The organism is Corallococcus aberystwythensis (genome assembly GCF_003612165.1).
GTDB lineage: Bacteria > Myxococcota > Myxococcia > Myxococcales > Myxococcaceae > Corallococcus > Corallococcus aberystwythensis.
Map to the genome: position 1 here is coordinate 1 of NZ_RAWK01000026.1, position 50109 is coordinate 50109.

Below are 50109 nucleotides of genomic sequence, written 5' to 3' on the forward strand. Positions count from 1 at the left end.
CCGGTGGGCGGGCCCGAGGGGTTCACCGCCTGAGCCCCGTTGGGCGGAATCGCCGGGCCCGGCGTGCCTTGCGCGCCGTTGGACGGAGCCGTGCCGGCCGGAAGCGGTGAGCCCGCGGGGGCGCCGCCCGGAGCGTTCGCGGCCTGCGTGCCGGGGCCCTGGACGCTCGGCGCCACCGGTGTCTCCTGCGGCGTCTCGGGGGTGTTCGCGTTCGTCCGGGACAGCTGCCAGCCGCCCAGTCCCAGCGCGAGCGCCACGCCCGCGCCGATGCCCACGCGGAGGCCGCGCCTGCGCCACGTGCGCCGCCGCTGCTGGCGCTGGATGCCCTTGAGCAACCCGAGCGCCCGCTCGTTCGTCGCGTCCAGCGCCAGCACATGGTTGAGACATGCCAGAGCGCGCGGCGTCCGCTTCTCCGCGAGCTGCCGCTCCCCGCGCTCCAGCAGCGCCGCGACGATGCGCTGGCGCGCGAGCCGCTGGTACGACGGCGGGTCCGCGAAGAAGGAGATCAGCTCCTCGCCCACGCGGGAGAACCCCAGCCCCGCGAGCGCATCCGCCAGCGCGTCGCGCAGCTTCCCCGCGTTGGGGTAGCGCCGCGCGGGGTCGCGCTGGAGGCACGTCGCGCAGATCTCCGCCAGCTCGTCCGACAGCGTGGGCACACGGCGGCGCGGGTCTTCATAGGCGCCATCCAGGATGCGCTTGAGCGTCGCCGTGGTGTTCGACGCGGTGAAGGGCAGCCGGCCCGTCATCAGCGCGTAGAACATGATCCCCAGGCTGAAGACGTCCGCCTCAGGCCCGGCCTCCAGCCCCTCGATGATCTCCGGCGACATGTGCGCGGGCGAACCCACCAGCGCGCCCGTCACCGTCATCCGGTCCTCGATGTCCAAGAGCCGCGCGATGCCGAAGTCCATGAGCTTGAGGACCCCGTCCTCGCGCACCATGACGTTCTCCGGCTTCAGGTCGCGGTGGATGACGCCCGCCTCGTGCGCGTGCGCCAGCGCCGCCGCCAGCTCGTGGATGATCATCGCCGCCAGCTCCGGCGGCTCCAGCGGGCCTTCATCCAGGTACGTCTTGAGCGTCCGGCCGCGGATGTACTCCGTGACGATGAAGGCGTCGTGCGCCTCCGCCGAGGAGAAGTCGAACACCTCCAGGATGTTGGGGTGGTGCAGCTTCGCCACCGCGCGGGCCTCGCGCGCGAGCCGGCGGCGCGACTCGTCCTTGCCGGCCAGGTGCGGGTGCAGCACCTTCACCGCGACCTCGCGATCCAGGGCCGTGTCCAGGCCCTTGTACACGACGCTCATGCCCCCGGAGCCCAGCTCCTCCAGGATGCGATAGCGACCGATATGGCGGCCGACGAGCGTCATGGCGTGAGCGCGCGCACTCCCCTCAGTCCCCGAACCCGATGCCCATGCTCCGCGCGAACCGCACCAGGTCCCCCTGGACGTCCACGCGTCGCTCCTTGCGAGACTCGCTCAACGGCACGGCGACGACGTCGTTGTTCCGCAGCGCCACCATGTGCCCCCACTGGCCATCCCGCACCAGGTCCAGCACCTTGCACCCGTAGCGCGTGGCCAGCACCCGGTCCGCCGCGCTGGGGCTGCCGCCGCGCTGCAGGTGGCCCAGCACCGTCACGCGGATCTCCGCTTCGATGTGGCTCGCCAGCAGGTCCGCGCACACCTTGCCGGAGCCGCCCAGCCGCACCACGCCGCGGCCCGGGATGTCCGCGGCCTCCGCCAGCACGGACAGCGCGCCGCCCTCCGGATACGCGCCTTCGGAGATGGCGATGATGGAGAAGCTGCGCCGCCGCGTGGCCCGGCGCTTCAGCGTCTCCAGCATGGACTCCACGCGGTACGGAATCTCCGGGATGAGGATGAGGTCCGCGCCGCCCGCGATGGCGCTCTCCAGCGTGAGGAACCCCGCGTGGCGGCCCATGATCTCCACCACCATCACGCGGTCATGCGCCTCCGCCGTGGAGTGCAGCCGGTCCAGCGCCTCCGTGACGATGAGCCGCGCGGTGTCGAACCCGAACGTCTGGTCCGTGCCGGACAAGTCATTGTCGATGGTCTTCGGGCACCCGACGACCTTCAGCCCCTTGTCCGCCAGCTGGTGCGCGATGGACAGCGTGCCGTCCCCACCAACGGCCACCAGCCCGTCCAGCCGCAGCTCCTCGCAGCGGCGCAGGACCTGATCCGACACGTCCTTCTCCACCCAGCCTTCGCCCTCACGCACCGGGTAGCGGAACGGGTTCGCCTTGTTGGACGTGCCCAGGATGGTGCCGCCCTTGGGCAGGATGCCGCGCGTGTCCTCCACACCGAGCGGGCGGACGAGCTCCGGCTCCAACAGCCCCATGTAGCCGTTCTCGATGCCCACGAACGAATGGCCGAACTCGTGCACACCCCGGCGAACGAGGCCACGGATGAGCGCGTTGAGTCCCGGGCAATCACCACCACCGGTGAGGACGCCGAGTCGAAGAGGTCTGGCCATAGGAGCGAAGGAAGTCGGACGCGGGTGTCAGTGGGAGCAGGCGACACTATGACAGCAACGTCGGTGCGGATTGTAGGTGCCACCCCAGGGGGGCGCAACGCACGAATCAGCTGTCACGTCGGATCCGCGCTCGCAAGGACGCGGGGGCCGCCCCTCAGTCGCGCTTGAGGCGACGCCGGGAGGCCAGCCGGTCCAGGAGGGCCTGGAGCCGGTCCTCCTTCTGCGCGGGAAGGGCCCGGTCCTGGGGGGACTGCACGGGCATCTCGCGGGCCATCCGGTACAGCTCCGCCAGCCGCTCCAGCACCAGCTCGTTGCCGGGGCGCTCCTGCAAGGCCCGGCGGTAGGCGGCGGCGGCACCCACATAGTCACCCAGCGTGAAGAGGCGCTCGCCCTCCTGCATGGGGGACGCGGGGCCCAACGGAAGGCGCTGGGGCTCCCGCACGCGGTTCTTCAGGAGCTTAAGTTCCTCCGGCTGGAGGCTGTCGCGCAGGTGGGCCAGCTTGACGGCCAGGGCCTCCTCGCGTGGAAAGGCAGCGAGCAGGTGCTCGAAGAGCTCGAAGGCTTCCGCCAGTTCGCCCCGGCGCAGGGCGCGGTCGGCACGTGCTTCCATGTCGGCCCGGACGGCAGGAGTCATCTCGCGCGTGAGAGTAACTGGAGCCCGCCCGGGATGTCACATGCGGAAAAGCCGGCGCTCGGCGGGCCGCAAGGCCTCAGGCAGGCGTGGCGGCCGACTCCGGCATCACGGCCCGCTCCGCGCCGCGGGGGCTGCGCCGCCAGTGGCGGAAGAGCCACGCGGCCACCAGCCCGTTGAGCACGAGCCCGAAGACGCCCTCGCCATTGAAGACCCAGACCTGACCGCCGAAGAGCCCCGGCCGGCCGCTGTAGACGCTGCCGAAGAAGAGCGGGTTGATGAGGTTCCAGCTGATGTGGAAGAGGGCGGGCGGCCAGATGGAGCGCGACGCCATGTAGAGCTGCGCGAACACCACCGCGGCCACGGCGATGGACAGCAGGAACGTCACGTTCTGCGCCACGTGCCCGCGCTGCGTGGAGGAGAAGATGAGCGGCAGGTGGAAGGCGGCCCACACCGGCATGGTGATGGCCGCGGCCAGGGCTGGCCGGTGCATCCACCAGCGCACCAGCGTCCCGCGCCAGCCCACCTCTTCACCCAGCTCGCTGGGGACGCCGAAGCCGACGACGGGCCACCACACCAGCGCCGCCAGGCCGTAGCGCAGCCAGCGCCAGCGCTCGGGCAGCTTCGCGCCCAGCTTCTCCACCCAGCGCCAGCGCACGGACGCCGCGGCCAGCCACCACGTCACCGTCAGCGTCCAGAACAGGAGGATCATCACCGGCACCGTCGCCACGCCCGTCACCCCGAACGGACCCTTGAGCAGCTCCGGCTGGTACTGGATGAAGGCCGCGTCCCCGGTCGCGAACCGCACCGCGTAGGCCAGCGGCGCGATGACGGCGGCGTACGCCAGCGGCAGCGCCAGCCCCAGGAACCACCACTTCCAGCCGGGGAAGGCGAAGCCCACCGCGGACGGGGGCTCGCGGCGGAAGAACCACGAGCACGCGAGGCCCACGATGCCCGGGACGCACATCATCCACCGCATCAGCGACGGAGACTTCTCTCCGCCCGCGATGAACAGCACCGCCATCGTCCAGCTCACCGCGAGCGTCACCGCGATGAACGTGAGGGTTTCTTTCCGGGGATTCCTCATGTTCCGGAGCATACCGGTTGGACTCGCCCCGTCGAGCCCAACCTGTTCAGCCCTTGAGGTGCACCTGCTGCGCGCCCTGGAGCCGTTCAGCCTGCATGCCGCGCTCACGGGCGGTGGCGAGCAGCAAGTCTGACTCCTTCATGCGGGGCGTCTCCGGCGTGGCGGCGGGCCCGATGATGTGCTCCATCCAGGGCTCCAGGCCCATGGCGTAGTTGAAGAGCCGCTTCGCGCCCACGAGCTCCAGCAGGCGCAGGCCTTCGGTGGAGTTGCTGCCGCGGCAGCGGCGGTTCTTCTCCAGCTTGCGGTCGCGCTTCTTGGGGAAGAAGCCCTCCAGCATCCACGTGTGCGGCGCGCCCACGATCTCCGTGTTCATGAAGACCGTGTGCAGATCGCCCACCGTGCTGCGCAGGTCGCGGTACGTCGTCTCGTCCACGCACATGGAGTCGGCGGCGAAGAACAGGCGCTCCTCGCCGGTGCGGATGATCCACGCCGTCTTGGCGTGGGCCACGTCGCCGTGCTCGCCCATGAACGGCGCGGCGATGATCTCCCCGTCCGGGATGGGCAGGGACTCGTAGAAGTAGGGCTCCAGCACGTTCTTGAAGCCGAGCGCCTTGCCCAACAGCCGGGGCGAGTAGTCACCCGCCAGGGCGCCGCTGGCGCGCGGCACCATCAGCGTGCCCACGCGGTGGCGCAGGCGCAGCAGCGTTTCGATGTCCAGGTGGTCCGGGTGGCTGTGGGTGATGACCACGTAGTCGATGTGGCGGGGCAGGTCCGCGAAGGACATGCGCGCCAGCGGCCCCATCTTCTCCGGCCGCACGGGCACCACCGCGTCGATGAGGATGGACGTGCCCTTCCACTCCACCAGCACGCACGCGTGGCCCACGTAGCGGATGCGCACCCCCGGTCCGTTCCAGGTTTCAGGAAGGGTCTGCGGCGTCTCCGTGAGCAGGGGCATCAGGTCCGCGTCGGACTTCACCGCGTCGCCCAGCACGTCGCGGATCCACTCCAGCGGCTTGGGCTCCACGTCCAGGCTGAACAGCTTGTCCAGGCGCTCGTCGTGGAACGGCACCTTCCAGTCCAGCTGCCCCGCCTCCATCAGGCGCGGCGTGGTGAGCAGCGAGTCGCGCTCCGCGTCCGCCTTCAGCCGGCGAAGCCGCAGCGACTGGAGCTCCGTCTTGTGGTGACGGCCCCGGTACAGCAGGCCTTCGTGCACGCGCATGGACGGGCGGTTCACGTAGTCGTACACCAGCTCCACCACGCCCTTGAGCGGCTCCGGCAGCCGCGCGTACAGCGGCTCCAGGGACTGACCCTTGGCCTCCGCCAGCAGCAGCGTCTGGAACTCGTCGAACGCCTCCGCCAGCTTGATGTTGTCCTCCTGCGCGGTGGTCATCCGCTGCATGAGCGCCCGCACCTCGTCCGCGCGCTCCGGCGCGATGCCCACGAACGAGCTGCCACTCAGCTCCGGATCCTTCGCCGCCTTCGCGTGGAAGTCCGGCGTCTGGAGGTACGCCTTCAGCAGCGGCAGCAGGTACGCCTGCAGGTGCAGGCTCGCGGGCATCGGCGCCACCGTCATCCACCAGGCCTGGAAGTCCTGGACGAGCGGCTCAACGAGGGTGGCGTCCGCGAGGCGATAGAGGGGAGCGGTCATGGGAGTACGTGCAATCGGGGAAGCACCCACACCCGGACAGAACCCCAAGCGGTTCCGAGGATGGAACTCGCGGAGTCAAGGCAGGACGGGGCGCGTGCTGAAGACCAGGAAGCAGAGCTGACAGGCGAATCTGAGCGATTCGAGCAATTTGTTCAAGTTCAGTAGAACCCAGCCCTAGTGGTATTCTCGTATCCAGCTCTGTTCCCCCGGAAACACCGCAAGGGCTCCTGTGCCACGCACGTTGTGAGTGCGCGTCGCACAGGAAGTCGGCCCACTGAAGCCCTTGTCGTGCGCACCGGCCTTCCCGAATGGGTTCTTCCTTGTCCCGTACCCCTGAACTGACGCCCTCTCATTCCACTCTCGTCGAAATCTTGCGGAGCCGGGCCGAGTCGCGGTCCGAACAGCCGCTGTACACCTTCCTGGATGACGCGGGTCAGGAAGACGGGACGCTGAGCTACGCGGGGCTGGACGCACGCGCGCGGCGGATCGCGGTGGCGCTGCGGGCGGTGGCGAAGCCGGGCGAGCGCGTGATGCTGCTGTATCCACCCGGCCTGGAGTACGTGGCGGGGTTCTTCGGGTGCCTCTACGCGGGGCTCATCGCGGTGCCGGCGTACCCGCCGGATCCGATGCGGCTGGAGCGGACGCTGCCGCGCCTGCGGGCGATCATCCAGGACGCGAACGCGACGGTGGTGCTCACCACGTCCGGCATCCTGTCCATGACGGAGTTCGTCTTCGAGCAGGCGCCGGACCTGCGCTCCCTGCACTGGATGGCGACGGACGAGCTTCCCGCGGGTGGGGAGGCGGACTGGACGCCGCCGGCCGTGGACGCCTCGACGCTGGCGTTCCTCCAGTACACGTCCGGGTCCACGGGTTCGCCCAAGGGCGTGATGCTGAGCCACGGCAATCTGGCGCACAACCTGGCGCTGATCACCGACGCGTTCGAGCTGGGCGCCAACAGCTCGGCCGTCATCTGGCTGCCGCCGTACCACGACATGGGGCTCATCGGCGGCATCCTCACGCCGCTGTACGCGACGTTCCACGCGGCGCTGATGTCGCCGCTGACGATGCTCAAGAACCCGCGCGTGTGGCTGGAGGCCATCACCCGCTACAAGGCCACGATCAGCGGCGGGCCGAACTTCGCGTTCGACCTGTGCGTGCGGCGCATCCCGGCGGAGGAGCGGCAGGCGTTGGACCTGAGCTCCTGGCGCGTGGCGTTCACCGGCGCGGAGCCCGTCCGTCCGGCGACGCTGGATCGCTTCGAGCAGGCCTTCGGGCCGCACGGCTTCAAGCGTGAGTTCTTCTTCCCGTGCTACGGCCTGGCGGAGGCGACGCTGCTGGTGTCGGGCGGGCGCGTGGAGGCGCCGCCGGTGCGCTGCGTGCTGGATGCTCCGGCCCTGGAGCAGCGCCGGGCGGTGCTGGTGGACGCGGCGAAGCCGGAGGCGCGCGTCCTGGTGGGCTGCGGCGATGAGCGCCCCGGACACCCCGTGGTCATCGTGGATCCCCAGACGCGCGAGGCGTGCGCGCCCGGTGGCGTGGGGGAGATCTGGGTGCGCGGCCCCAGCGTGGCGCTGGGCTACTGGAACAAGCCGGAGGCGACGGCGGAGGCGTTCCAGGCGCGCGTGAAGGGCACGGACGAAGGCCCGTTCCTGCGCACCGGGGACCTGGGCTTCATGCGGGACGGCGAGCTGTACGTCACCGGCCGGGCCAAGGACCTGATCATCATCCGGGGCCGCAACCACTACCCGCAGGACATCGAGCAGACGGTGGAGGAGAGCCACCCCGCGCTGCGCGCTGGCAGCGTGGCGGCGGTGTCGCTGGAGGTGGCGGGCGAGGAGCGCTTGGTGGTGGTGCAGGAGATCGACCTGCGCAAGGCGGGCAACCTGCGCAAGCAGGTGGACATGGCGGAGGCGGCGGTGAAGGAGATCCGCCAGCGCGTCGCCGAGCGTCACGAGGTGCAGGTGCACGCCGTGGCGCTGATCGAGCCCGGCAGCATCCCGAAGACCTCCAGCGGGAAGATCCAGCGGCACGCGTGCAAGGCGGGGTTCCTCGCGGACGAGCTGCGCACGGTGCTGGTGTGGCGCGAGCCGGGGTTCGAGGAGCCCGAGGAGACGGAAGAGTCGCCGGAGCCCGCCGCGGCGCCGGTCCGTGAGGACGTGCCGGAGGCCGCGCGGGCCACGCTGACGTGGCTGGTGGAGCGCGTGGCGGAGCAGCTGAAGGTTCCGGCGAAGACGGTGGACGTGCGTGAGCCCATCACGCGGTACGGCCTGGATTCGCTGAGCGCGGTGGAGCTGGCGCACACGGTGGAGAAGGGGCTGGGGACCGCGCTGCCCATGGAGCTGCTGCTCCAGGGGCCGAGCCTGGTGGAGCTGGCCCAGCGCATCACGGCGTCGAAGCAGGAGCCGAAGGCGGCGGTGCTCGCGCCGCGTCCGCGAGGGGCCACGCAGCCGCTGTCGTTCGCGCAGCAGCGCCTGTGGTTCCTGGACCGGCTGGAGCAGGGCAGCGCGCTCTACAGCATCCCGGGCGCGGTGCGGCTGGACGGCGCGCTGGACGCGGAGGCGATGCGGCGGAGCCTGGAGGAGATCGTCCGCCGGCACGAGTCGCTGCGCACGACGTTCCGCGAGGAGAACGGCGAGGCGGTGCAGCTCATCCACCCGGCGAAGGCCTTCGAGCTGCCGGTGGTGGACCTGACGGGCTTCGAGGATTCATCGCGCGAGGCGGAAGCGCGGCGGTGCGCCGACGAAGAGGCCGTGCGCCCGTTCGACCTGGGCACGGGCCCGCTGGTGCGCGCGCGGCTGCTGAAGCTGGGTGAAGCGAAGCACGTGCTGCTGGTGACGATGCACCACATCGTCTCCGACGGCTGGTCCATGGGCGTGCTCGTGCGGGAGGTCGCCGCGCTCTACGACGCGTTCCGTGCGGGCCGGGGTTCTCCGCTGCCCGAGCTGCGGGTGCAGTACGCGGACTTCGCGCAGTGGCAGCGGGAGTGGTTGCTGGGCGGGGTGCTGGAGAAGCAGGTCGGCTACTGGAAGCAGCGGCTGGCCGGAGCGCCCGCCGTGCTGGAGCTGCCGACGGACTTCGCGCGTCCCGCGGCGCAGACGTACCGGGGCGCGACGGTGCCGGTGAAGGTGGGCGCGGACCTGAGCAAGGCGCTGGGCGCGCTGGCGAAGCAGGAAGGCGTCACGCCGTACATGCTGCTGCTCGCGGCGTTCCAGGTTTTGCTGGGGCGCTACTCGGGGCAGGAGGACATCTCGGTCGGTTCGCCCATCACGGGCCGGACGCGCGCGGAGACGGAGCGCCTCATCGGCTTCTTCGTCAACACGCTGGTGCTGCGCACGAAGCTGGAGGGCAACCCGTCCTTCCGTGCGCTGCTGGCCCAGGTGAAGGAGACGACGCTGGGCGCGTACGCGCACCAGGACGTGCCGTTCGAGAAGCTGGTGGAACAGCTTCAGCCGCAGCGCAGCCTGAGCCACGCGCCGTTGTTCCAGGTGATGTTCGTGTTGCAGCAGGACGTGCTGCCGCACTTCCGTCTGCCGGGCGTGGAGCTGTCGCCGTACGAGGTCGAGTCGAAGACGGCGAAGTTCGACCTGACGCTCTACCTGACGGAGACGGCGGGCGGGCTGGAAGGGACGCTGGAGTACAACACGGACCTGTTCGCGGAGGCGACGGCGCGGCGGATGACGGAGCACCTGCGGGTGCTGCTGGCGTCGCTGGTCGGGAATCCGGGCGCGCGGCTGTCCGAGCTCTCATTGATGGGAGCGCAGGAGCAGCAGTCGCTGCTGAGGGACGTGTCGGGGACGGACTTCGCGGGCCCGGTTCGCGGGACGATGCAGGCCCTCTTCGAGGCGCAGGTGGCACGCACGCCGGATGCGGCGGCCGTCTACTTCGACGGTCAGGTGCTGACGTACGCGCAGCTGGATGCGCAGGCGAACCAGCTGGCGCACCACTTGCGCGGAATGGGCGTGGGCCCGGACACGCTGGTGGGCGTGAGCCTGGAGCGCACCGCACGGATGGTGGTGGCGCTGCTGGGCGTGCTGAAGGCAGGCGGCGCGTACGTGCCGCTGGATCCGGCGTACCCGCGTGAGCGCCTGGGCTGGATGCTGGAGGACGCGAAGGCCCCGGTGTTGCTGACCCAGCAGAAGCTGCTGGGCGTGCTGCCCGAGCACTCGGCGCAGGCTGTTTGCGTGGACACGGATTGGGCGCTGATCGCGCGGCAGCCGTCCACGTCTGTCGCGACGCGCACGGGCGCGGGGAATCTGGCGTACGTGCTGTACACGTCGGGTTCGACGGGCCGTCCGAAGGGCGTGGCGATTGAACAGCGCAGCGCGGTGGCGTTCCTGCACTGGGCGACGGGGGCCTTCACGCAGCAGCAGTTGGCGGGCGTGCTGGCGGCGACGTCGCTGAACTTCGACCTGTCCGTCTTCGAAGTCTTCGCGCCGCTGAGCAGCGGAGGCGCCGTCATCGTCGCGGAGAACGCGCTGGCGCTGCCGGCGTTGAAGGACGCGAGCCGGGTGACGCTGGTGAACACGGTGCCCTCCGCGATGGCGGAGTTGGTGCGCAGCCAGGGCGTGCCGTCGTCGGTGCGCACGGTGAACCTCGCGGGCGAGCCGCTGCTCAACCGGCTGGCGCAGGCGCTGTACGGCCTGAAGAGCGTGGAGGGCGTCTACAACCTCTACGGCCCGACGGAAGACACGACGTACTCAACGTACTCGCGAGTGGAGAAGGACGCTGCGCGCGAACCGACGATTGGCCGTCCGCTGACGGGCTCGCGGGCGTACGTGCTGGATGCATGGCTGCGTCCGGTGCCGCAAGGCGTGCCGGGCGAGCTGTTCATCGGCGGCGCGGGCCTTGCGCGGGGTTACCTGGCCAAACCTTCGCTGACGGCGGAGCGCTTCGTTCCGAATCCGTTCTCGGCACAGCCGGGCGCGCGGATGTACCGCACCGGTGACCGCGTGCGGTGGCTGGCGACGGGCGAGCTGGAGTACCTGGGCCGCATCGACTTCCAGGTGAAGGTGCGTGGCTTCCGCATCGAGCTGGGTGAGGTGGAGTCGGCGCTGGCCTCGCAGGCGGGCGTGCGCGAGTCGGTGGTGGTGGTGCGTGAAGATGTGCCGGGCGACAAGCGCCTGGTGGCGTATGTGGCGGGCGCGGCGCTCGACACGGCGGAGCTGCGCAAGGGGCTCAAGCAGCGGCTGCCGGAGTACATGGTGCCGTCGGCCTTCGTGGTGCTGGACGCGCTGCCGCTGACTCCGAACGGGAAGGTGGACCGCAAGGCGCTGCCGGTTCCGGAAGGCCAGCCGCAGGGCCAGTACGTGGCGCCTCGCACGGCGACCGAGGCGCAGGTGGCGGAGCTCTTCGCGCAGCTGCTGCGCGTGGAGCGCGTGGGCGCGGAGGATTCGTTCTTCGAACTGGGTGGCCACTCGCTGCTGGCAATGCAGCTGGCTTCCCGGCTGCGCGCTGCCTTCGGCATCGAAGTCCCGCTGCGTTCGCTCTTCGAGCTGAGCACGGTGGCGTCGCTCGCGGCGTTCGTTGAGGGGAAGACGCAGTCGGAAGCCGCGAACCTGCCGCCGCTGAAGCGGGTATCGCGTGAGGGCGTGTTGCCGCTGTCGTTCGCGCAGCAGCGCCTGTGGTTCCTGGACCGGCTGGAGCAGGGCAGCGCGCTCTACAACGTGCCGGGCGCGGTACGGCTGGACGGCGCGCTGGACGTGGAGGCCCTGCGGCGGACGCTCCAGGAGATCGTCGCGCGGCACGAGTCGCTGCGCACGACGTTCCGCGAGGACAACGGTCAGGTGGCGCAGATCATCCACGCCGCGGGCGGGATGGATCTGCCCGTGGTGGACCTGTCGGCCGTGGCCGAAGCGGATCGCGAGGCGGAGACCCAGCGCTGCGTCAACGAGGAGGCCGTGCGTCCGTTCGACCTGGGCGCGGGCCCGCTCTTCCGCGCGCGGTTGCTGAAGCTGGCGGATGCGAAGCACGTCCTGCTGGTGACGATGCACCACATCGTCTCCGACGGCTGGTCCATGGGTGTGCTCGTGCGCGAGATGGGCGCGCTCTACGAGGCGCACTCGCAGGGCCGCGCCATGCCGCTGCCGGAGCTGGCGGTGCAGTACGCGGACTTCGCGCAGTGGCAGCGGGAGTGGCTGCTGGGTGGGGTGCTGGAGAAGCAGGTCGGCTACTGGAAGCAGCAGCTGGCCGGGGCTCCGGCAATGCTGGAGCTGCAGACGGACTTCGCGCGTCCGGCGGTGCAGACGTATTCCGGCGCGACGGTGCCGGTGAAGCTGGGCGCTGACCTGAGCCGCACGCTGAACGCGCTGGCGAAGCAGGAAGGCGTCACGCCGTACATGCTGCTGCTCGCGGCGTTCCAGGTGCTGCTGGCGCGCTACACCGGGCAGGACGACATCTCGGTGGGTTCGCCCATCGCGGGCCGCACGCAGGCGGAGACGGAAGGGCTCATCGGCTTCTTCGTCAACACGCTGGTGCTGCGCACGAAGCTTTCGGGCAACCCGAGCTTCCAGCAGGTGCTCCAGCAGGTGCGTGAGACGACGCTGGGCGCGTACGCGCACCAGGACGTGCCGTTCGAGAAGCTGGTGGAGGAACTCCAGCCGCAGCGCAGCCTGAGCCACTCGCCGCTGTTCCAGGTGATGTTCGCGTTGCAGCAGGACGTGCTGCCGCACCTGAAGCTGTCGGGCATGGAGCTGTCGCCGTACGAGGTGGAGTCGAAGACGGCGAAGTTCGACCTGACGCTCTTCCTCACGGAGACGGCGGGCGGACTGGAAGGGACGCTGGAGTACAACACCGACCTGTTCACGGCGGCGACGGCGCGGCGGATGACGGAGCACCTGCGCGTGCTGCTGGAGTCCGTGGCGGTGCGGCCCATGGCGAAGGTGTTCGACCTGCCGCTGATGGGGGCGCAGGAGAAGCAGACGCTGCTGATGGACGTGTCGGGGACGGACCTGCCGGCCCCGGTGACCGGGACGATGCAGGCGCTCTTCGAGGCGCAGGTTGCGCGCACGCCGGATGCGGCCGCCGTCTACTTCGACGGACAGATGCTGACGTACGCGCAGCTGGAGGCGCAGTCGAACCAGCTGGCTCACCACCTGCGTGGCATGGGCGTGGGCCCGGACATGCTGGTGGGCGTGAGCATGGAGCGCTCCGCACGGATGGTGGTGGCGCTGCTGGGCGTGTTGAAGGCCGGTGGCGCCTACGTGCCGCTGGATCCGGCGTACCCGCAGGATCGTCTGGGCTGGATGCTGGAGGACGCGCAGGCGTCGGTGGTGCTGACGCAGCAGAAGTTGCTGGGCGTGCTGCCCAAGCACTCGGCGCGCAACGTGTTCCTGGATACCGATTGGGAGAGCATCTCCAAGAACCCTGTTTCGCGTGTCGATGCGCGCACGGGCCTGAGGAATCTGGCGTACGTGCTGTACACGTCGGGTTCGACGGGCCGTCCGAAGGGCGTGGCGATTGAACAGCGCAGCGTGGTGGCCTTCCTGCACTGGGCGACGACGTTCTTCACGCCGCAGCAGCTGTCGGGCATGTTGGCTTCGACGTCGCTGAACTTCGACATCTCGGTGTTTGAAGTCTTCGCGCCGCTGAGCATCGGTGGTTCCGTCATCGTCGCGGAGAACGCACTGGCGCTCCCGACGATGAAGGACGCGAGCCGGGTGACGCTGGTGAACACGGTGCCCTCCGCGATGGCGGAGCTGCTGCGCAGCCAGGGCGTTCCGGACACGGTGCGCACGGTGAACCTCGCCGGTGAGCCGCTGCTGAACCGGCTGGCGCAGGCCGTCTACGGGCTGAAGAACGTGGACGCCGTCTACAACTTCTACGGCCCGACGGAAGACACGACGTATTCGACGTACTTGCGAGTGGAGAAGGGCGCGACGCGGGAGCCGACGGTGGGCCGTCTCCTGACGGGCTCGCGGGGGTACGTGCTGGATGCATGGCTGCGTCCGGTGCCGCAGGGCGTGCCGGGCGAGTTGTACATCGCGGGTGCGGGCCTCTCGCGAGGCTACCTGGCGAAGCCTGCTCTGACGGCGGAGAGGTACGTCCCCAACCCGTTCAGCGACGAGCCCGGCGCGCGGATGTACCGCACGGGCGACCGCATCCGCTGGTTGCCGAACGGCGAGCTGGAGTACCTGGGCCGCTTCGACTTCCAGGTGAAGGTGCGTGGTTTCCGCATCGAGCTGGGTGAAGTGCAGTCGGTGCTGTCCACGCAGCCTGGCGTGCGCGAGTCCGTGGTGGTGGTGCGCGAGGACGTGCCGGGCGACAAGCGCTTGGTGGCATACGTCGCGGGCGCGACGCTGGACGTGGCGGAGCTGCGCAAGGGCCTGAAGGCGCGGCTGCCGGAGTACATGGTGCCGTCGGCGTTCGTGGTGCTGAACGCGCTGCCGCTGAATCCGAACGGGAAGGTGGACCGCAAGGCACTGCCGGTGCCGGAGGCCCAGACGGCGCAGGGCCAGTACGTGGCGCCGCGCACGGCGACGGAAGAGCAGGTCGCGACGCTCTTCGCGCAGCTGCTGCGCGTGGAGCGCGTGGGCGCGGAGGACTCGTTCTTCGAGCTGGGTGGTCACTCGCTGCTGGCGATGCAGCTGGTCTCCCGGCTGCGCACGGCCTTCGGCGTCGAGGTCCCGCTGCGTTCGCTCTTCGATCTGAGCACGGTGGCTTCGCTCTCGGCGTTCGTGGATACGGCCGTGTCTGGCCGTGATGCGTCCAAGGCCCCGGCGATCACGCCGAGGCCCCGGGCTGCCACGGAGTCGCTGTCGTTCGCGCAGCAGCGTCTGTGGTTCCTGGACCAGCTGGAGCAGGGCAGCGCCTTCTACAACGTGGCGGGCGCTGTGAAGCTGGAGGGCGCGCTGCATGTGGAAGCCATGCGGCGGAGCCTGGAGGAGATCGTCCGCCGGCATGAGTCGCTGCGCACGACCTTCCGCGATGAGAACGGTCAGGCGGTGCAGGTCATCCACCCGGCGAAGGCCTTCGAGCTGCCGGTGGTGGACCTCTCCGGTGCACAGGACACGGAAGCGCGACGGCTGGCGGGTGAAGAGGCCGCGCGCCCGTTCGATCTGGGCACGGGTCCGCTCTTCCGCGCGAAGCTGCTCAAGCAGGGTGAGGCGAAGCACGTGCTGCTGGTGACGATGCACCACATCGTCTCCGACGGCTGGTCCATGGGCGTGCTCGTGCGTGAGGTCGCCGCGCTCTACGAGGCCCAGGTCCTCAACCAGAAGTCCCCGCTGCCGGAGCTGGCGGTGCAATACGCGGACTTCGCGCAGTGGCAGCGGGAGTGGCTGCTGGGCGGAGTGCTGGAGAAGCAGGTCGGCTACTGGAAGCAGCAGCTGGCCGGGGCTCCGGCGGTGCTGGAGCTGCCGACGGACTTCGCGCGTCCCGCGGTGCAGACGTACCGCGGCGCAACGATGCCGGTGAAGCTGGGCGCGGACTTGAGCCGCACGCTGAACGCGCTGGCGAAGCAGGAAGGCGTCACGCCGTACCAGCTGCTGCTGGCCGCGTTCCAGGTGCTGCTGTCCCGCTACAGCGGGCAGGACGACATCTCGGTGGGCTCGCCCATCGCGGGCCGGACGCAGGCGGAGACGGAGGGCCTCATCGGCTTCTTCGTCAACACGCTGGTGCTGCGCACGAAGCTTTCGGGCAACCCGAGCTTCCAGCAGGTCCTCCAGCAGGTGCGTGAGACGACGCTGGGCGCGTACGCGCACCAGGACGTGCCGTTCGAGAAGCTGGTGGAAGAACTCCAGCCGCAGCGCAGCCTGAGCCATGCGCCGCTGTTCCAGGTGATGTTCGCGCTGCAACAGGACGTGCTGCCGCACCTGAAGCTGTCGGGCGTGGAGCTGTCGCCGTACGAGGTGGAAGCGAAGTCGTCGAAGTTCGACCTGACGCTGTCGTTGACGGAGACGGCGGGCGGGCTGGAAGGGACGCTCGAGTACAATACGGACCTGTTCGCGGAGGCGACGGCGCGGCGGATGACGGAGCACCTGCGCGTGCTGCTGGAGTCCGTGGCGGTGCGGCCCATGGCCAAGCTGTCCCAGCTCGCACTGATGGGCGAGCAGGAGCGTCACCAGGTGCTGGTGGCGTGGAACGACACGCACGGCGAGGTCGCTGGCGACGTGACGTTCCCGGCGCTCTTCGAGGCCCAGGTGCGTCGCGCGCCGGGCTCGGAAGCGTTGGTGTTCGAGGATGCCTCGCTGACGTACGCGCAGCTGGACGCGCGGGCGAACCAGCTGGCGCACCACCTGCGCACGCTGGGCGTCGGGCCCGAGGTCCGCGTGGCGCTCTGCGTGGAGCGTTCGCTGGACCTGGCGGTGGCGATGCTCGGCATCCAGAAGGCCGGTGGCGCCTTCGTGCCGTTGGATCCGTCCTACCCGCGTGAGCGCCTGTCCTTCATGCTGGAGGACAGCGGCGCGCCCGTGCTGGTGACGCAGGATTCGCTGAGCCAGCAGCTGCCCTCCGACGGCCTGCGCGTGGTGCGCATGGACCTGGAGGCGGCGCACCTCCAGACGCTGCCGGCCACCGCTCCGGCCTCCGTCGCGAACGCCGACACCCTGGCGTACGTCATCTACACGTCGGGCAGCACGGGGCGTCCCAAGGGCACGCTCCTGCCGCACCGGGGCCTCAACAACACCGCCCGGCAGGCCGCCGCGGCGAAGGGCCTGGGCACGGGCCGCCGCGCGTTGCAGTACGCGGCGTCCAGCTTCGACGCCAGCGTGTGGGAGGTGTTCAGCACGCTCGTGTCGGGGGCCACGCTGGTGCTCGCGCCGCGCGATCGGCTGCTGCCGGATGAGCCGCTGCGCACGCTGCTGAAGTCGCAGCGCATCACCACCGTGACGCTGACGCCGTCGGTGCTCGCGCAGCTGAGCACGGACGGGCTGGACGGCCTGTCCACCATCGTCTCCGCCGGTGAGGCGCTGAGCGTGGAGATGGCTCGCAAGTGGGGGCAGGGGAGGACGCTGATCAACGCGTACGGCCCCACCGAGACCACGGTCTGCGCGACCCTCACGCACGGCGGTGTCCGCGCGGAGCGCCTGACCATCGGCAAGCCGCTGGCGAACGTGCAGGTGTACGTGCTGGATGCCCTGCACCACCCGGTGCCCGTGGGCGTGGCCGGTGAGCTGTACGTCGCGGGCGAAGGCCTCGCACGCGGCTACCAGGGCCGGCCGGACATGACGGCGGAGAAGTTCATCCCCAACCCGTTCAGCCAGGAGCCCGGCGCGCGGCTGTACCGCACCGGTGACCGCGTGCGCTGGCTGGCGGACGGCGAGCTGGAATACCTGGGCCGCATCGACCACCAGGTGAAGGTGCGTGGCTTCCGCATCGAGTTGGGTGAAATCGAGGCCGTGCTGCTGCGCCACGCGGACGTGCGCGAGGCGGCGGTCGTCGTGCGCGAGGACGTCCCGGGCGATAAGCGCCTCGTCGGCTACGTCGTGCCACAGCCGGCCCGGACGGTGGACGCAGCCTCGCTGCGCAAGCACCTGAAGGACGGCGTGCCGGAGTACATGGTGCCGTCGGCCTTCGTGGTGCTGGATGCATTGCCGATGACGCCCGCCGGCAAGGTGGACCGCAAGGCACTGCCGGCTCCCACGGGCGCGCTCACGCGTCCCGACGCCTACGTGGCCCCGCGCACCCCGACGGAAGTGCGCGTGGCGGTCCTCTTCGCGCGCGTGCTCACCGTGGAGCGCGTGGGCGCGGAGGATTCGTTCTTCGAACTGGGCGGCCACTCGCTGATGGCCACCCAGCTGGTGTCGCGCCTGCGTGGCGAGTTCCAGGTGGAGCTGCCCCTGCGCGCGCTCTTCGAGTCCCCGACCGTGGCCGCCCTGGCCGCCCGCGTGGACGAGGCCACTGGCGCCGAGCGGAAGTTCAAGACGCCGCCGCTCAAGCCCGCGTCCCGCGAGGGCTCGCTGCCGCTGTCGTTCGACCAGGAGCGCCTCTGGCTCTTCGAGCAGCTCACGCCGGGCACGCCCATCTACAACGTGCCCAGCGCGGCCCGCCTGAGCGGCGACCTGGACGTCGAGGTGCTCCGCCGCGGCCTGGAGGAGATCGTCCGGCGCCACGAAGCGCTGCGCACCGCCTTCCACCAGGATGCTTCCGGCGCGCCCGTGCAGGTCGTCCTGCCGGCGAAGCCGTTCGTGCTGCCCCTGGTGGACCTGTCCTCGCTGCCCGCCGACCAGGCGGAGGCCGAGGCCCGGAAGCACCTGAACGCGGAGGCCGCCCGGCCGTTCGACCTCGTGCAGGGCCCGCTCCTGCGCGCGCAACTCCTGAAGCTGAACGCTCGAGAGCACGTGCTGTGCCTCGCCATGCACCACATCGTGGTGGATGGCTGGGCCGTGGGCGTGTTCATGCACGAGCTCCAGGCGCTCTACACCGCGTTCTCGCGCGGTGAGGCCTCGCCGCTGCCCGCGCTGCCCGTGCAGTACGCGGACTACACCCTCTGGCACCGCCAGTGGCTGAGCGGCGACGTGCTGGAGCAGCAGATCGCCTGGTGGAAGCAGCAGCTGGCCGGAGCGCCCCGCATCGCGCTGCGCACGGATGCGCCGCGTCCCGCCGGGGATCGCTTCCACGGTGACAGCCGCCGCTTCCACCTGTCCCCGGACCTCACGTCCCGCATCGAGGCGTTGGGACGAGGGGAGGGCGCCACGCTGTTCATGGTGCTGCTCGCCGCGTTCGACGCGCTCCTGCACCGCCGCACCGGCCAGGACGACATCGTCGTGGGCACGGACATCGCGAACCGGGCCCGCGAGGAGCTGGAGTCCCTGGTCGGCTTCTTCACCAACCAGTTGGTCCTGCGCACGCAGGTGACGGACGACCTGTCGTTCCGCGCGCTGCTGGAGCGCGTGCGCAAGGGGACCCTGGACGCCTACGAGCACCAGGACCTGCCCTTCGGCACCCTGGTGCAGGCGCTCAAGCCGCCGCGCGAGCCGGGTGGGCAGCTCTTCAACGTGAAGTTCGTGCTGGAGAACGCGCCGCTGCCGGCGCTCCAGCTCCCGGGCCTGGAGCTGAGCCTGCTGGACGCGGAGACGAACGGGACCGCCAAGTGGGACCTGCTCGTCGTCGTCTTCCCGTGGCAGGGCGGGCTCACCGTCACGGTGGAGCACAACACGGACGTGATCGACCGCGCGTCGGCGGAGCGGCTGTTCGCCCACTTCGAGTCGCTGCTGCGCGCCGTGGTGGACAACCCCGAGCGCCGCATCGGAACGCTGCCGCTGCTCACGCCGGATGAGCGCCACACGCTCGCCGCGTGGAACGACCGCGCCCGCACGTACCCGCACGGTCAGCCCGTGTCGCGCGTCTTCGAGGCGCAGGCCGCCCGCGCGCCTGACGCGGTCGCCGTGAGCTTCGAGGGTGACACGCTCACCGCCGGCCAGCTCAACGCGCGCGCCAACCAGCTCGCGCACCACCTGCGCGCCCTGGGCGTCAGGCCGGGCAAGCGCGTGGGCGTGTCCCTGGAGCGCTCGCTGGACCTCGTGGTGGCGGTGCTGGGCATCGCCAAGGCGGGCGGCGCGTACGTGCCGCTCGACCCCAGCTTCCCCACCGAGCGCATCTCGATGCTCATCGAGGACGCGGGCCTGTCCGCGCTCGTGAGCGTCTCCGCGATCGCGGACGAGCTGCCCGCGCAGTGGCTCCAGGTGGTCTGCCTGGATGACGACGCGGCCGCGCTCGCGAAGCGCTCGGATGCGAACCTCGACACCGCCCCGGACGGCGAGGATGAGCTGTACGTCCTCTACACCTCCGGCTCCACGGGCCGCCCCAAGGGCGTGTCCGTGCCCCACCGCGCCGTGGTGCGCCTGGTGTGCGGCCCGGAGTGGGTCAGCCTGATGCCGAAGGACGTATTCCTCCAGTTGGCGCCGCTCGCGTTCGACGCGTCCACCTTGGAGCTGTGGGGCGCGATGCTCAACGGCGCGAAGCTCGCCGTGTTCCCGCCGCGCGCGCCCACCCTGGACGAACTGGGGGAGGTCATCACCCGCGAGGGCGTGAGCACCCTGTGGCTCACCGCGGGTCTGTTCCACCAGATGGTGGACGGCAACCTGGACGGCCTGCGTCCCGTGCGCCAGCTGCTGGCGGGCGGTGACGTGCTGTCCCCCGCGCACGTGCTGCGCGTGATGGAGCAGCTGCCCGGCTGCCGTGTCATCAACGGCTACGGCCCCACGGAGAACACGACGTTCACCGCGTGCTACCCGGTGGAGGACGCGCGCGCGCTGGGCATCTCCGTGCCCATCGGCCGTCCCATCAACGGCACGCGCGTGCACGTCCTCAACGCGTCCCTGGAGCCCGTGCCCCTGGGTGCCCCCGGCGAGCTGTTCGCGGGCGGCGACGGCCTGGCGCACGGCTACCTGAACCAGCCGGCGCTCACGGCGGAGAAGTTCATCCCGGATCCGTTCAGCCCCGTGCCGGGCGCGCGGCTGTACCGCACCGGCGACCTGGTCCGCTTCCGCGCGGACGGCGCCCTGGAGTTCCTGGGCCGCATCGATCAGCAGGTGAAGGTGCGCGGCTTCCGCATCGAGCCGGGAGAGATCGAGACCGTGCTGCGCGGACACCCGTCCGTGCTCGACGTCACCGTGGCCGTGCAGGAGGTCGCGGGCGAGAAGGCCCTGGTGGCCTACGTCGTCACGGAAGAGGGCGCGGAGCCGCTGGGCGTGGACACGATGCGTTCGTTCCTCCACGACAAGCTGCCCGCGTACATGGTGCCCACGGCGCTGATGGCGCTGGACGCGCTGCCGCTCACGCCCAACGGCAAGGTGGACCGCCGCGCGCTGCCCGTGCCCGGCAGCGAGCGTCCGCAGATGGCCACCGAGTACGCCGCGCCCCGCACCGCGGAGGAGACCGCGCTGTGCGAGGTGTGGGCGGACGTGCTGGGCGTGGAGCGCGTCGGCATCGACGACAGCTTCTACGACCTGGGTGGTGACTCCATCCGCAGCATCCAGCTCATCGCGAAGCTGCGCGAGCGCGGCCTGGATCTGCCCATGGTGGAGCTGCTGCGCCAGCCCACCATCCGCGCGCTGGGGAACCTGGTGCACGCGGCCCCGGCGAAGGGAGCGGCCCAGGCCGTCCCGGGCTCGGAGCCCTTCAGCCTGCTGTCCGACGCGGACCGCGCGCGGCTGCCCTCGGACGTGGAGGATGCGTACCCGGTGGCCGTGCTCCAGGCCGGCATGCTCTTCCAGAGCGAGCTGGACCAAGCGTCCGGCATGTACCACGACGCCACCAGCTACCACCTGGAGATGGCGCTCGACGAAGCGAAGCTGCACCAGCTGCTGGCCGAGCTGGCCCGGCGCCACGCCATCCTGCGCACCTCGTTCGACCTCACCGGGTACGAGCAGCCGTTGCAGTTCGTGCACCGCGAGGCCCAGGTGCCGCTCGTCATCCACGACGTGCGCCACGTGCCCGCCGCGGAGCAGGACGCGCTCTTGCGCAAGCTGGTGGAGGAGGACCGCTGCCGTCCGTTCGACTGGAGCCGGGCGCCGCTGCTGCGCTTCGCGATCTACCGCCGCACGGACAAGACGCTCCAGTTCTCGCTCATCTTCCACCACGCCATCCTGGATGGTTGGAGCCTCGCGACGCTGCTGTCGGAGCTGTTCCGCGGCTACGTGAACCTGCTGCGCGGCACGCCCGCCTCGGAGGCGGCGCCGCTGGCCGTCACCTACCGCCAGTTCGTCGCGCTGGAGCACCAGTCGCTCACCGGCGGCGAGGGCGAGCGCTTCTGGAAGTCGCGCCTCGCGGAAGTGGACCGTCCGGCGCCCCGCGCGCCGCTGCCCGCTGGCCAGGAGCCGGTGCTGAGCATGCGGCAGCTGGACGTGCCCGCGTCGCTCCAGGAAGGGCTGCAGCGCGTGGCGCAGGCGGCCGGTGTGCCGCTCAAGACCGTGCTGCTGGCGGCGCACCTGCGCGTGCGCGCGCTGATGGAGGGACAGCGCTCGGTGGTGACGGGCGTGGTCTCCAACGGCCGTCCGGAGACGGCCGACAGTGAGCGGATGGTGGGCCTGTTCCTCAACAGCATCCCGTTCCCGGTGACGCTGGAGGACGGCACGTGGCTGGACCTGGTGCGCCAGGTCTCCAAGGCGGACGGCGACATCTGGCCGCACCGCCGCTACCCCATGGGCCGGTTGCAGCAGCAGCTGGGTGGCCAGCGGCTGTTCGACACCATCTTCAACTTCGTCCACTTCCACGTGGCCGGAGGCCTGTCGCAGCTCGAAGGCGTGCGCCTGTTGGAAGAGACGCCGTCCACCGCGTGGATGGAGCTTCCGCTGAGCACGCTGTTCCTCCAGCGCCCGGACACCGGCGCGCTGATGCTCGTGCTGCGCACCAACGGCACGCAGCGCGACGCGGACCAGACGGAGGCGCTGGCGGGCTACTACTTCCGCGCCCTCGAAGCGATGGCCGCCAACCCCCAGGCGCGTCACGAACACGCGCCGCTGCTGCCCGATGCGGAGCGCCAGAAGCTGCTGGTGGAGTGGAACGCCACGGGCACGGCGTCCGCAGGCGACGCTTTCGTCCATGAGCGCTTCGCTGTCCACGCGGCCCGCACGCCGGACGCCGTGGCGGTGGTCTGCGACGACGGCCAGCTCACCTACGGGGAGCTGAACCGCAGGGCCAACCAGCTCGCGCACTGGCTGCGCGCGCGCGGCGTAGGGCCGGATGCGCGCGTGGGCCTGCTCACCGAGCGCACCCCGGACGCCATCGTCGGCATGCTGGGCATCCTCAAGGCCGGCGGCGCGTACGTCCCGCTGGATCCGTCGCACCCGCCGGAGCGCCTGCGCACGGTGCTGGAGGACGCGGCGGCTTCACTCGTCGTCACCCAGGCCTCGCTCGCCGCGCACGTGGCGGACGCCTCCAAGGGACACGTGTGCCTGGACTCCGACGCGGGCCTGCTCTCGCACGAGCGTGAGGACGACCCGAAGCGCCTGGGCGACGCGGGCTCGCTGGCCTACGTCATCTTCACGTCCGGCTCCACGGGCCGCCCCAAGGGCGTGGCCATCGAGCACCGGCAGCTCAACCACTACGTGGAGGGCGTGACGCTCCGGCTGGAGCTGCCCCCGGCGGCGAGCTTCGCGTCGGTGTCCACGCTGGCCGCGGACCTGGGCCACACCGCCGTCTTCCCGACGCTGAGCGGCGGCGGCACGCTGCACCTCATCTCCCGCGACCGGGCCTCCGACCCGGCCGCGCTGGGCGACTACTTCCAGCGCCACGCGGTGGACTGCCTGAAGATCGTCCCCTCGCACCTGACGGCACTCCTGTCGTCGCCGTCGCCTGAGCGCGTCCTGCCGCGCAAGCGGCTGGTGTTGGGCGGCGAGGCCTCCGACCCGGCGCTCGTGGCGCGCGTGCACGCGCTGGTGCCCGGCCTGGAAGTGTTCAACCACTACGGCCCCACCGAGACGACGGTCGGCGTGCTGACGTGGAAGGTGGAGCGGGGCACGCAGCTGTCCGCCACGGCCTCTGTGCCGCTGGGCCGGCCGCTGCCCAACGCGCGGATGTACGTGCTGGACGCGGCCCTGCAGCCCGTCCCCGTGGGCGTGCCCGGCGAGCTGTTCATCGGCGGCGCGGGCGTGGCCCGGGGCTACCTGGGACAGCCCGGTCTCACCATGGAGCGCTTCCTGGCGGATCCGTTCCACCCGGAGCCCGGCGCGCGCGTGTACCGCACGGGCGACCGCGTGCGCTACCTGCCGGACGGCGCGCTGGAGTTCCTGGGCCGCGTCGACTTCCAGGTGAAGGTGCGCGGCTTCCGCATCGAGCTGCCTGAAATCGAAGCCGCGATGAGCGGCCTGCCCGGCGTCGCGGAGGTCGTCGTGCTGGCGCGCGAGGACGTGCCGGGCGACAAGCGCCTGGTGGCCTACGTCGTCGCGGTGCCCGGCCACACGCTGGAGGCCGGTGCGCTGCGCCAGGGCCTCAAGACGCGGCTGCCGGACTACATGGTGCCGTCCGCCTTCGTCATGCTGGCCGCGCTGCCGCTCACGTCCAACGGCAAGGTGGACCGCCGGGCGCTGCCCGCGCCGGAGCAGGAGACCGAGGCCGGCCGCGCCTACGTGGCGCCGCGCACTCCCACCGAGGAGCTGATCGCCGGACTGTGGTCGAAGCTGCTGGGCGTGGAGCGCGTGGGCGTGAAGGACGACTTCTTCGCGCTCGGCGGCCACTCGCTGCTGGCGACGCAGATGATCTCCCGCATCCGCGGCGCCTTCCGCGTGGAGCTGCCCCTGCGCGCGCTCTTCGAGGCGACCACGGTGGAGACGCTCGCGGCCCGCGTGGACGAGGCCGTCCGCCAGGGCTTCGGCCTGGAGGCACCGGCCATCGTGCCGCTGTCGCGCGAACACACGCTGCCGCTGTCGTTCGCGCAGCAGCGCCTGTGGTTCCTGGATCAGCTGGAGCCGGACAGCGCGTTCTACAACATCGCCGCGCCGGTGATGCTGGACGGCGCGTTGGAAGTCGCCCCGCTGGAGCAGGCCTTCACGGAGCTGGTGCGCCGGCACGAAGTGCTGCGCACCACCTTCCGCGCGGAGGGTGGCAACCCGATTCAGGTCGTCCACGCGGCGGCCCCCATGCCGCTGCCGCTCGTGGACCTCACGCACCTGCCGGAAGCGGAGCGCGAGGCGAAGGCGCAGCGGCTGGCGGACGAGGACGCGGGCCGGCCCTTCAACCTGGCCACGGGCCCGCTCTTGCGCGCCACGCTGGTGCGCATCTCGGACGTGCGCCACATGCTGCTGCTCACGGTGCACCACATCGTGTCCGACGGCTGGTCGCGCGGCGTGCTCGTGCGCGAAGTGGCCGCGCTCTACGAGGCCTTCCGCCAGGGCAAGCCGTCGCCGCTGCCGGAGCTGCCGGTGCAGTACGCGGACTACTCGGGCTGGCAGCGCGGCTGGCTCCAGGGCGACGTGCTGAAGAAGCAGGTCGGCTACTGGAAGCAGCAGCTGACCGGCGCGCCCTCCGCGCTGGAATTGCCCACGGACTTCCCGCGCCCGGCGGTGCAGACCTACCGCGGTGAGACGCTGCCGTTCACGCTGCCGCGCGAGCTGTCGGAGTCCCTGCGCGCGCTGGCGCTGAAGGAAGGCGTCACGCCGTACATGCTGCTGCTCACCGCGTGGCAGGTGCTGCTGGCACGCCACGCGGGCCAGGACGACGTCACGGTGGGTTCGCCCGTGGCCGGCCGTGGCCGCCTGGAGACCGAAGGCCTCATCGGCTTCTTCATCAACACGCTCGTGCTGCGCACTCGGCTGGAAGGGGACCCCTCGTTCCGCCAGGTGCTCGCGCGGGTGCGGGAGTCGGTGCTGGGCGCGCACGCGCACCAGGAAGTGCCGTTCGAGAAGCTGGTGGAGGAGCTGCAGCCGGTGCGCGACACCAGCCGCTCGCCGCTCTTCCAGGTGTGGTTCGTGCTGCACCAGGAGCTGGCGGCGAAGCTGTCCGTGCCGGGCCTCACGCTGAGCGCCTACGAAGCGGAAGCGCGCACCGCGAAGTTCGACCTGGCCCTGTCCATGCTGGACGCGGCGGACGGCTTCGTGGGCCGCCTGGAGTTCAACTCCGACCTGTTCGCCCGTGCGACGGCGGAGCGGATGATGGCGCGCCTGCACGTGCTGCTGGAAGGCATCGTCGCCCGGCCCGCGGCGCCCGTGGGAGAGCTGCCCCTGCTGTCCGCCGAGGAGCGGCAGCAGGTGCTGGTGGGCTGGAACAGCGTGCGCGCGGAGCTGCCGCGCGAGGCCACCATCCACTCGCTCATCGAAGCGCATGCGGAAGGCACGCCGGACGCGGTGGCCCTCGTGTACGAGGACCAGTCGCTCACGTACGCGGAGCTGGACGTGAAGGCGAACCAGCTGGCGCACCACCTGCGCCGCCGGTACGTCGGGCGCGAGGTGCGCGTGGCGCTCTGCCTGGAGCGCTCGCTGGATCTCGTGGTGGGCATGCTCGGCATCCTCAAGGCCGGTGGCGCGTTCATCCCGCTGGATCCGTCGTACCCCGTGGATCGGCTCGACTACATGCTGTCGGACTCGGGCGCGCCGGTGCTGGTGACGCAGGAGTCGCTGATGGACTCGCTGCCCACGGACGGCCGCCTCACCATCCAACTGGACATGGACGTGGACGCCATCGAGCGGATGCCGGAGGAGGCGCCGCGCTCGGGCGTGTCGGCCCACAACCTGGCGTACATCATCTACACGTCCGGCTCGACGGGCCGCCCCAAGGGCACGCTGCTCCAGCACGAGGGCCTGGTGAACACGGCCCTGCGCGCCGCCGCCGCGAAGCGGGTGGGACCGGGCAGCCGCGTGTTGCAGTACGCGGCGTCCAGCTTCGATGCCAGCGTCTGGGAGATCTTCAGCACCCTGGCCGCGGGCGCCACGCTGGTGCTCGCGCCGCGCGACCGGCTGCTGCCGGATGAGCCGCTGCGCACGCTGCTGACGGAGCAGGGCATCACCACCGCCACGCTGACGCCGTCCGTGCTCGCGAACCTGAGCACGGAAGGGCTGGAGGGACTGCGCAGCATCGTCTCCGCCGGTGAGGCGCTGAGCGTGGAGCTGGCGCGCAAGTGGGGCGCGGGGCGCTTGATGATCAACGCCTACGGCCCCACGGAGGCCACGGTCTGCGCGACGCTGACCGAGGGCGGCGTGAACCCCGAGCGGCTCACGATTGGCAAGCCGTGGGCGAACGCGCAGGTGTACGTGCTGGACGCGGCCTGGCGTCCGGTGCCGGTGGGCGTGGGCGGTGAGCTGTACATCGGCGGCGTGGGTCTGGCGCGCGGCTACCAGGGCCGGCCGGACCTGACGGCGGAGAAGTTCGTCCCGCATCCGTTCAGCTCCGACGCGGGCGCGCGGCTGTACCGCACGGGTGACCGCGTGCGCTGGCTGGCGACGGGCGAGCTGGAGTACCTGGGCCGCATCGACTTCCAGGTGAAGGTGCGTGGCTTCCGCATCGAGCTGGGCGAAGTGGAGTCCGTGCTGCTGCACCACACGGAGGTCCGTGAGGCGGCGGTCGTCGTGCGCGAGGACGTGCCGGGCGACAAGCGCCTGGTGGCGTACGTCGTCGCGCAGGAGGACAGCGAGCTGGACGTCACGGAGCTGCGCCGTCACCTGAAGGGCGAGGTGCCGGAGTACATGGTGCCGTCCGCCTTCGTGGTGCTGGAGGCGCTGCCGATGACGCCCGCGGGCAAGGTGGACCGCAAGGCCCTGCCCGCGCCGTCCGACGCCCGCACGGAGCGCAGCGAGGCGGAGTTCGCCGCGCCGCGCACGCCGACGGAGGAGATGCTCGCCACGGTCTGGACGGAGATCCTGGACGTGAAGCGGGTAGGGGTGCGCGACAACTTCTTCGAGCTGGGCGGGCACTCGCTGCTGGCCACGCAGGTCGCCTCGCGCATCCGCGAAGCGTTCGGCGTGGAGCTGCCGCTGCGCGCGCTGTTCGAGGCGCCCACCATCGCGGACCTCGCCCAGCGCGTGGATGGGGCCGTGCGTTCGGAGCAGGGACTCCAGGCGCCGCCCATCGTGCCGCTGCCGCGCGAGGGTTCGCTGCCGCTGGGTCTTGCCCAACAGCGGCTGTGGTTCCTGGATCAGATGGAGCCGGACAGCGCGTTCTACAACATCGTGCTGCCCGTCCGTCTGGAGGGTGAGCTGGACCTGGGCGTGCTGGAGCGGACCTTCACGGAGCTGGTGCGGCGGCATGAATCGCTGCGCACCACGTTCCACGCGGAAGGCGACCAGCCCGTGCAGCGCATCCACGCGCCCGCGCCTGCGTCGCTCAACGTCGTGGACCTGAGCAGCCTGCCGGACGCGGAGCGCGAGGCCGAGGCGAAGCGCCTGGCCGACGCGGAGACCAACCGGGGCTTCCGCCTGGACACGGGGCCGCTCATGCGCGCCCTCATCCTGCGCATGTCCGGGACGGAGCACGTGCTGCTCCTGTCGCTGCACCACATCATCACGGACGGCTGGTCCATGAGCCTCATTGTCCGCGAGATCGCCGCGCTCTACGCCGCGTTCCGTGAGGACAAGCCGTCGCCCCTGAAGGAACTGGCGGTGCAGTACGCGGACTACGCGGGCTGGCAGCGCGACTGGCTGCGCAGCGACGTGATGGGCAAGCACGTGGAGTACTGGCGGCAGCAGCTGTCCGGCGCTCCCTCCGCGCTGGAGCTGCCCACGGACTTCCCGCGCCCGGCGGTGATGACGTACTCGGGCGGCGGCGTGGCCGTGAAGGTCCCGCAGGCGCTGTCGCAGCGGCTCAAGGCGCTGTGCCGTGAACAGGGCGTGACGCCGTTCATGTTCCTGCTGGCGGCGTGGCAGGTGCTCCTGGCGCGTCACGCGGGCCAGGACGACGTGAGCGTGGGCTCGCCGGCCGCGGGCCGCGGGCACTCGGAGACGGAGGGCCTCATCGGCTTCTTCGTCAACACGCTGGTGCTGCGCGCGAAGCTGGAGGGCAACCCGTCCTTCCGCGACGTGCTCACCCAAGTGCGTGACACGGTGCTGTCCGCGCACGTCCACCAGGAGGTGCCGTTCGAGAAGCTGGTGGAGGAGCTGCACCCGGTGCGCGACACCAGCCGCTCGCCGCTCTTCCAGGCCATGTTCGTGCTCCAGGCGGAGGAGCTGTCCGGCCAGGTGTCCGTGGCCGGCCTCACGCTGAAGACGTTCGAGGCGGAAGCGCGCACGGCGAAGTTCGACATGTCCCTGTCGCTGGCGGACGCGTCCGAGGGCTTCCTGGGCCGGCTCGCGTACAACTCCGACCTGTTCTCCCGCGCCACCGCCGAGCGGTTGGTGCAGCACTTCGTGATGATGCTGGAAGGCATCGCCACGGACCTGGGCCAGCGCGTGATGGCGCTGCCCCTGATGACCGAGGACGAGGCGCGGCAGGAACTGGTCGTGTGGAACGACACCCGCGTGGACTTCCCGCGCGAGGCGTGCGTCCCGTCGCTCATCGAGGCGCATGCCCGCGCCACGCCGGACGCGGTGGCCCTCGTCTACGAGGACACGTCCCTCACGTTCGCGCAGCTGGATGCCAGGGCGAACCAGCTGGCGCACCACCTGCGCACGTTGGGCGTCAGGCCGGAAGTGCGCGTGGCGCTCTGCCTGGACCGCTCGCTGGACCTGGTGGTCGGCATGCTGGGTGTGCTCAAGGCCGGTGGCGCGTTCGTGCCGCTCGATCCGGCGTACCCCATCGACCGGCTCGACTACATGCTGGAGGACAGCGGCGCCACGGTGCTCGTGACGCGCGGCGAGCCCATGCCGGGCCTGCACGCGGAAGGCCGTGAAGGGCTGCACCTGGACGACGTCCGGGAAGTCCTCCAGGCCCTGCCCACCACGGCGCCGTCCGTGAACATGACCTCCGCCAACCTGGCGTACGTCATCTACACGTCCGGCTCCACGGGCCGTCCCAAGGGCACGCTGCTCCAGCACCAGGGCCTGGTGAACACGGCGATCCAGGCGGGCCGCGCGCACCGCTACGCGCCGGGCAGCCGCGTGTTGCAGTACGCGGCGTCCAGCTTCGACGCCAGCGTGTGCGAGGTGTTCGGCACGCTCGTCGCCGGGGCCACGCTGGTGCTCGCGCCGCGCGACCGGCTGCTGCCGGACGAGCCGCTGCGCACGCTGCTTCAGGAGCAGCGCATCACCGCCGTCACGCTGACGCCGTCGGTGCTCGCGCAGCTGGGCACCGAAGGGCTGGAGGGCCTGCGCACCGTCATCTCCGCGGGCGAGGCGCTGAGCGTGGAGCTGGCGCGCAAGTGGGGTGCGGGGCGCTTGATGATCAACGCCTACGGCCCCACGGAGGCCACCGTCTGCGCGACGCTGACGGAGGACGGCGCGAACCCGGACCGGCTGACCATCGGCCGCCCGTGGGGGAACGTGCAGGTGTACGTGCTGGATGACGCGCTCCGGCCCCAGCCGACGGGCGTCCCGGGGGAGCTGTACGTGGCGGGCGTGGGCCTGGCGCGTGGCTACCAGGGCCGGCCGGACCTGACGGCGGAGCGGTTCATCCCGAACCCGTTCAGCCAGGAGCCGGGTGCGCGGCTGTACCGCACGGGCGACCGCGTGCGGTGGACGTCCTCGGCCGAGCTCGAGTACCTGGGCCGCATCGACTACCAGGTAAAGGTGCGCGGCTTCCGCATCGAGCTGGGTGAAGTCGAGTCCGTGCTGCTGCACCACGCGGAGGTGCGTGAGGCGGCGGTGGTGGTGCGCGAGGACGCGCCGGGCGACAAGCGCCTGGTGGCGTACGTCGTGCCCCAGCAGGCCGGCACGCTGGACGTGGTGGAGCTGCGCCGCCATCTGAAGAGCGAGGTGCCGGAGTACATGGTGCCGTCCGCCTTCGTGGTGCTGGAGTCCCTGCCGCTGACGCCCGCGGGCAAGGTGGACCGCAAGGCCCTGCCCGCGCCGACGGGTGAGGTGTCGCGCACGCGCAGCTTCGTGGCCCCGCGCACGCCGACGGAGGAGCTGCTCGCGGCCCTCTTCGCGCAGCTGTTGGGCGTGGAGCGCATGGGCGTGGAGGACCACTTCTTCGAGATGGGCGGCCACTCGCTCATGGCCACGCGGCTGGCCTCGCGCATCCGCGAGGCCTTCGACGTGGAGCTGCCGCTGCGCACGCTCTTCGAGGCGCCCACGGTGTCGGACCTCGCCCGGCGCGTGGACGCGCTCGTGGCGCAGGGCAGGGGAGTGCGGGCGCCGCCGCTCGTAGCGCTGCCGCGCGCGGAGCGGATGCCGTTGTCGTTCGCCCAGCAGCGCTTGTGGTTCCTCAACCAGCTGGAGCCGGACAGCGCCTTCTACAACCTCCCGCTGCCAGTGCGGCTGGAGGGCACGCTGGACGTGTCCGCGCTGGAGCGCGCGTTCACGGAGCTGGTGCGCCGCCACGAATCGCTGCGCACCACGTTCCCCATGCGCGACGGCCAGCCCGCGCAGGTCATCCACCCCGCGCCGTCGATGCCGCTGGCGGTGGTGGACCTGTCCGGTCAGCCCGAGGACGTCCGCGAGGCGGAGGCCCAGCGGCAGGCCAACGAAGAGGCGCAGCGTCCGTTCCACCTGGCGAACGGCCCGCTCTTGCGCGTGAAGCTGCTCAAGCTGGAGGCCCAGCGGCACGTGCTGCTCGCGACGATGCACCACATCGTCTCCGACGGCTGGTCCATGGGCGTGCTGGTGCGGGAGATGGCGGCCCTCTACGAGGCCTTCGCCTCCGGCCGTGCGCCGAAGTTGCCGGAGCTGCCGGTGCAGTACGCGGACTACGCGGGCTGGCAGCGCGGCTGGCTGCAGGGTGACGTGCTGGCCCAGCAGATGGCGTACTGGAAGCAGCAGCTGTCCGGCGCGCCCGCCGCGCTGGAGCTGCCCACGGACCGCCCGCGTCCGGCGGTGCAGACGTACCGGGGCGCCAGCGTGAACCTGCGCGTCGGCAAGCCTGTGACGGACACCCTGAAGGCCCTGGCGCTGAAGGAAGGCGCCACGCCCTTCATGGTGCTGCTGGCCGCGTGGCAGGTGCTGCTCGCGCGCTACTCCGGCCAGGACGACGTGAGCGTGGGCACGCCCATCGCGGGCCGTGGCCGCACGGAGACCGAAGGCCTCATCGGCTTCTTCGTCAACACGCTGGTGCTGCGCACGAAGCTGGAGGGCAATCCGTCCTTCCGCGCGCTGCTGGCCCAGGTGAAGGAGACGACGCTGGGCGCGTACGCGCACCAGGAAGTGCCCTTCGAGAAGCTGGTGGAGGAGCTGGCGCCCACGCGAGACACCAGCCGCACGCCGCTGTTCCAGGTGCTGCTGTCGTTCCAGAACGCGCCGGTGCCGGAGCTGGAGGTGAAGGGCCTCACGCTGCGCGCCGTGCCGCTGGAGCACCGCACCGCGCAGTTCGACCTCAACATGACGCTGTCGGAGGTGGACGGCGAGCTGCGCGGGGCGATGGAGTACAACTCCGACCTGTTCGACGCCGGCACCGCCGGGCGGATGCTGGAGCACCTGCGCATCCTCCTGGAAGGCGTGGCGTCCCAGCCGGACGTGCCCGTGCAGCGCCTGCCGCTGCTCACCGGTGGCGAGCGCCAGCTGTTGCTGGAGACGTGGAACGACACGCGGGCCGACTTCCCGCGCGACGCCTGCATCCACCAGCGCTTCGAGGCGCAGGTGGCTCGCACCCCGGACGCGATCGCCGCGACCTTCGAGGGTGAGCAGCTGACGTACCGGCAGCTGGACGCGAAGGCGAACCAGCTGGCGCACCACCTGCGCCGGCTGGGCGTGGGGCCCGAGGTGAAGGTCGCCCTGTGCCTGGAGCGCTCGCTGGAGATGGTCATCGCCGTGATGGGCGTGCTCAAGGCCGGCGGCGCCTACGTGCCGCTCGACCCGAAGTACCCGCTGGATCGCCTGTCCTTCATGCTGGAGGACACGCAGGTGCCGGTGGTGCTGACGCAGGACTCGCTGGCGGACGAGCTGCCCGTCACCACCCAGCAGCTCATCAGCCTGGATGGCGACTGGAAGCGGAGCATCTCCCGCGAGCGCGAGGACGCGCCCGTGACGGCGGTGACGGCCGGCAACCTGGCGTACGTCATCTACACGTCCGGCTCCACGGGCAAGCCCAAGGGCGTGGCCATCGAACACCGCGGCGTGTCCAACTACCTGACGTGGTGCTTGTCGGCGTACGGGCTCGACTCGGGCGCGGGCGCACCGGTGCACTCGTCGCTCGCGTTCGACCTCACCGTCACCAGCATGCTGGCGCCGCTGGTTGCGGGCCGGGGCGTGGTGATGGTGTCCGAGGCCCGGGGCGTGGAAGGCCTGGCGGACGTGCTGCGCGAAGGCACGGGCTTCAGCCTGGTGAAGTTGACGCCCAGCCACCTGCGGCTGTTGTCGGACCTGCTGGGCGCGGACGCGGCGGCGGGGCGCACGGGCGCCTTCGTCATCGGCGGCGAAGCGCTCTTCTCGGAAGAGCTGGCGTTCTGGCGCAAGCACGCGCCGGCCACGCGGCTCATCAACGAGTACGGCCCCACGGAGACGGTGGTGGGCTGCTCGGTGCACGTCGTGGCCCCGGAGGACTCGGGCTCCGGCGCGGTGCGCATCGGCAAGCCGCTGCCCAACACGCGGATGTACGTGCTGGATGCGCACCTGCAACCCGTGCCGGTGGGCGTGCCGGGTGAGCTGTACATCGGCGGCGTGCAGGTGGGCCGCGGCTACCTGGGCCGCCCGGAGCTCACCGCGGAGAAGTTCGTCCCGGATGCGTTCAGCACCGACGGCGGAGCGCGGCTGTACCGCTCCGGCGACCTGGCCCGCTGGCGCGCCGACGGCACGCTGGAATACATGGGCCGCGTCGACCACCAGGTGAAGGTGCGCGGCTACCGCATCGAGCTGGGGGAGATCGAATCCGCCCTCATGGGCGCCTACGGAGTGCGCGAGTCCGTCGTCGTCGTCCGCGAGGACGTGGCCGGCGACAAGCGGCTGGTCGCCTACGTCGCGGGTGACGTGGAGTCCCTGGACCGCCAGGGCCTGCGCGAACACCTGGAGCGCACGCTGCCGGAGTACATGGTGCCGTCCGCCTTCGTCGTCATGGAGGCGCTGCCGGTGACCTCCAACGGCAAGGTGGACCGCAAGGCGCTGCCCGTCCCCAGCGACGAGCGCACGGAAACCGACGCGTTCATCGCGCCGCGCACGCCCACCGAACAGCTGCTCGCCGGAGCGTGGAGCGAGCTGCTGCGCGTGGACCGCGTGGGTTCCACGGACGACTTCTTCGAGCTGGGTGGCCACTCACTGCTGGCCACGCAGGTGCTGTCGCGCGTCCGGAGCATCTTCCGCATCGACCTGCAGCTGCGGGACGTCTTCAACGCGCCCACGGTGCAGAAGCTGTCGGTCCTCATCGACCAGGCGCTCCAGGCCGGCGCGGGCACCCAGGCGCCCGCCATCGTGCCGCTGCCTCGCGAGGGCCGCCTGCCGCTGTCGTTCGCACAGCAGCGCTTGTGGTTCCTGCACCAGCTGGACGCGTCCAGCCCGGCCTACAACGTGCCCATGGTCCTTCGCCTGAAGGGCTCGCTGGACGTAATGGCGCTGGAGCAGAGCTTCACGGAGCTGGTGCGCCGGCACGAATCGCTGCGCACGTCGTTCCACCTGGAGAACGGCCAGGCCGCGCAGGTCATCCACCCGGCGGTGTCGCTGCCGCTCCCGGTGGTGGACCTCTGCGACATCCCGGAGCCGGAGCGCCATGACGAGGCCCGCCGCCTCGCGGACGAGGAGGCTGTGCACCCGTTCCAGCTGGCCACCGGCCCGCTGCTGCGCGTGAAGCTGCTCAAGCTGGACGAGGAGGAGCACATCCTCCTGCTCGTCATGCACCACATCGTCTCCGACGGCTGGTCCATGGGCGTGCTGGTGCGCGAGATGGCCGCGTCCTACGAGGCCTTCGCCTCCGGCCGCGCGCCGGTGCTGCCGCAGCTGCCGGTGCAGTACGCGGACTACGCGGGCTGGCAGCGCGGCTGGCTCCAGGGCGAGGTGCTGGAGAAGCAGCTCGGGTACTGGAAGCAGCAGCTGTCCGGCGCGCCCTCCGCGATGGAGCTGCCCACGGACCGTCCGCGTCCTGCGGTGCAGACGTCACACGGCGCAAGCGTCCCGGTGAAGGTGGGCGCGGCGCTGACGGAATCGCTGAAGGCCCTGGCGCTCCAGGAGGGCACCACGCCCTTCATGGTCCTGCTGGCCGCGTGGCAGACGTTGCTGTCGCGCTACTCCGGACAGGACGACGTGAGCGTGGGCACGCCCATCGCGGGCCGGCAGCGCGCGGAGACGGAGGGCCTCATCGGCTTCTTCGTCAACACGCTGGTGCTGCGCACGAAGCTGGACGGCGACCCCACGTTCCGCGAGCTGTTGGGCCGCGTGCGTGAGACGACCCTGGGCGCGTACGCGCACCAGGAGGTGCCCTTCGAGAAGCTGGTGGAGGAGCTGGCGCCCACGCGCGACACCAGCCGCACGCCGCTGTTCCAGGTGTCCATGACGCTGCAGAACGCGCCGGAAGAGGCGTTCACGCTGACCGACCTCACCCTGGAAGGCGTGGAGGTGGAGCACCGCACCGCGAAGTTCGACCTGTCGCTGGGCCTCACGGAGACGGCGAACGGCATCGAGGGCGGGCTCGAGTACAACACCGACCTGTTCGACGCGGGCACCGCCGAGCGGCTCGCCCGGCACCTGGGCGTGTTGCTGGAGGGCATCGCGGCCAACCCGGATGCACGTCTGCACCAGCTGCCGCTGCTCACGCCGGAGGACCGCCAGCAGGTGGTGGCGGGCTGGAACGACGCCAACGCCCGCTTCCCGGTGGACGCGTGCCTGCACTCGCTGTTCGAGCAGCAGGCGGCGCGCACCCCGGACGCCATCGCCGTCACCTACGCCGAACAGCGCCTCACGTACCGCGAGCTGGACGCGCGGGCGAACCAGCTGGCGCACCACCTGCGCACGCTGGGCGTGGGGCCGGAGGTCCTGGTGGGCCTCGCGGTGGAGCGCTCGCTGGAGCTGATGGTGGGCCTGCTGGCCATCCTCAAGGCCGGCGGCGCGTACCTGCCCATGGATCCGGCGTACCCGCGGGAGCGCCTGGAGTTCATGGTGGAGGACGCGCGCGTCCCGGTGGTGCTCACGCAGCAGCACCTGCTGGACGTGGTGCCGTCGGGCGCGGCGAAGCGCCTGTGCCTGGACGCGGACGCCTCCGCGTGGGCCTCCGCGCCCACCACGAGGCCGGTCAGCGGCGTGGCGCCGCATCACCTGGCGTACGTCATCTACACCTCCGGCTCCACGGGCCGGCCCAAGGGCGCGCAGATTGAGCACGCCCAGGTGGTGCGCCTCTTCGACGGCACGAAGCACTGGTTCGACTTCGGCGCGAAGGACGTGTGGACGCTGTTCCACTCGTACGCGTTCGACTTCTCCGTCTGGGAGATGTGGGGCGCGCTGCTGTACGGCGGCAAGCTGGTGGTGGTGCCCTACGAGGTCAGCCGCACGCCGGCGGACTTCCACGCGCTGCTCAAGCGCGAGGGCGTCACGGTGCTCAACCAGACGCCGTCCGCCTTCCGTCAGCTCATCCAGCACGAGGAGCGCACGGGCGACCACGAAGGCCTGGCCCTGCGCACGGTGGTGTTCGGCGGCGAGGCGCTGGAGTTCGGCAGCCTGCGGCCCTGGTACGCGCGCCACGCGGACAACGCGCCGGTGCTCGTCAACATGTACGGCATCACCGAGACGACCGTGCACGTGACCTACCGCGCACTCAAGGCGGCGGACGCGGAGGGCGGACGCGGCAGCGAGGTGGGCGTGCCGATTCCGGACCTCCAGGTGTACGTGCTGGATGCGCACGGACAGCCGGTGCCTCCGGGCGTCACGGGGGAGATGTACGTGGGCGGTGAAGGCCTGGGCCGCGGCTACCTGGGCCGGCCGGAGCTGACCGCGCAGCGCTTCCTGCCGGATCCGTTCAGCACGCGGCCCGGGGCGCGGCTCTACCGCTCCGGAGACCTGGCGCGGTGGCGTCCCAACGGCACGCTGGAGTACCTGGGCCGTGCGGACTTCCAGGTGAAGGTGCGTGGCTTCCGCATCGAGCTGGGCGAAATCGAAGCGGGCCTGCTGTCGCACCCGAGCGTGCGCGAGGCCGTGGTGCTGGTGCGCGAGGACGTGCCGGGCGACAAGCGCCTGGTGGCGTACCTCGTGGGCGCTCCGGGCCAGAGCGTGGCAGGGAGCCAGGAGCTGCGCGAACAGCTGCGGCGCACGCTGCCGGAGTACATGGTGCCGTCCGCCTTCGTGCCGCTGGAGCAGCTGCCGCTCACGTCCAACGGCAAGGTGGACCGCCGCGCGCTGCCCGCGCCGGACACCACGCGCACGGAGGCCGCCACGCTGGTGGTGGCGCGTACGCCGCTCCAGCTGCAACTGGTCCGCATCTGGGAGGAGACGCTGGGGATGTCGCCCATTGGCATCCGCGACGACTTCTTCGACCTGGGCGGCCACTCCATGCTGGCGGTGCAGCTGATGGGCCGCATCCAGCAGCTCACCGGCCGCAACCTGCCCCTGGCGTCGCTGTTCCAGGCGTCGACGGTGGAGCAGCTGTCCGCGCTCCTGGAGCAGGGGGAGAAGGCCTGGTCGCCGCTGGTGGCGCTGAAGCCGGAGGGGACGAAGCCTCCGCTGTTCGCCATCCACCCGGCGGGCGGCGGCGTCCTCTGCTACGTGGACCTGGCGCGAGAACTGGACGCGGATCAGCCGTGCTACGGCCTCCAGGCCCGGGGCACCGAGGGCGAGGAGCCCCTGGGCACCGTGGCGGAGATGGCCGCGCTGTACCTGGCGTCCGTGCGCGAGGTGCAGCCGCACGGGCCCTACCACCTGGCGGGCTGGTCGCTGGGCGGCATCATCGCCTTCGAGATGGCGCGGCAGCTGCGCGCACAGGGCGAGACGGTGGCGCTCCTGGCGAGCATCGACGCGTACACCGTGCAGCACATGGTGCCGGACAAGACGCCGGAGCAGGTGCTGGAGGACATGCTCACCTCCGAGCTCACCATGATGCTGGCGGCCACCACCGGGCGCGACCCCATGGAGCTGCGCGAGCGCATCTCCCAGATGACGCAGCCGGAGCGCGTGAACTACTTCTACGAAGTGGGCAGCCAGGGTGACACGCAGATCGCCGACGTGGGCGTGGAGCGCGTGCGCAACCTGTACCGGGTGTTCGAGTCCACCTCGCGCGCGTTCACGCAGTACGACGCGAAGCCGCTCGACGGGGCATTGGTGCTGCTGCGCGCCAGCCAGCGGCCGGACACTCGCGAGCACACCGGCTGGGAGGAGCTCGTCACCGGCGGCGTGGAGGTCGTGGAGATGCCGGGCACGCACATGACGATGATGCGCAAGCCGCTCATCACGAACGTGGCGCGGGAGCTCCAGTCCCGCATCGTGTCGTGGACGGCGCCGGTGGACGACCAGAAGAAGAAGATCGGGTAGCGGTACCACGCGGGCTCCGGGGTCATCCCCGGAGCCCGTGTTGCTGACAGCGGCCGGCGCCTACCGGGCGCCGATGGGGGACAGCGTCAGGGGCTCCGGCGGCGCGGCGGCGCGGACCGCCTGGACCAGCGCCTCGATGGTCTTCACGAGCACCGGGGCCACGTCCGGGTCCACGGCGAGCGACGCCTCGTCCGTCTTGCGGCCCGCCAGGGGGACCGTGAGCAGGCCTTCAATCACCTCCGTGAAGGTGACGGTGCGCAGCACCTCCATCAGCTGCCCGTGAGCGTGCAGGGAGCGCGGCGAGGCGTTGATCAGCGCGGTGGGCCGGGAGGACATCTCGCCGCTGCCCACCAGCCAGTCCAGCGCGTTCTTCATCACGCCGGAGATGCCGTGCGCGTACTCCGGGCTGGAGATGAGCAGCGCATCGGTGGCCCGGAGCGCCTCGCGCAGCGCCAGCACGCCGGGGGGCGCGATGCCGTTGTCCAGGTCGTCCAGGTCCGGGTTGAAGGGCGGGATGTCTCCGAGCGCGTCATAGAGCGTCATCTCCACGCCCGGGGGCGTCAGCCGGAGACAGGCCCTCAACAGGACGGTGTTGGAGGAGACCTTCCGAAGGCTTCCTGAAATGGCGAGGATCTTCATGGCGTGCTCAGGCGGCCTCCTGCGGACCGGTGGACGGAGAAGCCGCGGACCATGTCACGGGCAGTTGCTTCAGGCCATAGAGGACCATCTCGTGGCGGAAGGCCAGCTCCTCCACGGGCACGGCGACGCGCAGCGTTGGGATGCGCTCGAAGAGGGCGCGGAAGACGATGGCCAGCTCCGCGCGCGCGAACGTCGCGCCGATGCAGCGGTGCAGCCCGTGGCCGAACCCCACCTGGTGCCGGCAGTCGCGGCGGATGTCGAAGGCGTCCGCGTTGGGGAAGGCCTGCTCGTCGCGGTTGCCGGAGCTGAGCATGACGATGAGCCCCTCGCCCTCGCGGATGAGCTGGCCGCCCACCTCCACGTCGGCGGTGGCCGCGCGCGGCAGGCCCGCGTGGTTCACCGTGAGGTAGCGCACCAGCTCCTCCACCAGGCCGTCCGCCAGCGCGGGGTCGCGCAGGAAGTCCGCCAGCTGCTCCGGGTGCTGGAGCAGCGTGACGGTGCCCAGGCCAATCACCTGCGCCATGGTGTCGTAGCCGCCCAGCATCAGCAGCGCGGCGATGCCCACCAGCTCCGCGTGGGTGACCTGCTCGCTGCGCGTCTTGTCGGAGATGAGGCGGCCCAGGATGTCGTCCCCGGGGGCCTGCTCCTTCGCGGTCACCAGCCGGTCGAAGTAGGTCATCAGCTCGATGGCGGAGGTCTCTGATTCCTTCGCCGTGCGGCTGCGGTCCAGCACGCCGTCGGTCCGGCTCTGCACGAAGCCCGCGTCCTCGAAGGGCACGCCCAAGAGCTCGCAGATGACGGCGGACGCGGTGGGCAGGGCGAAGGCCTTGATGAGGTCCGCGGGCCGCGTCTCCTGAAGGAGCGCGTCCACCCGCTGATCCACGATGGCCTGCATCCGCGGGCGCAGGGACTCGATGTGCCGGGCCATGAACTCGCGCGTGACGAGCGCGCGCAGGCGCGTGTGGTCCGGCGCGTCCATCTGCATGAAGAAGCCCGGCGGGGGCGGCACGTCGCCCGTGACGTAGGACGGATATCCGCGGCTCAGCGGGTTGGAGCTGAAGCGCCGGTCGGTGAGGACGGCGCGGATGTCCTCATGGCGCGTCACCAGCCAGGCGGGGTCGCCTCGCGGCGTGACGACGCGGCTGATGGGCTGCTCCACACGCAGGCGGCGGTACTCGGGAGGCGGATCAAAGGGACATTTCCGTGCGGAAGGCAGCGGAGGAAGGGCGGTCATGGTGGGCTCCAGCGGGGGTGGCGGTGGAAGGTGAAAGGGGCCGTGGCTCAAGCGCCCGCGAGTACCTGGAGCAGGGCCTGCGTGAGGCCGGCGATGGTGGGGTGGTCCCACATGAGCGTCGGGTCCAGCGACAGCCCCAGGTGGTCCTCCAGGTCTCCGGCCAGGGTGAGCGCGTAGACGGAGTCCAGGCCGTACTCGGCCAGCGGCACGTCGGCGCGGATCTCGTCGGGCTTGCGCTGCACGTAGGTGGCGATCCGCGCGGACAGCCAGCTGCTCAGGGCCTCCGCGGAAGGGATGGACGGCATGAGAAGGGTTCCTTTCAATTCAGGCATCAGGGGCTGGAGATGAACGCCAGCCCGTCAGGGGAGAACGGCTCAGGTCGAAGGCGCGCACGTCCTCGTGGCGCGCCATCAGCTCGGTGAAGAGGCGGGTGCGGATGGCTTCCGGGAGCGGGCCCTGGGCCCGGCCGCGCCAGACGTCCAGGCGGTGAAGCGCGGCCAGGAGCCACGCCGGATCTCCCAGGAAGGGGGCTCCGGCCTGCTGGCGCCACACGTTGAAGCAGGCGCTCGCGGCCTGCAGCGTGATGGCGCGCGTCGTCAGGTCGTAGGACTCGGGGCTGGCGGTGGCGGTCAGCTCACGGGGAGGGAGCGCCGCGGCGGCGACGCGCAGGGACTCCAGCTCCGACGCGAAGGCCTCCATGCGCTGACGGACCTCGCGCAGCGGCCCGGAGGACGCGTCGCCCAGGGACTCCAGCCCGTCCCGCAGCGAGCCCATGAGCCCATCCTGTCCGCCGCCGCTGAGGGCCAGCGACTCGAAGGGCAGGGCGGGCAGCGGCGCGTCCAGACGGAACAGCTCCGCGGGGGCGGGCGTGGGCTTTGCCCAACCGCGCCGCGCGAGCAGCGGAAGCTGGGGCAGCAGCGTCATCTGTCCGGCGACGCGGGCCAGGTGGCCGAAGCCCGCGGGTTGCAGGTCGCGCATCAGCTTCTGGAAGACGGCGGCGTCGCCCTCGCGCAGGTAGAAGCGGGCCCCCAGCACCGTGGACAGCCGGCCCATGGCGTCCATCAACACGCGAGGCACCAGGAACTTCACCGCGGCGGTGGTGACGCTGGCCTCGCGCGGCAGCAGGTGCACGCCCCGCGCGGCCACGGTGGTGAAGGCATCACACAGCAGCAGATCCGCGAAGGTGTCCGCGAGCACCGAGCGCGTCTGGGGCAGGTCGGTGACGGCGCGGCCATACACCGTGCGGCCCAGCGACGTGCGGATCGTCGTGCGCAGGCCCGTGTCGACGATGCCCAGGAACATCCCGGGCAGCGCGACGCGCGTCACCTGGAAGGACTTGATCGCCGTCTCCAGCCCCTGCCCGGACGCGCCGAGGATGGCCTCCGTGGGCACGGGGCAGTCCTGGAACGTCACGCCGCCCAGCGGCACGCCGCGCATGCCCACGGTGCGGAAGCGGGGCAGGTGCGTCACGCGCTCGCGGGGAAGCCGCGTCAGGTCCACCAGCACCTGCGAATGGTTGCGGCTGCCGGTGCCCGGCTGGGTGCGCGCGAAGAGGACCACCGCGTCCGCGCGGTGGATGTTGGAGATGACCTGCTTCGTGCCGTTCAGGCGCAGGCCGTCGCTGGAGGGCAGCGCTTCGAACTCCGCGCGCGCCAGGTCGTTGCCGTGCGCCAGTTCGTAGTAGCCGCACGCGAGCTTGCGCTTGCGCAGGAGCAGGTCCGCTACGGTGCGGCGCTGATCCGGCGTGCCCGCTGTCCACACGTTGACCGCGGCGATGAGCGAGCTGGCGCCGTAGCCCAGGCCCAGGCACGGGTCGCGGCGGAACACCGCTCGCATGAGGCGGATCAGCCGGTCCAACCCGGCCAGCCGGCCGCCCTCCGACGTGGGCACGAACTCCGCGCTCAGGCCGAAGGTGTCCAGCAGCCGCTCTCCGGCGTCCAGCAGCTCCCCACGCTCGTCCGCGGCGAGGACCTGGGAGAAGCCCACCGGCTGGGTGTCATCCCACGGGTCGCCCAGGTGCTGCTCCAGCGTCTCCTCGGAGTGGGGATTCATCATGGCGCGCCTTCCGTCCGCACGTCGTCCAGCAGGGACACGAGTCCGGGCGCGTCCACCACGGTCGCGGCCAGCCGGTCGAAGACGTCCGCCGCGTCCGGTGCGGTCTCCACGCCCAGACGCGACAGCACGTTCACCAGACACGCCTCCAGCCAGAGCGCGTCACTCCAGAGCGGGCCGGTGGCCCGGGCCTGATGGTTCAGCCAGAGGTGCAGGCACGCCGCGCCCGCGAAGCAGGCCTCGTAGTGTTCGGCCAGGTGGAACGCCTCCGGAGGCACGTCGCGCGGGGAGGGCGGATGCGCGGCCATGCGCTCGTGGACGGCGGCGGTCGCGGTGCCCAGGGCGCGCGCGAGGACGGCGACGTGCTTCGGAACGCCGCCGCCTTCCTCCAGGGCCTGGAGCCGCTGGAGCGCGGCGGGCAGGCCCTGCACGACACTGCACCCGCCCAGGGAGATGAGCGCCAGCCGGGACAGGTCGGCTTCGGGGAGCGGGGCGGTGAGCGTGGTCGCCGTCGCGAGCCCCTCCGCGTCGCGGCGCTCCTGCCGCCACGCCCGGACCAGCACGGGGAACTGGTTGATGACCGCGTTGCGGTTGACCAGGGTGCTGCCGTCGAAGATGGCGATGATGCGGTGGTCACGCTCCAGCTTCTGGAACATGCCGTGCGCGTACACGTCGGAGAGGAACGAGCGCGCGCCCATCAGGTCCGCCAGCTGGGCGATCATGTCGTTGATGGCCGAGGGGACGAACGCCTTGGTGAGCGCGGAGGTGAGGCTCGCTTCGTTCGTGAGTGCGTGCAGGGAGCGGCTGCCCACGCACGTCACGGCCTCCGCGAGCAGCAGCTGCGTGGCGGCCTGGCCCAGCGGGCGGCGCGCCCGGGGCAGGTCCACCAGCCGGCGCTCATAGAGCTGGTGCGCCTTCGCGAAGTCCACCGTCAGGCGCAGCGCATGGTCCCCAGCGCCCAGGGACATGGCCACCGCGACGGTGCGGGTCAGCTGGAGGGCCTTGAGCACCAGCTCGATGCCGCCGCCCTGACGTCCCACCAGCGCGCTGTCCGGCACGTCCGCGCCGGTGAAGGCGATGCCGCTGATGTCCGCGCCCCGGATGCCGTGGGTGCGCTCCTTGGGCAGGCAGTGGAAGGCGCCAGGTGGCAGGGTGCGCTTGTCCACCAGGAACACGCTGAAGCCGCGGGGACCGCCCGCGGGCTCGGTGCGCGCGAGCACGCTCACCAGGTGGCCCCGGGTGGCGTTGTTGATGAGCCACTTCTCCCCGTCGAGCCGCCAGCCTTCGGAGGTGCGCGTCGCGGACAGCTCACCGGCCAGCAGGTCGCTGCCGTGGTGGCGCTCCGTCAGGCCCCAGGACACGCGCGCTCCCTGCTGGATTTCCTCACCCAGGGCGGCGGCCTGCTTCGCGTTGCCCTCCACCCAGGTGCACGCTCCGCCCAGGAAGGTCTTTCCATGGCCGATGGCCGCGGTCAGGTCCCTGCGTGCCACCGTGCGCCAGAGCGCCACGAGGTCCGGGAAGCGCTCGAGCCGTCCGCCGTGCTTCACGGGCACGTAGTGCGCCCCCAGGCCGAAGTCGTCCAGGGCACTGCAGGCGTCGGTGGGGAAGGCTTCCTTGCGGTCCAGCTCCGCGACCTTCGCGGGCGCGAACGGGCCATCCCCCATGTCCAGTTGCCGCAGCCGCGCGTCGAGCGCCACCGCGGGTGACGTCGTCGCGGTCATCCCGGGAAGTCCTCTCCCCCTTGCGTCGCGCCGGCCAGCGAGGGCGGAAGCACCTGGGGTTGGGCCTGGCGTGCCTGGAGCACCTGGGCGTCCAGTTCTTCGTGCAGCACGGGGAGCGCGTTCGCCAGGAACAGCGTGCGCATGGCGGCGCGCTGGATCTTCCCGCTGGTGGTGCGCTGCACGGAGCCGGGCTTGAGCAGCACCACGCCGCCCACGCGGATGCCGAACTCGCGCGACACGGTGACCTTGATGCGCGCGACGAGCTGGCGGTAACCCTCCGTGTCGAAGCGGCCCTTCACCTCGTGGGTGACGATGACCGCCTCCTCCTCGTCCGGCGGCGACACCGTGAACACCGCGCCGAAGCGCGTGGCCAGCTCCGGGTGCTGTGCCCGGACCTCGTGCTCGATGTCCTGCGGGTAGAGGTTGCGGCCGTGGGTGATGAGCATCTCCTTGATGCGGCCAGTGACGTAGACCTCTCCGTCGAGCACCAGCCCCAGGTCGCCGGTGCGCAGGAAGCCCTGCTCGCCCTCGGCGGTGGTCGCGTCGAAGTTCGCGGCCGTGGCGCGCGGGTTGTTCCAGTAGCCGCGCGACACGCTGTCACCGCGCAGCCACAGCTCTCCCACCATGCCCGGCCGCAGCGTCGCGCGCGTCGCGGGGTCCACCACGCGCACGTCGTAGCCCTCCGGCACGCCGCAGCTCACCAGCTCGCGGGCCTGCTGGCCTTCGGTGGCCAGGCGGTACTCGTGCTGCTCCAGCGCCTCCGCCACCACGCGGCGCACGACGGGCGGACGGTGGGCGCGGCCGGAGACGAACACCGTGGCCTCCGCCATGCCGTAGCAGGGGCAGAGGGCGGACTCGCTGAAGCCCGCTGCGGCGAAGCGCTGCGCGAAGGCCCGCAGCGTGGAGGCCTGGACCGGCTCCGAGCCGTTGGCCGCGAACTCCCACCGGGACAGGTCCAACCCCGCCAGCTGCGCGTCGCTCACACGGCGGCGGCACAGCTCGAACGCGAAGTTCGGCGCCGCCGAGTACCCGATGTCGTGCTTGTCGATCATCCGCAGCCACAGGTGCGGCCGCATGACGAAGGCGTTGGGCGTCATCAACACGCAGCTGCTTCCCAGGAACAGCGCGGGCAGCAGCTGCGCCATCAGACCCATGTCGTGGTACAGCGGGATCCATCCACCGAAGCGGGTGCGGTCCGTGAACCCGAGCGCGCGCTGGAAGCTGGCCACGTTGTGCAGCAGGTTCTGGTGGGAGACCATCACTCCCTTCGGATCACCCGTGGATCCGGACGTGTATTGCAGGAGGAGCAGCGTGTCGCGGGACGTGGGCGGCATCCGCCAGGTCTCCGGATCGCCCTCGCCCTGCGTGTCCGTGGCCAGGACCGTCACCCCGTCCAGGCCTTCCGCGCTGGCCCACTCCGTCACGGCCGCGGCGTGGGTGCTGTCGGTGAAGATGGCGCGTACGCCCGCGTCCCGGGCAATGGCGCGGACCCGGCGCCGCTGGTGCGGGTACTGGCCGGGCAGCGGCGCGGGCACGGTGATCATCCCGGCGTAGAGGCAGCCGAAGAAGGCCGCCACGAAGTCCACGCCCACCGGGTAGAGCATCAGCACGCGCTCGCCCGGGGCGAAGCGCTCCTGGAGCCAGACGGCGATGCGCCGGGCCTCCGCGTCCAGCCGCTGGTAGGTGAGCGTGGTGGTGCCGTCCGCGCGGTCCAGGTCGCGCACCAGGCTTACCGCCTCCTGGTCAGGGCGGGTGCTCGCGTATTCGCGCAACAGCGCGGTGATGTGGGGGGCGTGCTCAAACGCGGGCATGGGAACCGCTCCTCTCCGCGCGCGGCGGAGGCAGGTAGCCAATGGAGACGAAGTAGTCGAGGTAGAGGCGCAGGAAGGCGAGGTCCACCTCGCGGCACGCGATGCCTGAACCCGCCAGGGCCGCGTGCAGCTGCGTGGTGTCGAAGCGGGGCAGGCTGTCCGGGTAGCCCACGTCTTCTGACGGGGTGTCCTCGGTGAAGAGCGGGTGGAAGCGGGTGAGCGCGTTGTCCTCGCCGCGCTCCACCGCCGCCGTCAGCTCGCGGTACCACTCGCGGTAGGGCACGCGCCGCAGCGGATAGCCCAGGGTCTCCAGCATCTGGACCAGCTCGGTCCAGCGCACCGTGCGGCCTCCGGGCAGGTTGAACACGGAGCCCGCGTGCTTGCCGCCCAGCGCGACGTGCGCGACGACACGCGCGCAGAAGTCCACCGGGACCATCTCCAGCAGGACGTTGAAGTCCAGCGCCGCGCCCAGCTGGATGCAGCCCTTCATCGTCTCGTTGAGGAAGGTGTCGGTGGAGCAGGCGCCTGTATCCTGCGAGCCGGTGATGAGGCCCGGCCGGTAGATGCACACCGGCAGCCCCCGGTGGCCGGCGAGCGACACCAGCTTGTCGCCCACCCACTTCGTCTGCCGGTAGCCCCCCATGACGTGGGTCGGGTCCGTGAGCTCCACCTCCATGAAGTTCTGCGGCCCCGGGTGGCCGGGGAAGACGGCCAGCGACGACACGAAGTGCACGGGCTTCACGCGCGCACGGCACGCCAGCCGAAGCACCTCCAGGGTGCCCAGTACGTTGACGGGCTTGAGGCGCTGATAGGGCAGCGCGTAGCTGGAGTGCGCGCCGTTGTGGATGATGACCTCCGCCTCGTGGGCCAGCGTCAGGTAGTCCGCGCGCGACAGTCCGAAGTAGGGCCGTCCCAGGTCACCCGCCACGCCGATGAGGCGGGCCGCGTCGGCGTCGCGCCACAGCCCGTAGCCGCGCAGGTTGTCGCGCACGCGCTCCAGCGCCCCAGCCGCATCACGCGCGCGAGCCAGCACGAAGAGGCGCGCGTCGGAGCGGTCGAGCAGCTCGCGCACCAGGTACGCGCCGGTGTAGCCGGTGCCTCCGGTGAGCAGCACGGTGCGGTAGGGCGCGGTCACTGCTGGCAAGGCATCCGGGGCAATGCGGATGTCGTCCGGGAGCGTCGCCTCGGTGAGCAGGTCGTCCGGGGACAGGCTGCGCGAAGCGGGGCCGCTCGAGGACGCGCCTCCGGACTTCGCGCCGATCATCCGCGCCAATTCGGAGACGGTGGGGTGTTCGAAGAAGCGGCGCATGTTGGGGGCGACGCCGAACGCCTCCTTCACCCGCGCGGCCATCTGCGCGGCGCCCACGGAATCACCGCCCAGGTCGAAGAAGCTGTCCGTGACGCCGACGCGCGCCGTGCCCAGCACCTCCTGCCAGAGCAGCGCGATGCGGGCCTCGTCGGGCGTCCCCGGCGCCACGTACGCGGCGGCGGTGGTGGACTCGGAGGCGTCGGCCAGAGGCAGGCGGCTTCGGTCCACCTTGCCGTTGGGCAGCTTGGGCAGCGTGTCCAGGATGACGAAGCGCGTGGGCACCATCGCCTCGGGCAGGTGCTCCCGGGCGAAGGTCCCCAGGGACGCGCGCAGGCTGGCCACGGACGTGGACTGGAGCGGCGCGTTCGCCGCGCGGGAAGGGGTGTCACTCATCGCGTCTGCTCCTTCAGCTCGAACACCGCGTCGAACGTTCCCGTGCTCGCGGAGGTGGGCACCTCCAGGCGCACCGTCAGGCCATGACGGTCCGCCAGGGCCACCACTGCCTCCGGCTCCACGGCCCGCGTCTCATCGGCGTCCCAGAGCGCTCGCTCCACGTCCCAGGCGGTCTGGGCCGGAGTGGCCGCGTGCAACAGCCGCACGAGTTGCAGCGGCTTGACGAGCCGCCGGTTGGGAATGCCGGTGACGCGGAAGGGTCCCTTGCGCGCCTGGAGCAGCCGCGCGAGCCCTTCGCTCCGGTCCCCGTCACCGGGCAGCGTGTCCCAGGCCACGGAGGCATTGGCGGGCACGGGGGCCTGGACGCCGTGGCCCAGCGTCACGTCGTAGCGGAAGCAGGTGAGCTCGTTGACGGCGTGGCCGCGCTTGAGCTCCAGCCGCACCGGCCGGTGGAGCCGGGCCGCGTGCTCGCGGAAGAAGGACGGGGACAGGCACAGCTCCCGTTCAGCGGCGACCTGCCGCGCCACCGCTGACGCCAGGTCGCGCGCGGGCATCAACGCGGGGGCCTTGTGCAGCTGCACGGAGGCGTGGAAGGCCTCCAGCAGATCCAGGTCCCGGACGTCACCGACGAAGACCGCGCCCTTGGCACCGGACACGCGCGCCGCTTCGTCCAGCACGCGCGTGAGGTACTCCGTGCCCGGGAAGTATTGGATGACGGAGTTGATGACCACGGTGTGGCCCGCGTCCGTCGACAGCGTGGACAGGTGGCCCGCGTCGCCATGGATCAGCGTGACGTGCGAGGGCAGGGGGCCGCTGCCCAGCGACGCGGCCGCGGTGCGCAGCGCGGCCGCGGATACGTCCAGGCCCAGGTACCGCTCCACGTGGGGCGCCAGGTGACGCAGCACCAGGCCCACGCCCACGCCCACGTCCACCAGCGTGCGCGGATGCAGCGCGCGGACGCGCTCCACGGTGTGGCCCAGCCACTCGCGCATCTGCGCCGGGGGGATGGGCTCCCCCGTGTAGCTGCTGAGCCAGCCGGAGAAGTCCCGGTCCAGGTCCTGTCCGCGCGCGCCCGTCTCCGGGTCGGTGTACGCGTTCTCCCAGACCTCGCCCCAGCGCTGGACGTGCGCTTCCTCCGCGCCCTTGTCCAGCAGGCCCGGGCCCGGTGACACGAAGGCGATCAGCTCCGCGCCGCCGTTGGCGCGAGCCGCCGCCACCACGGCGACGGACGCCACCTGGGGATGGCGCGACAGCACGCCCTCCACCTCGTCGGGCTCGATGCGGTGGCCGCGGATCTTCACCTGCCGGTCCACGCGGCCCAGGAACTCCAGCACGCCGTCCGCCCGCCAGCGTGCGCGGTCTCCGGTGCGGTACATGCGCCCCGGACGCGAGGGGTGCGGCACGAAGCGCTCCGCCGTCAGCTCCGGGCGGCGGTGGTAGCCCAGGCTGACGCCCTCGCCGCCAATCCACAGCTCTCCCGCCACGCCAATGGGCGAGGGCTCGCGCGCGGCATCCAGCACCAGCACGTCCGTGTTCGCGATGGGCTGGCCAATGGGGATGACGCCCTGGCGCGGATCCTTCACCGCGTCCACCTCATGCACGGTGGACCACACGGTCGTCTCCGTGGGGCCGTACATGTTGAACAGCCGCACCCGGGGAAGCCGCGAACACACGCGATCCACGAGCCCCGCGGGAAGGATTTCGCCACCGACGAGCACGGCGCGCGCGCCCTCCAGCGCGGCCAGCGCCGCGGGCTCGGCGGCCACGGCGGCGAGGAAGGACGGGGTGCTCTGGGTGAGCGTGACGCCATGGCGGCGGCACAGCTCGGCGAAGGCGTCATCGCCTTCGGGGCCGTCCGCGCCGGGAGCACGGACCAGGTTGTTGATGAGCCCCTCGTTGGCGATGACCACGCGCGCGCCGTGGGTGAGCGGCCAGAGCAGCTCCAGCACGGAGATGTCGAAGGACACGCTGGTGAGCGCGAGCACCGCGTCCTCGGGCCCGCAGCCGATGCGCGCGTCCATGCCCAGGAAGAAGTTCACCACGTTGTGGTGGCGCACCCCGGTGCCCTTGGGCCGGCCCGTGGAGCCGGAGGTGTAGAGCACGTAGGCCGTGTCGTGGCCGTCCGTGCCCACCCGCACCGGCGCAGTGGAGCGCGAGGCCACGTCGGCCGTGTCCAGGTGCACCACCGCGCGCGCGGGCAGTCCGGCGGGGCCGGTGCTCAGGCTGACGAGCGCATCCAGGTCCGCGTCGGACGCGATGAACTCCAGGCGGTTCTGCGGATAGCCGGGGTCCAGCGGCACGTACGCGGCGCCCGCCTTCATCACCGCGAGCAGGGCAATGACGAGCTCCGGCCCGCGCGGCAGGCTCACGCCCACGCGGCCCCCACGGCGCACGCCCCGGTCCTTCAGGAGCGAGGCCAGCTGGTTTGCGCGAGCATCCAGCTGCGCGTACCGCACGCTCTGCCCACGGTGCACGAGCGCGACGCGCTGACCCTCCACGCGGGCCTGGTGCTCGATGAGCGCGTGGACGGTGAGGTCGCGGTCATACGTCACCGCGGTGTCGTTCCAGCGAGCCACGCGTGCGCGCTCCGCCGCGTCCACGAGCGTCACGTCCGCGAAGCCCGCTCCGGGCGTGTCCGCGACGGCCTCCAGCGCGCGCTGGTAGTAGCCGGTGAGCCGCGCGCAGAGGTCGGCGTCCAGGAGGGACTCGTCGCAGTCCAGCCACAGCCGCAGCCCGCCCTGCACCGGGTCGTAGAGGAAGTTCACGGCGAGCGGGTAGTTCGTCTCCGCTACGCCCACGCCGTCCAGGATGAGCGCGCCCGTGGGGCCGGTGACCTTCCACTGGCGCCGGAAGTCCATGAAGTTGACGTAACTGTCCAGGGACAGCGCGTCCCCCAGGTCCCGCTGCATCCGCATGTACGGGTAGCGGCGGTGCGGCGAGGACTCGCGCTCGTGGGCGAAGACGGCGTGGGCCGCGTCGCGCAGGGTGGCCGTGCGCGTGTCGACGCGCAGCGGGAGCGTGTTGAGGAACACGCCGATGGCCTCGTCGCCGCCTTCCTCTTCCAGGCGGCCGTTGGACACCACGCCGGTGACGACCTCGTCCACGCCGCACACGCGATGCAGCACCGCCACGTGCGCCGTCGCCAGCAGCGACTTGAGCGGGAGGGCCTCCTCCACCGCGCGCAGCCGCAGCCGCTCCGCCAGCTGGGGTGAGAGGGGGACTTCATGGGCCCGCTGCCGGGGGGCGGGCGCCGCGCCCCCCGGCAGCGGGCCCATGA

14 protein-coding genes are annotated in these 50109 nt (G+C 71.3%); 1 reads left to right on the forward strand and 13 read right to left on the reverse strand.

Annotation, left to right across the window (positions count from 1 at the left end):
- The 5 genes from D7W81_RS06320 to D7W81_RS06340 form a co-directional block, all read right to left on the reverse strand.
- Positions 1–1361 (reverse strand): serine/threonine-protein kinase (locus tag D7W81_RS06320; RefSeq protein ID WP_244227005.1); only part of this gene is annotated, 1361 nt, incomplete at its 3' end.
- A gap of 22 nt (positions 1362–1383) precedes the next feature.
- The gene (locus D7W81_RS06325; protein ID WP_120554417.1) at positions 1384–2481 is read right to left on the reverse strand and encodes a 6-phosphofructokinase; all 1098 of its coding nucleotides are present in this window, start codon (positions 2479–2481) and stop codon (positions 1384–1386) included.
- A gap of 154 nt (positions 2482–2635) precedes the next feature.
- Positions 2636–3115, reverse strand: coding sequence for a tetratricopeptide repeat protein (locus D7W81_RS06330; RefSeq protein WP_120554418.1), 480 nt, complete (start codon positions 3113–3115; stop codon positions 2636–2638).
- Between the two features lie 76 nt (positions 3116–3191).
- Positions 3192–4199 (reverse strand): CPBP family intramembrane glutamic endopeptidase, encoded by a 1008-nt coding sequence (locus D7W81_RS06335; protein WP_147445362.1) that lies wholly within the window; start codon positions 4197–4199, stop codon positions 3192–3194.
- Positions 4200–4245: 46 nt separating this feature from the next.
- Positions 4246–5847, reverse strand: a complete 1602-nt coding sequence (locus D7W81_RS06340) for an MBL fold metallo-hydrolase (protein ID WP_120554420.1) — start codon at positions 5845–5847, stop codon at positions 4246–4248.
- 308 nt (positions 5848–6155) lie between these two features.
- On the opposite strand from D7W81_RS06340, the gene D7W81_RS06345 reads away from it, so the two are divergent.
- Positions 6156–37673, forward strand: coding sequence for a non-ribosomal peptide synthetase (locus D7W81_RS06345; RefSeq protein WP_120554421.1), 31518 nt, complete (start codon positions 6156–6158; stop codon positions 37671–37673).
- Between the two features lie 60 nt (positions 37674–37733).
- Here D7W81_RS06345 and D7W81_RS06350 read toward each other — a convergent pair whose 3' ends face one another.
- From D7W81_RS06350 to D7W81_RS06385, 8 genes are all read right to left on the reverse strand, one after another.
- The gene (locus D7W81_RS06350; RefSeq protein ID WP_120554422.1) at positions 37734–38312 is read right to left on the reverse strand and encodes an NADPH-dependent FMN reductase; all 579 of its coding nucleotides are present in this window, start codon (positions 38310–38312) and stop codon (positions 37734–37736) included.
- Between the two features lie 7 nt (positions 38313–38319).
- The gene (locus tag D7W81_RS06355; protein WP_120554423.1) at positions 38320–39546 is read right to left on the reverse strand and encodes a cytochrome P450; all 1227 of its coding nucleotides are present in this window, start codon (positions 39544–39546) and stop codon (positions 38320–38322) included.
- Positions 39547–39593: 47 nt separating this feature from the next.
- Positions 39594–39851: an acyl carrier protein gene (locus tag D7W81_RS06360; protein WP_208721196.1), complete on the reverse strand. Its 258-nt coding sequence runs from the start codon at positions 39849–39851 to the stop codon at positions 39594–39596.
- A gap of 19 nt (positions 39852–39870) precedes the next feature.
- Positions 39871–41601 carry an acyl-CoA dehydrogenase family protein gene (locus D7W81_RS06365; protein ID WP_120554425.1) on the reverse strand — a complete coding sequence of 577 codons (1731 nt, stop codon included), beginning with the start codon at positions 41599–41601 and terminating at the stop codon, positions 39871–39873.
- A complete protein-coding gene (locus tag D7W81_RS06370) occupies positions 41598–43319 on the reverse strand; it encodes an acyl-CoA dehydrogenase family protein (RefSeq protein WP_120554426.1) in 1722 nt (573 codons plus the stop codon). Before D7W81_RS06370 ends, D7W81_RS06365 begins: the two co-directional genes overlap by 4 nt.
- Complete coding sequence (locus tag D7W81_RS06375; protein ID WP_120554427.1) at positions 43316–45130, reverse strand: fatty acyl-AMP ligase; 1815 nt, start codon at positions 45128–45130, stop codon at positions 43316–43318. The genes D7W81_RS06370 and D7W81_RS06375 overlap by 4 nt, the downstream gene beginning before the upstream one ends.
- A complete protein-coding gene (locus D7W81_RS06380; RefSeq protein ID WP_120554428.1) occupies positions 45117–46832 on the reverse strand; it encodes a thioester reductase domain-containing protein in 1716 nt (571 codons plus the stop codon). Before D7W81_RS06380 ends, D7W81_RS06375 begins: the two co-directional genes overlap by 14 nt.
- A partial coding sequence (locus tag D7W81_RS06385; protein ID WP_120554429.1) for a non-ribosomal peptide synthetase occupies positions 46829–50109 on the reverse strand: 3281 nt, incomplete at its 5' end. The genes D7W81_RS06385 and D7W81_RS06380, both read right to left, overlap by 4 nt.

Coding starts and splice junctions, on each gene's coding strand:
- D7W81_RS06375 (WP_120554427.1), bottom strand. CDS start 45,130: ATGCCCGCGTTTGAGCACGCCCCCCACATCACCGCGCTGTTGCGCGAA.
- D7W81_RS06350 (WP_120554422.1), bottom strand. CDS start 38,312: ATGAAGATCCTCGCCATTTCAGGAAGCCTTCGGAAGGTCTCCTCCAAC.
- D7W81_RS06380 (WP_120554428.1), bottom strand. CDS start 46,832: ATGAGTGACACCCCTTCCCGCGCGGCGAACGCGCCGCTCCAGTCCACG.
- D7W81_RS06335 (WP_147445362.1), bottom strand. CDS start 4,199: ATGAGGAATCCCCGGAAAGAAACCCTCACGTTCATCGCGGTGACGCTC.
- D7W81_RS06330 (WP_120554418.1), bottom strand. CDS start 3,115: ATGACTCCTGCCGTCCGGGCCGACATGGAAGCACGTGCCGACCGCGCC.
- D7W81_RS06355 (WP_120554423.1), bottom strand. CDS start 39,546: ATGACCGCCCTTCCTCCGCTGCCTTCCGCACGGAAATGTCCCTTTGAT.
- D7W81_RS06365 (WP_120554425.1), bottom strand. CDS start 41,601: ATGATGAATCCCCACTCCGAGGAGACGCTGGAGCAGCACCTGGGCGAC.
- D7W81_RS06325 (WP_120554417.1), bottom strand. CDS start 2,481: ATGGCCAGACCTCTTCGACTCGGCGTCCTCACCGGTGGTGGTGATTGC.
- D7W81_RS06370 (WP_120554426.1), bottom strand. CDS start 43,319: ATGACCGCGACGACGTCACCCGCGGTGGCGCTCGACGCGCGGCTGCGG.
- D7W81_RS06340 (WP_120554420.1), bottom strand. CDS start 5,847: ATGACCGCTCCCCTCTATCGCCTCGCGGACGCCACCCTCGTTGAGCCG.
- D7W81_RS06360 (WP_208721196.1), bottom strand. CDS start 39,851: ATGCCGTCCATCCCTTCCGCGGAGGCCCTGAGCAGCTGGCTGTCCGCG.
- D7W81_RS06345 (WP_120554421.1), top strand. CDS start 6,156: ATGGGTTCTTCCTTGTCCCGTACCCCTGAACTGACGCCCTCTCATTCC.